The organism is Marivita cryptomonadis (genome assembly GCF_002115725.1).
Classification (GTDB): domain Bacteria; phylum Pseudomonadota; class Alphaproteobacteria; order Rhodobacterales; family Rhodobacteraceae; genus Marivita; species Marivita cryptomonadis.
In genome coordinates this window covers 1-57671 of record NZ_JFKD01000019.1, presented here as the reverse complement: position 1 = coordinate 57671, position 57671 = coordinate 1, and the positions used below count along the sequence as shown (strand labels likewise).

At 57.7% G+C, this 57671-nt stretch carries 48 protein-coding genes and 1 riboswitch (1 of these 49 running past the window's edge); of the genes, 25 read left to right on the top strand and 23 right to left on the bottom strand.

What is annotated here, in order from left to right; translation table 11 throughout:
- Together MCRY_RS18190 and MCRY_RS22995 are read right to left on the bottom strand one after the other, a co-directional pair.
- Nucleotides 1-509 carry the beginning of a DUF4214 domain-containing protein gene (locus MCRY_RS18190; protein WP_085632529.1) on the bottom strand. 1720 nt of this gene lie to the left of the window's left edge, so 509 of the gene's 2229 nt are visible here — the first part of the coding sequence; the start codon lies at nt 507-509; the stop codon falls past the left edge of the window.
- Between the two features lie 247 nt (nt 510-756).
- Nucleotides 757-963: riboswitch (cobalamin riboswitch) on the top strand.
- Nucleotides 933-1106, bottom strand: coding sequence for a hypothetical protein (locus MCRY_RS22995; RefSeq protein ID WP_171046134.1), 174 nt, complete (start codon nt 1104-1106; stop codon nt 933-935). It overlaps the preceding riboswitch by 31 nt.
- Before the next feature lie 46 nt (nt 1107-1152).
- Between MCRY_RS22995 and MCRY_RS18185 the strand changes: the two genes are divergently transcribed.
- Together MCRY_RS18185 and MCRY_RS18180 are read left to right on the top strand one after the other, a co-directional pair.
- Nucleotides 1153-2925 carry a TonB-dependent receptor plug domain-containing protein gene (locus MCRY_RS18185; protein ID WP_171046133.1) on the top strand — a complete coding sequence of 591 codons (1773 nt, stop codon included), beginning with the start codon at nt 1153-1155 and terminating at the stop codon, nt 2923-2925.
- The gene (locus tag MCRY_RS18180; protein ID WP_085632525.1) at nt 2926-3747 is read left to right on the top strand and encodes an ABC transporter substrate-binding protein; all 822 of its coding nucleotides are present in this window, start codon (nt 2926-2928) and stop codon (nt 3745-3747) included.
- A 4-nt stretch (nt 3748-3751) separates the two neighbouring features.
- On the opposite strand, the gene MCRY_RS18175 is transcribed toward MCRY_RS18180, so the two are convergent.
- Both MCRY_RS18175 and MCRY_RS18170 read right to left on the bottom strand, forming a co-directional pair.
- Nucleotides 3752-4627 carry a glucosamine kinase nucleotide-binding domain-containing protein gene (locus MCRY_RS18175; RefSeq protein WP_085632523.1) on the bottom strand — a complete coding sequence of 292 codons (876 nt, stop codon included), beginning with the start codon at nt 4625-4627 and terminating at the stop codon, nt 3752-3754.
- A 92-nt stretch (nt 4628-4719) separates the two neighbouring features.
- The gene (locus MCRY_RS18170; RefSeq protein WP_085632521.1) at nt 4720-6093 is read right to left on the bottom strand and encodes an aspartate aminotransferase family protein; all 1374 of its coding nucleotides are present in this window, start codon (nt 6091-6093) and stop codon (nt 4720-4722) included.
- Nucleotides 6094-6248: 155 nt separating this feature from the next.
- Here MCRY_RS18170 and MCRY_RS18165 point away from each other — a divergent pair, with 155 nt between their 5' ends.
- From MCRY_RS18165 to MCRY_RS18155, 3 genes are read left to right on the top strand one after another with little or no spacing between them, the layout of a single operon-like run.
- The gene (locus MCRY_RS18165) at nt 6249-7433 is read left to right on the top strand and encodes a M24 family metallopeptidase (protein WP_085632519.1); all 1185 of its coding nucleotides are present in this window, start codon (nt 6249-6251) and stop codon (nt 7431-7433) included.
- Between the two features lie 4 nt (nt 7434-7437).
- On the top strand, nt 7438-8598 hold the full coding sequence (gene argE, locus MCRY_RS18160; protein WP_085632517.1) for an acetylornithine deacetylase: 1161 nt from the start codon (nt 7438-7440) through the stop codon (nt 8596-8598).
- Nucleotides 8591-9286: a GntR family transcriptional regulator gene (locus MCRY_RS18155; protein ID WP_085632515.1), complete on the top strand. Its 696-nt coding sequence runs from the start codon at nt 8591-8593 to the stop codon at nt 9284-9286. The genes argE and MCRY_RS18155 overlap by 8 nt, the downstream gene beginning before the upstream one ends.
- 6 nt (nt 9287-9292) lie before the next feature.
- Here MCRY_RS18155 and MCRY_RS18150 read toward each other — a convergent pair whose 3' ends face one another.
- The 6 genes from MCRY_RS18150 to MCRY_RS18125 all read right to left on the bottom strand — a co-directional run bounded on the left by MCRY_RS18150 (nt 9293) and on the right by MCRY_RS18125 (nt 15418).
- Nucleotides 9293-10327, bottom strand: a complete 1035-nt coding sequence (locus tag MCRY_RS18150) for an AbrB family transcriptional regulator (RefSeq protein WP_085632513.1) — start codon at nt 10325-10327, stop codon at nt 9293-9295.
- Complete coding sequence (locus tag MCRY_RS18145) at nt 10314-11093, bottom strand: citryl-CoA lyase (RefSeq protein ID WP_085632511.1); 780 nt, start codon at nt 11091-11093, stop codon at nt 10314-10316. The genes MCRY_RS18150 and MCRY_RS18145 overlap by 14 nt, the downstream gene beginning before the upstream one ends.
- On the bottom strand, nt 11090-12298 hold the full coding sequence (locus MCRY_RS18140; RefSeq protein ID WP_085632509.1) for a CaiB/BaiF CoA transferase family protein: 1209 nt from the start codon (nt 12296-12298) through the stop codon (nt 11090-11092). Before MCRY_RS18140 ends, MCRY_RS18145 begins: the two co-directional genes overlap by 4 nt.
- Nucleotides 12288-13811, bottom strand: coding sequence for a tripartite tricarboxylate transporter permease (locus MCRY_RS18135; protein ID WP_085632507.1), 1524 nt, complete (start codon nt 13809-13811; stop codon nt 12288-12290). Before MCRY_RS18135 ends, MCRY_RS18140 begins: the two co-directional genes overlap by 11 nt.
- Before the next feature lie 12 nt (nt 13812-13823).
- The gene (locus tag MCRY_RS18130; RefSeq protein ID WP_085632505.1) at nt 13824-14315 is read right to left on the bottom strand and encodes a tripartite tricarboxylate transporter TctB family protein; all 492 of its coding nucleotides are present in this window, start codon (nt 14313-14315) and stop codon (nt 13824-13826) included.
- 116 nt (nt 14316-14431) lie between these two features.
- Nucleotides 14432-15418 (bottom strand): tripartite tricarboxylate transporter substrate binding protein, encoded by a 987-nt coding sequence (locus MCRY_RS18125; RefSeq protein ID WP_085632503.1) that lies wholly within the window; start codon nt 15416-15418, stop codon nt 14432-14434.
- 103 nt (nt 15419-15521) lie between these two features.
- On the opposite strand from MCRY_RS18125, the gene MCRY_RS18120 reads away from it, so the two are divergent.
- From MCRY_RS18120 to MCRY_RS18105, 4 genes are all read left to right on the top strand, one after another.
- Nucleotides 15522-16181 carry a response regulator transcription factor gene (locus MCRY_RS18120; RefSeq protein ID WP_085632501.1) on the top strand — a complete coding sequence of 220 codons (660 nt, stop codon included), beginning with the start codon at nt 15522-15524 and terminating at the stop codon, nt 16179-16181.
- Between the two features lie 5 nt (nt 16182-16186).
- Nucleotides 16187-17560, top strand: coding sequence for a sensor histidine kinase (locus MCRY_RS18115; RefSeq protein ID WP_244897928.1), 1374 nt, complete (start codon nt 16187-16189; stop codon nt 17558-17560).
- A complete protein-coding gene (locus tag MCRY_RS18110) occupies nt 17530-18555 on the top strand; it encodes an ABC transporter substrate-binding protein (protein WP_085632499.1) in 1026 nt (341 codons plus the stop codon). Before MCRY_RS18115 ends, MCRY_RS18110 begins: the two co-directional genes overlap by 31 nt.
- 792 nt (nt 18556-19347) lie before the next feature.
- Entirely contained in the window at nt 19348-21111 is a 1764-nt protein-coding gene (locus MCRY_RS18105; protein WP_085632497.1) for a sugar phosphorylase, read from the top strand.
- Here the strand turns inward: MCRY_RS18105 and MCRY_RS18100 are convergent.
- The 11 genes from MCRY_RS18100 to MCRY_RS18050 all read right to left on the bottom strand — a co-directional run bounded on the left by MCRY_RS18100 (nt 21105) and on the right by MCRY_RS18050 (nt 33011).
- A complete protein-coding gene (locus tag MCRY_RS18100) occupies nt 21105-22325 on the bottom strand; it encodes a glycosyltransferase family protein (protein WP_085632495.1) in 1221 nt (406 codons plus the stop codon). The two genes, MCRY_RS18105 and MCRY_RS18100, sit on opposite strands and share 7 nt — an antisense overlap.
- A gap of 13 nt (nt 22326-22338) precedes the next feature.
- Entirely contained in the window at nt 22339-23118 is a 780-nt protein-coding gene (locus MCRY_RS18095; RefSeq protein WP_085632493.1) for an HAD-IIB family hydrolase, read from the bottom strand.
- A 184-nt stretch (nt 23119-23302) separates the two neighbouring features.
- Nucleotides 23303-24334, bottom strand: coding sequence for a histone deacetylase family protein (locus MCRY_RS18090; protein ID WP_085632491.1), 1032 nt, complete (start codon nt 24332-24334; stop codon nt 23303-23305).
- 21 nt (nt 24335-24355) lie between these two features.
- Nucleotides 24356-25333, bottom strand: a complete 978-nt coding sequence (locus MCRY_RS18085) for a 2-hydroxyacid dehydrogenase (protein ID WP_203276065.1) — start codon at nt 25331-25333, stop codon at nt 24356-24358.
- Entirely contained in the window at nt 25330-26961 is a 1632-nt protein-coding gene (locus MCRY_RS18080; RefSeq protein ID WP_085632489.1) for an ABC transporter ATP-binding protein, read from the bottom strand. Before MCRY_RS18080 ends, MCRY_RS18085 begins: the two co-directional genes overlap by 4 nt.
- Nucleotides 26958-27797 (bottom strand): ABC transporter permease, encoded by an 840-nt coding sequence (locus MCRY_RS18075; RefSeq protein WP_085632487.1) that lies wholly within the window; start codon nt 27795-27797, stop codon nt 26958-26960. The genes MCRY_RS18080 and MCRY_RS18075 overlap by 4 nt, the downstream gene beginning before the upstream one ends.
- Entirely contained in the window at nt 27794-28765 is a 972-nt protein-coding gene (locus tag MCRY_RS18070) for an ABC transporter permease (protein WP_085632485.1), read from the bottom strand. Before MCRY_RS18070 ends, MCRY_RS18075 begins: the two co-directional genes overlap by 4 nt.
- A 76-nt stretch (nt 28766-28841) precedes the next feature.
- A complete protein-coding gene (locus MCRY_RS18065; protein ID WP_085632483.1) occupies nt 28842-30401 on the bottom strand; it encodes an ABC transporter substrate-binding protein in 1560 nt (519 codons plus the stop codon).
- A gap of 42 nt (nt 30402-30443) precedes the next feature.
- Nucleotides 30444-31208 (bottom strand): class II aldolase/adducin family protein, encoded by a 765-nt coding sequence (locus MCRY_RS18060; protein ID WP_085632481.1) that lies wholly within the window; start codon nt 31206-31208, stop codon nt 30444-30446.
- A 169-nt stretch (nt 31209-31377) separates the two neighbouring features.
- Nucleotides 31378-32334, bottom strand: a complete 957-nt coding sequence (locus MCRY_RS18055) for a LysR family transcriptional regulator (RefSeq protein ID WP_085632479.1) — start codon at nt 32332-32334, stop codon at nt 31378-31380.
- Nucleotides 32334-33011, bottom strand: coding sequence for a GntR family transcriptional regulator (locus MCRY_RS18050; RefSeq protein ID WP_085632477.1), 678 nt, complete (start codon nt 33009-33011; stop codon nt 32334-32336). Before MCRY_RS18050 ends, MCRY_RS18055 begins: the two co-directional genes overlap by 1 nt.
- A gap of 121 nt (nt 33012-33132) precedes the next feature.
- Between MCRY_RS18050 and MCRY_RS18045 the strand changes: the two genes are divergently transcribed.
- Nucleotides 33133-34500 carry an aspartate aminotransferase family protein gene (locus MCRY_RS18045; protein WP_085632475.1) on the top strand — a complete coding sequence of 456 codons (1368 nt, stop codon included), beginning with the start codon at nt 33133-33135 and terminating at the stop codon, nt 34498-34500.
- Between the two features lie 364 nt (nt 34501-34864).
- Here the strand turns inward: MCRY_RS18045 and MCRY_RS18040 are convergent, their stop codons facing one another.
- Nucleotides 34865-35761, bottom strand: a complete 897-nt coding sequence (locus MCRY_RS18040) for a hydrogen peroxide-inducible genes activator (RefSeq protein WP_085632473.1) — start codon at nt 35759-35761, stop codon at nt 34865-34867.
- Between the two features lie 110 nt (nt 35762-35871).
- On the opposite strand from MCRY_RS18040, the gene MCRY_RS18035 reads away from it, so the two are divergent.
- Nucleotides 35872-36534, top strand: coding sequence for a peroxiredoxin (locus tag MCRY_RS18035; protein WP_085632471.1), 663 nt, complete (start codon nt 35872-35874; stop codon nt 36532-36534).
- Between the two features lie 54 nt (nt 36535-36588).
- Here MCRY_RS18035 and MCRY_RS18030 read toward each other — a convergent pair whose 3' ends face one another.
- A complete protein-coding gene (locus tag MCRY_RS18030) occupies nt 36589-37065 on the bottom strand; it encodes an RrF2 family transcriptional regulator (protein ID WP_085632469.1) in 477 nt (158 codons plus the stop codon).
- A gap of 114 nt (nt 37066-37179) precedes the next feature.
- Between MCRY_RS18030 and MCRY_RS18025 the strand changes: the two genes are divergently transcribed.
- From MCRY_RS18025 to MCRY_RS17960, 14 genes are all read left to right on the top strand, one after another.
- Complete coding sequence (locus MCRY_RS18025) at nt 37180-38820, top strand: ABC transporter ATP-binding protein/permease (RefSeq protein ID WP_085632467.1); 1641 nt, start codon at nt 37180-37182, stop codon at nt 38818-38820.
- Nucleotides 38817-40478, top strand: a complete 1662-nt coding sequence (locus MCRY_RS18020; protein WP_085632465.1) for an amino acid ABC transporter ATP-binding/permease protein — start codon at nt 38817-38819, stop codon at nt 40476-40478. The genes MCRY_RS18025 and MCRY_RS18020 overlap by 4 nt, the downstream gene beginning before the upstream one ends.
- Before the next feature lie 120 nt (nt 40479-40598).
- Entirely contained in the window at nt 40599-42212 is a 1614-nt protein-coding gene (locus tag MCRY_RS18015) for a cytochrome ubiquinol oxidase subunit I (RefSeq protein WP_085632463.1), read from the top strand.
- Between the two features lie 5 nt (nt 42213-42217).
- Nucleotides 42218-43378: a cytochrome d ubiquinol oxidase subunit II gene (gene cydB / locus MCRY_RS18010; protein WP_085632461.1), complete on the top strand. Its 1161-nt coding sequence runs from the start codon at nt 42218-42220 to the stop codon at nt 43376-43378.
- An 11-nt stretch (nt 43379-43389) separates the two neighbouring features.
- Nucleotides 43390-43851, top strand: coding sequence for a DsrE family protein (locus MCRY_RS18005; RefSeq protein ID WP_085632459.1), 462 nt, complete (start codon nt 43390-43392; stop codon nt 43849-43851).
- An 18-nt stretch (nt 43852-43869) separates the two neighbouring features.
- Nucleotides 43870-44007, top strand: a complete 138-nt coding sequence (gene cydX / locus MCRY_RS18000) for a cytochrome bd-I oxidase subunit CydX (protein WP_085632457.1) — start codon at nt 43870-43872, stop codon at nt 44005-44007.
- A gap of 104 nt (nt 44008-44111) precedes the next feature.
- A complete protein-coding gene (locus tag MCRY_RS17995; RefSeq protein ID WP_085632455.1) occupies nt 44112-44549 on the top strand; it encodes a hypothetical protein in 438 nt (145 codons plus the stop codon).
- 74 nt (nt 44550-44623) lie between these two features.
- Nucleotides 44624-45931 carry an NAD(P)/FAD-dependent oxidoreductase gene (locus MCRY_RS17990; protein WP_085632453.1) on the top strand — a complete coding sequence of 436 codons (1308 nt, stop codon included), beginning with the start codon at nt 44624-44626 and terminating at the stop codon, nt 45929-45931.
- 11 nt (nt 45932-45942) lie between these two features.
- On the top strand, nt 45943-46290 hold the full coding sequence (locus MCRY_RS17985; RefSeq protein WP_085632451.1) for a DUF5368 domain-containing protein: 348 nt from the start codon (nt 45943-45945) through the stop codon (nt 46288-46290).
- Nucleotides 46291-46632: 342 nt separating this feature from the next.
- Nucleotides 46633-49482, top strand: a complete 2850-nt coding sequence (locus MCRY_RS17980) for a DUF3427 domain-containing protein (protein ID WP_244897926.1) — start codon at nt 46633-46635, stop codon at nt 49480-49482.
- Between the two features lie 57 nt (nt 49483-49539).
- The gene (locus tag MCRY_RS17975; protein ID WP_085632449.1) at nt 49540-52989 is read left to right on the top strand and encodes a phospholipase D-like domain-containing protein; all 3450 of its coding nucleotides are present in this window, start codon (nt 49540-49542) and stop codon (nt 52987-52989) included.
- 320 nt (nt 52990-53309) lie between these two features.
- Complete coding sequence (locus MCRY_RS17970) at nt 53310-54164, top strand: toll/interleukin-1 receptor domain-containing protein (RefSeq protein WP_085632447.1); 855 nt, start codon at nt 53310-53312, stop codon at nt 54162-54164.
- 238 nt (nt 54165-54402) lie between these two features.
- A complete protein-coding gene (locus MCRY_RS17965; RefSeq protein WP_085632445.1) occupies nt 54403-54858 on the top strand; it encodes a hypothetical protein in 456 nt (151 codons plus the stop codon).
- Nucleotides 54855-57671, top strand: a 2817-nt coding sequence (locus tag MCRY_RS17960; RefSeq protein ID WP_217808237.1) for an NACHT domain-containing protein, incomplete at its 3' end; no start/stop codon positions are given. The genes MCRY_RS17965 and MCRY_RS17960, both read left to right, overlap by 4 nt.

Below are 57671 nucleotides of genomic sequence, written 5' to 3'. Positions count from 1 at the left end.
CATCGGTCAAAGGCGCCGGACGATCCGATCCCCAGGATATGTCCAAGTTCGTGGATCACGACCGAAAAGAAATCGCTGTAGCCTTGCACGGGACCGTCCAACGCGAACGACCAGTTGGCTTGGGAGTTGAATGTCAGAGAGCCTGCCCAGGGCTCGAAATCGGTGACAGGGCCAGAGCCTCTGAAATCGGGTGAAATTCGTGCTGCGAAAACATCGCCTGAAGCGTTCCCGCCATCCGGCCCTGCCAATGCCAATATTCCAGAGGGTAGTGACCGCGATCCAACAAAGACAAGAATGTCGTCAATCGGCTCAGACAGAGTGACTGTCTCGATTTCAAAGTTTGTAGGATTCTTGATGCTGAACACCGTGCCAACGGGGACGTCGGTGAACTCATCCTTGAGGATCGCTGCCCATTCCGCAGCGGCTGCATCCAATGCCGCGCGGCGGTCTGGGTCATCGAAAAACCCGTCAATATCGTAGCGGTAATCGAATTGGAATGAAAACGACACGGGCACAAACCTCTTTGGTCACAGCACACTCAAACGGGTCTCATCCACAGCAGGTCCACCTGAGGGCGAAACGGTCTTATTAAGGTTGGTGGCGAACTTGGTCCATTTCGTGATCGCAATTGGGCAATAAGGTACTGAAAACGAGCAAATTCCCGTAAAATTTGATGGATGACTTAATCATGTACCTGCGACCAAGCGCCAAGGTGGCAGAATGCAAAGCCCACTTGACGCATCCTTAACGTCGGGTGCAGATGAGCGTGTCTACGGTCCGAGCGTTCAACAGCGTTCGGTGAAAAGGGAACGCGGTGCTTCTTCGGAAAAATCCGCGACTGCCCCCGCAACTGTGAGTGGCGAGCGACGCTGAAAGTGCCACTGGTGTCCGTCACGGACCCTGGGAAGGCCAGCATAGCAGAGACCCGCAAGTCAGGAGACCTGCCGAAGACGAACACCCAGTCCAATCGCGGGGCGCGATGGGGCGGCGGCTTCGTCCGTAGTGGTGTAAATCACCGTCTGCGGATGCGTCAGCATTCCAGATTTTTCATCACTCCGGTGCAATGCGCCGGACAAGGCTGGGATCAATGAAATGACAAGGCTCACCTCGAGACTACTCCTTTGCAGCACCCTCATCGCGCCATCAGCACTGATGGCACAGGATGTCGGTGGGGCAGTTATCGAACTCGAAGACATCGTCGTCTTTGGTGGATTGCTTCCGACGAACCTCGACACAACCGGTGCCACGATCGACGTGGCCAATTCTGCAGATATTCAACGCGAAGGGGCAAGCGCCACTGCCGCACTCGATCTGCTTCCGGGCGTCTCGGTCAGCGCCAACGGTGGTTTGGGCAGCAGTGCGACAGTTCGTATTCGCGGCTTGAGCGGCCCTTATGTCGGGGTTCGAATTGATGGTATTGATGTCACGGATCCATCGGGCCCACAGACAGCCTTCAACTTCGGCAGACTAACCACCGGCTCGCTGGATCGTCTGGCAGTCGTCAAAGGGACGCAATCCGCAGTCTATGGGTCAGAAGCGATTGCCGGTGTCGTCGAGGTTGAGACTTGGCGGCCTGAAGTTTCGGGCGTTTCGGGCAAGGCACAGCTTGAACTGGGCAGCTTTGAAACCCGCTCTGCAAACCTGAGTTTCGGATATCTTGATGATCGTGCCGAACTGGCGTTGAGCCTTGGACGCGTGACCAGCGAAGGCTATTCGGCACGTGATACGGATGATGAAAACGACGGCTTTGAACAAAGCTTGGTCAATCTGTTTGCAGCCTACCAAGTCAGTGACGCCATCCGCATTGGATTCAACGGTTTCTGGTCGGAAGGCACCGCAGAGTACGATCAGGCGGCAACCGATCCGCGCGGCGAAATCGACGAAACACGCCGTGGCGTGCGGATGTTCGGCGAAGTGCAAGCGGGGGCTTGGACACATGAGCTGTCCTTCAGCCGATACGAGATCGAACGGTTTGATCCGGTGGGCTTCACCCGCGATTTTCTTGGCGAGCGCGATACAGTCGCTTACTTGGCCACGGGTGATCTGTCCTCGGGCGTGTCTCTTGCTTTTGGCGCAGACTGGAGCGAAGAGCGCGCAGCCTTGGATGGCGATGCATATGATGCATCGAACTCGGCGGTATTTGCAGAAGTGAAAGCGACACCAACCGATGCCGTCGAACTTTCGCTGACCCTTCGATACGATGATTATTCGGACTTCGACGGGCAACTCTCGGGGCGTGCTGCTTTGTCGTATCGGCTTGACGAGGCAACCACCGTTCGAGCCTCTCTTGGCACGGGCTATCGCGCGCCGTCTTTGTATGAACGCTTCGGGCCTTATGCCGGATCGACCCCTCTGGACCCAGAAGAAAGCCTGAGCTTCGATCTTGGGATCGAGCACAGCTATGGTGACCGGGGAACGGTAAAGGCCACGGTCTTCTGGGCGGAAATCGATAACCTGATTGGGTTTGGGAGTGGGCCGAACTGCTTGCCGTCTCAAACATTTGGTTGCTACATTCAGACGGACGGAACAACTGAAACACGTGGTCTCGAACTGAGCGGGTCTTACGCAATCACTGATCGTGTGCGGGTGTCTGGTGCATATACACTGACAAACACCGAAAATGACGGTGAACGTGTTGTTCGTGTTCCGCGTCACGATCTGTCTTTGGCGTTGGAGGCGGATGTGACGGATCGGTTGCAGGTCGGCATCAACATGACCCGCGTTTCGGACACTCTGGACGGTTTTGGGACACTGACCCCTTTGGATGACTACACCGTTTGGGATGTCTCCGCGCGGTATGCGATCACCGACATGGCGAGTGTCTATGGCGCGATTGATAACGTCGGCGACGTCTCGTATCAGACAGTGCGCGGTTTCAATGCACCGGATCGGACCATCCGTTTCGGTGTTGAGACATCTTTCTGAATGATGCGCCGGTTGATGGCGCTTCTCAGCTTTGCGTTGGTCCCCCTAGGGGCCATCGCATCTGATCTGCCGCGCGTGGTGTCGGTCAATGTCTGTACCGATCAGCTTGTCATGCTTCTGGCAGACCCTGACCAGATCTTGTCATTAAGCGATCTTTCAGATGATCCGCGCAACTCGGTCATGGCCGAACGGGCCGCGCAATTTGCCAAGAACAATACGCAGGCTGAAACGATCGCTTTGCTAAACCCCGATATCGTTGTCGCTGGAGAGTACAGTGACCCGGCCATGCTTGCTTTGCTGCGGTCGATTGACATCGAGGTGGAGCAGTTCGCGATCACCCTATCGCTGCGGGATATCCCCGGTGACATTCGTCGCATGGGCAAAGTTCTGGGCCAGGCTGATCGAGGCGAAGAAATGGCCTTGGATTTGGAGCAGGACTTAGCAGCTTTACCCGAGGCGCTCGGCGATCAACCCGTTGCAGCCTTCTTTCTGCCGAATGGGTTTTCCCTTGGGGCAGGCACTTTGAGCCATGACATTTTGACGGCTGCCGGGGTGCGGAATCTGTCTGATGAGCTTGGTCTTGTGGGCAACGGCACGCTCACATTGGAACAGGTGATCTTGAACCAACCGGATGCTCTGATCAGGTCGCAGCCTTTTTCGGGTTTTTCGCTTTCGGAAGAAATGCTGACGCATCCCGCGTTGGAGGGGCTCCCGGCTTTGAAAACCTCTGTCGATTGGGTATGCGGCACACCGTTCGTGATGAACGCGATTGCCTCGGTTCGTGAACAGGCCTCCGCATTGACCCGATCCGCCAACGACTGACTAGTCAGGTGGCTGCACGCTTCCACGCCAAACGGATGGCTCCGTCAAGAGCAGTTCCCAAAGGCTCGGCCACTCTGGCTTGGTGGCGCTCATTGAGCCAGGGCGCGTAAAGAGGGGCAAGGCCTCCGACAAGGCAAACCCCCTCACCGTCAATCAAACCAGCAGTGTCCAGACACAGGTCCAAGTAATCCGCCGCCTTTCTGATCATGTCACACGCGTGAGGATCACCTTGGGATGCGGAGTCGAAGATGTTTGGTGCAAATGCTGCATAGTCTGCAGGTGCCGCTTTTTGCGCAAACGCAATCATGCGATTTGCATCCAATTCAAATGTTTGCAGAACGTCTTCGATGAAGGGCGAAGGTGTTGCCAAACCATCGGTTACAAGCGCACAGCGTTGCAACGCCAGCCGACCAAGCCATGCGCCTGATGCCTGATCCCCCAGTTGCAGACCCCAGCCGCCAATCGACCGGATGGTGTCCCCTCGTTTAATGGCGACGAAAGATCCTGTTCCAACGCCAACCAGAGCCCCATCTTGGCTCCCAAATGCCCCGACGGCCGAGGTCAGCTGATCGTTGCTGATGCGGCAGTTCTTAAGTGGCAGACGCGCCGCACAGGATTGAGCATCTTCGTGGGTGACAATTCCTGCCAAGCCCAAATGAGCGGGCGCCTCTTTCACTCTGTCGAATGATACGCCAGCCAAAGATGTCACCTCGGTCAGCGCGGTCAGGATATGAGCGACCGTTCCGTCCGGATCGCTTGTGTAATTTGCCGAACCAGAATGCGCCGTGGCCAGAACCGTCCCATCCGGCGCGCCAAGAGCAGCGCGGCAGCCGCTGCCGCCACCATCCAGTCCGATTACAAATTCCAAGCGATCTGTCATGCATTACGGTCTAGCACGGCAGGCATGATCCAGGGCAATCGAAAAGCCGCCGGGCGTATCTCCCGGCGGCATTGGGCGAAGGGTTGATTTGATCAGCCCAGAACGGCTTTGACTGCGCGGACCGTGCCCGCGACGACTTGGTCTGCTTCGGACTTGGTCAGGCAGAACGGCGGAGCAAACCCAAGGATGTCTCCCTGCGGCATGGCGCGCGCAATGATCTTGTCCTGCTCGAGCAATTTGGCCGAGATCTGTGGGCCGATTTTGTCCGTGGCATCAAAGAAAACGCGACTGTCTTTGTCCCTTACAAATTCTACCGCGCAGATCATGCCGTCGCCGCGCACGTCGCCGACATTTTGGTGATCAGCCAGAGCTTCGCGCATCGTTGCATTGAGATATGCGCCTACGGTGCCAGCATTCGACACCAGGCTCAGATCGTCCAGCAATTTGAGGTTCGCAACACCTGCGGCAGCACCTATGGGGTGCGCGGAATAGGTCCAGCCATGTCCAATCGGTCCGTTTTCGTCGGTGCCCTGTTCCAACACGCTCCAGACCTTGTCCGAGACAATAGAGCCGGACAGCGGCGCATATGCCGAGGTCAGCCCCTTGGCGATGGTGATGATATCGGGTTTGATCCCGTAATGCTCCGAGCCGAACATTGTGCCCAAGCGACCAAAGCCGGTGACCACCTCATCCGCGATCAAGAGAATGTCATGCTTGTTCAGCACGTCTTGGATCGCCTCCCAATAGCCTGCCGGGGGCGGGACGATGCCGCCAGTTCCCAGCATGGGTTCTCCGATGAACGCACCGATGGTGTCGGCCCCTTCGCGAGCGATTAGGTTTTCGAGATCCGCGGCACATTGGGCGACGAATTCGGCTTCGGTTTGGTTCAGGTCTTCGCGCCGATAGTAATAGGGTGCGGTGGTGTGGATCACCTGTTCGATCGGCAGATCGAATTTCTTGTGAAACAGCTCGAGCCCGGTCAGCGACCCGGTGACAAGCCCAGATCCGTGATATCCACGCCAGCGCGAGATGATCTTTTTCTTCTGCGGGCGTCCAAGGATGTTGTTGTAGTACCAGACCAGTTTGACATTTGTCTCGTTCGCATCCGATCCGCCGAGACCGAAATAGACCTTGGACATATGGTCTGGCGCGCGGTCGAGAATCATTTTCGCCAAGGTGATCGACGCCTCGGTGCCGTGGCCGACATAGGAATGGTAATAAGCCAGTTCCCGCGCCTGTTCTGCAATCGCCTCGGCAATCTCCTGACGGCCATAGCCGACGTTGACGCAATAAAGCCCGGCGAACGCATCCAGCAGCTTGTTGCCGTCCCGATCTTCGATGAACACACCCGATGCCGTTTTGATCACGCGACTGGGGCTTTCGCCGCGGGCATGTTGCGCAAGATGGGTGGACGGGTGGAAGAAGTTATCTCGATCCCACTGATCAAGTTGGTCATTCCGAAGCATGTCGTTTTCCAGTCATTAATGGTGACAAATCGTTGTGCACATCAGTCGATGATTTCGGATGGTGTCAAGAAATCAGGTGCTGATTCTGTGCGCCATTCGACAGCATTCCTGCCGAGTTGTGCACATCTTACGATAAATTTGGCTGAGGACCAACCATGCCCGAGGGAAATGCCCCGTTTAGTCAAACTGAATACGACCGCCGTATAGCGTTGACACGTACCGCGATGAGCGAAGCCGGACTGGACGCCCTGTTCGTCACCGATCCGTCCAACCAAGCTTGGCTGACAGGGTATGACGGTTGGTCGTTCTACGTGCACCAAGGCGTTCTTCTGCGCATGGAAGGCGAACCGATGTGGTGGGGGCGGTTCATGGACTCGATGGGCGCCTTGCGTACCTGCTGGATGTCAGAGGCCAATATCTTTGGCTACGCCGACAGCTACGTGCAATCGACAGTGCGCCATCCGATGCAGGAGCTCGCGGCACGTTTGAAAGACATGGGTCTGGAATCAGCCAAGATCGGCGTCGAGATGGAGAACTACTACTACTCGGCCAAAGCGCATCAGGTGTTTGTGACGGAAATGCCCAACGCCACGTTTGCCGACGTCACCGCGCTTGTGAACTGGCAGCGGCTGATCAAGTCGCATGAAGAGATCGCCTTTATCCGAAAAGCAGCACGAATTTCGGAGCGCGTCATCGAAACCGCCATCGACCGTGCAGCTCCGGGTGTGCGAAAGAATGATGTGGTGGCCGATATCATGCATGCCGGGATCACAGGTGTGGACGACATTTGGGGCGACTATCCCGCGATCGTACCGCTAACGCCATCTGGACTTGATGCGACGGCTGCGCACCTGACGTGGAACGGCGATCCGATGCGCGAAGGTGAGGCGACGTTTTTTGAACTCTCCGGATGTTACCGCCGGTATCACGCACCTTTGTGCCGAACCGTTTTTCTGGGGACACCGCCGAAAGAGATGCTTGATGCTGAAGCGGCCCAGATCGAAGGGATCGAAGCCGCGCTCAATGCGGCGCGCGCTGGCAACCGAACCCGCGATATCGCGCAAGCACTTGTCGACGTTCTGCAGAAGCACGGCATCTATCGCGAAGGCCGCTGTGGTTATCCGATCGGCCTGAGTTACCCACCCGATTGGGGCGAACGTACCGCATCCCTCCGTGTCGAGGATGAAACCATTTTGCAGCCCGGCATGACCTTCCACTTTATGCCAGCTCTCTGGATGGATACTTGGGGACTCGAGACAACCGAAACCATTCTCATCACCGACAGCGGCCCCGCCGAAGCCTTGTGCAACGTGGAGCGAAAGCTGTTCGTCAAGGACTGACGCCGTGGACCACTTGCAGCGCACAACCGAAATTCTTGGCGATTTAATTGCCTACCCGACCATTTCGGCTGACAGCAATTTCGACATGATCCTGCACATGGCGGGGCTTCTTGAAGATGCGGGCGCGCGATGCGAGGTGATGTCGTCGCCTTGCGGGACCAAAGCCAACCTGTTCGCCACGCTTGGGCCGGATCGCAACGGCGGCATCCTCTTGTCCGGCCACAGCGATGTGGTGCCCGTGGCAGATCAGGCGTGGACGCGTGACCCGTTTCAAATGGAAGCAGCTGACGGACGCCTTTACGGGCGCGGCACATGTGACATGAAAGGTTTTATTGCGGCTACATTGGCAATGGCGCCCTATTTTGCGGATCGCGTTGCGGACAGGCCGGTTCATTTCGCTTTCACTTATGACGAAGAAGTCGGCTGTCTTGGAGCGCGGCAGCTTGCCGAAACCATGGCCGAGCGCGAATGGACGCCTGGGGTGGCGATTATTGGCGAACCGACCGAGATGCGGATTATCGACGGCCATAAGGGCTGCAACGAATATACAACGCATTTCAATGGTCTGGCCGGGCATGGATCATTGCCGGATCACGGGGTCAACGCTGTTGAATATGCGGTGCGCTATGTGAACCATCTCTTGGGTCTAAAGGAAGACTTGCGTGCCCGAGCACCGAAGAATTCTCCCTTCGACCCGCCTTGGACTACGGTCAATGTGGGGGCATTGATCGGCGGTGTTGCGCATAACGTAATCGCGCCATCTGCGCAGGTCGATTGGGAAATGCGTCCGGTTCAGCCGGGCGATGCCGAGTTCGTCAAAGACAGCCTCAGGCAGTATTGCGAAGCCGAGCTTCTTCCCCGCATGCGCGCTGTTCATCCGGGAGCGTACATCACCACCGATGTGATCGGCGAGGTGGTTGGCCTGATCCCGACAGATGAAAATGAAGCTCGCCGCATCGTCTCAGAATTGACCGGTGCGAACAACAGCGATGTCGTGGCCTTCGGCACCGAGGCTGGTCTATTTCAGGCGCTTGGCACGGATGTCGTGGTCTGTGGCCCGGGGTCGATCGAACAGGCGCATAAGGCAGATGAGTTCATCGCCATCGAACAGTTGAGCCAATGCATCGGCATGCTGGAACGATTGGGAGACAGGCTGGATGGCTGATGGGGCGTCAGATGGCGTGATGACAGTCAAGGATCGTCATGCCGCACTGCACGAAACTCTGCGGCAACGCATCTGTCTTCTGGACTACCCCCCGGCGACGCACCTGTCCGAGATCGCCTTGGCTAAGGAATTCGGGACCAGCCGTACCCCAGTGCGACGTGTGCTCGCGCGGTTGGAGGAAGAGGGTCTGGTACAGTCCGTGCACGGGGTGGGGACCATCGTCACGGACGCCGACATCACAGAGCTTGAACAGGCTTACAGGTTACGCGTCGAGTTGACAGCGCTTACTGGGACGCTTGATCCGGTGATGCCGGGCGACGTGTTCTTCAAGCGCTTGCAAGCTCTGATCGACCGCGCGTTTGAGATGGGGGTGTCAGGCACACCACGAAGCTTTACCGAACTGGACATGGATGTGTTTCAGACCCTGCTGGAGCTGACGGCCAATGACCCGCTGCGACAGGTTCTGGAGCGCTTGTATTACCAAACCAAACGCCTTTGGCTGGTTCGTGCAATCAAGGCAGAGCTGGATTTGGAGGATGAGTACCGCATTTTCCGGCACGAACTTGAAGCGATTCAGATCGCTCTGCAGTCTGGCGACCTCGGCGCTGTCGCGCAGGTTCAGCGTGCGCATATCTCTATGAGCTTCAATCGCTTGGTCAGGCGGCGGAGCGAAGACGCAACAGGGTGACTGTGATCAATCACGCCTGTAGCGCAGCGCGAAAATTGGCAGCAGTATTCCCAGAACGGTCAACCGGAACACATGGTGCGCGGCCACAAGTGCAGGTTCCAGACCAGTTTCAATGGCAAGAGCCGCCATGACTTCGACCCCGCCCGGCGCAAAGGCAAGGAACAATGCGGCAGGCGGCAACCCAATTAGCCGTGAAGCGATATAGGCGCCGATTGCGGCGATGATGCAGCCGACGACGGTACTCAGCAGCCCTGCAACGAATGCGCTTTTCAACAGCGAGCGGTCAACGCCACCGAACCGCGTGCCGATCAACGCGCCCATGCCAACGAAGGCCGCCATGGTCATCCAGTTCGGCGCGACACCTGACACAAGCCCGGTCCCATGCGTGATCGCCGATACGGCCATTGCCCCGATCAATAACGGTGCCGGAACAGCCAGACGTTTCAGACCGAGGCCGACAGCCAAGGCCAGCAGCAGGACAAGCACAAGGTCGGCCGCCGAACTGGTCCCTTGCCCGGCAAATGTTGCTGTTCCAGTAATCCCCCAGAGCGAAATCAGGACCGGCACCATTAGCGTCAGCAAGAAAACCCGTACCGTCTGTATCAGCACGACCTGTGGAACGTCTGCTTTCAAATCAGCGGCAAGACCAAGCGTAAAGGTTAGGTGACCCGGTGCAGCCGACAGAAAGGCTGTCACAGGACGATGACCGAAAAGCAGCCGCAGGCAAAGTGGCACCACCACCATGATTGCGATCAGTGTCAGTGTCAGAACCATCAAGGACAACGGCCATGTCATTGCGGCGGAAATGACATCGGGTGTCACGGTGCTTCCGATTTGGGCGCCAATCACAATGAAGATGATATCGCAAAGCCGTGGTGGGATCTGGGTGCGTACGCCCAACAACGTCGCAGCGGCAACGGTTGTAGCCGGCCCGGTCACGGCAGCGGCTGGAAATCCGACGAGATAAAACAGAATTGCCCCCGCAGCACCGATCAAAAGCGTCGGAATGACTGGCGGCACCTGCCTGCTATACGCCTTCATAGGTCCATCGGTACTCCGGTGGCGTCGGTCCCTTGTTGCGACCACCCTGCTCCATTTGTTCCCATGCGTGAGCAAGGATACCCACCGAGCGCGACAATCCGAAAAAGCCGCGTGCAAGTGGTGCCGGGCAACCCAATTCCGCGTAGATAACGGCCGTCGCGCCGTCGATGTTCATCGGAACAGATTTGCCGCGTTCCTCAGCGAGGCGGGTTTCAATGGCGCGCCCGATCTGGGCATAGACACCGGTAACGGCTCCGACCTTTGCTGCATCTTCGACCAAACCAAGCAAGCGTGGTGCACGGGGATCGACCGGTTTGTGGAACCTGTGTCCGAAACCTGGAATGAAACGGCCATGCTTTTCGCGCCAATCGTCAAGACAGGTCACAAGTTTGTCCAATCCAGCAGTCTCGATCTCGCGGTACAGCCCGACAGCCTGTTCCCCGGCGCCTCCATGCACATCGCCAAGCATATTGAGCCCGGTCGCCATGGCCGATTGCAGACCGATCCCGCAGGTCGACGCCATGCGCGCAGCTGCAATGGAAGGCGCTTGAGGGCCGTGATCTACTGCGGAAACCAAAGCGGCCTCAAACAGATCGGCGCGCGGTCCCGAGATATCTTCTCCGACGACCATTAACCAGATCATGCGGGCAAACCCGGTGTTGCCAATCAGATCCTGAATCGGCTGACCGCGCAGGTGGATGCGTCCCGGCTCCATGTCGATGATCTTTGTGCGCCACCAGTCCGATACGTCGGTGTTTGTTGTCAAATCACGCCCTCCTTGCGCAACGTTTCAATCTGTATCCGACTGTAGCCAAGGTTTTCCAAGATGCTTGTTGTGTCCTGACCCAATTTGGGCGGCGGCGTCGAGACTGTGGGCCGGGTTCCGTCGAACATTGCGCCGACGGACACGACGTCCACTGGGCGGTCAACACCCGGAACAGAAGCAAACCGAGTGATGAAGTCGCGACCAGTGATTTGCGCGGTGGTGAGCGCTTCGGGCACCGACAAAACCGCCCCTGCAGGAACGCCAAGGCTGTTCAGCTCTTCGGCCCAATCCCGCGCAGACCGCGTCGTCAAAACCGTTTCGAGTTCCGCCTTCAGTCGCAGTCTATTGGTCTTGCGGTCCTCACGTGTCAGGAACACCTCTTTGGACAGTAGGTCTTCGCGTCCAAGGTGACGTGCAAGTGCGACCCACTGCTCATCCTTGTTGGCGGCAATATTGATCAACCCATCAGCGCATTGAAACGCGCCGGATGGTGCGGATGTGGGGTTCTCGTTTCCTTGTGCGCTGGGCGCGACGCCGCCGATCAGATGGTTGGACACCACCCATCCCATCGTCGCTAGAACGGATTCAAGCATGGACACGTCGATATATGCGCCTCGGGGCGTTGCGTTCAGCGCAGAGCAGATCGCCATAGCTGCCGTCAATCCGCCGATGGTGTCCGCGAGCGGATAGCCCACGCGCAGCGGTGCGCTTTGTGCGTCGCCGGTGATCGACATTACACCCGAAACGCCTTGGATAATTTGGTCATAAGCAGGCCGGGTAGCCCAAGGTCCGGTTTGGCCAAAGCCGGAGATGGCGCAATAGACCAGGTTCGGGTTGACCTGCTTCAAGGTGTCATAGCAAAGGCTCAAACGCTCCATGACACCGGGTCGATAATTCTCGACCAGAACATCCGCACCCTGCACAAGTTGCTCAAGAACGTCCTTGCCACGCGGGTCTTTTAGGTTGAGCGTCAGCGAAGACTTGCCAGCGTTCTGGGCCAGAAAGCTGATCCCCATACCCGCCGCAGACAGATCGGGATCAGAACCAAGGTTTCTGGCAAGATCGCCCGTCCCGACAGCCTCGACCTTGATCACATCTGCGCCGAGATGGGCAAGTTGATGGCAGGCGAAAGGGCCTGCCAAGACATTCGTCAGATCAAGGACGCGGACCCCATTAAGGGGTCCGGTCTGTTTGTCAGTCGCCATCTGCCACGCCTTCGGCCCGCTTGCGCGCCCGGTAGCCGCGATAGCTTGGCAACACCACAAGGATCAAAGCCAACACAAGCAGGCCAAGCGTCATCGGCCGTTCAAGGATGAAGTCGAACCCACGGTAAAGCTGCATTGCCCTTGCAAAATTGTTCTCGAGCATCGTGCCAAGAATGAACCCGATCAGCAACGGAGCAAGCGGGAAGTCTGCGAACCGGAGGATCGTAGCCACGACACCGAACCCGACAAGGATCAGAAGTTCCGTCGAATTGTTCTGACCCAAATAGCTGCCCATCAGGGTGAAGAACAGGATGAACGGGATCAGGAACGTGCGCGGGATGGTCAGGATCTTGGCGATGTAGGGAATCAAAGGCAAGTTGAGGATCAACAGCACCAGATTGCCCAGATACATTGAGATGATGACCGCCCAGAACACTTCGGGTGTGTCTGTCATCAGGCGCGGACCCGGTGTCACGTTCAGCGCCAGCAAAGCGCCAAGCAGAATTGCCGTTGTTCCCGATCCGGGGATGCCTAAGGTCAACAAAGGCACGAACGATCCTGTACAAGCGGCATTGTTGGCGGTTTCAGGAGCAGCCAGCCCCTTGATCGACCCTTTGCCGAACTCTTCCTGTTCCGCGCCCTTGGCGATGTTGCGCTCGACGGCATAGCCTAGGAAGGATGCGATAGTAGCCCCTGCGCCGGGCAATACTCCGATGAAAAACCCCTGTAGCGACTGGCGCCCGATCACAGGCGCTATGGTGCGCGCTTCTTCTTTGGTGATCCGCATATTGGTAATCTTGCCACTACCGTCACTAGACCCATTAGCTGCGCGTGCCGGATTCATGACCAGAAACAAGGCCTCCGGAAGAGCGAACATCGCCATGGCCAGCGTGATGAAAGAGAAGCCTGATTGCAGCTCCATCATTCCGAAGGTGAAGCGTGGTGTGTTCGACAGCGCTCCTTCGCCGACGGTGCCCAGCATCAGGCCCAACAGGGTCATCATCAGGGCCTTGGCGACCTGTCCGGTCCCAGCAAACGCCGCGATTGCAGAGAGGCCGACCACCATCAAGGCGAAATATTCAGCCGAATGGAACAGCAGAGCGACCGAGGACAGTGCCGGGGCAAAAATCATCAACAAGATCGCGCCAATAGTGCCGCCCGCGAAGCTGGCGATGGCGGCGATGGTCAGGGCCTTTCCGGCCTGTCCCTTGCGCGCCATGGGATAGCCGTCAAAGCTCGTTGCGACTGTACCTGCGACCCCCGGCGCATTGAGCAGGATTGAAGAGGTCGATCCACCGAAGATCGCTCCGTAATAAACTCCGGACAAAAGGATCAGCGCGGCTGTTGGATCGCCTATGCCAATGGCAACCGGGATCATGATTGCGATGATCGACATAGGCCCAAGACCTGGCAACATGCCGATCAATGTGCCGATCACGCAGCCCATCACAACCATGATAAGGTTGAACGGAGTAACCGCCGCCGACAATCCGATTAGAATTCCTTCAAGCATCTTTTCGGCCCCCTACATGAACATGAAGGGCCAAGGGCGCAGGAAAATTCCCAGCACTTCTTGGACCAGATACCAGATCGACCCGGCAGCGATGACCGTAACGGGGATCAGGATGTGAAAACGACGTTCGCCAAGAATGATTGCGCCAAGAACGAGAAACGCAACGGTGGAACCGACGAAACCCAAAGGTCTCAGGGTCAGGGCATAGGCAACCATGAGAACCAGAAGTGCTACGGCTTGACCCACGTGATAGTCGCCAAGACGACTGAGATCGATGGCGCCATCCTTGGCCGGAGCGCCGTCTGTCGGGGGGTTCGACGTGAACAAGACGACCAGTCCAATGAACAATCCCAGAACGGTCAGAATTTTCGGGAAAGTTGATGGCCATACCGGGTTGCGTTGCAGGATTGGCGGTAGTTGGTCATCCATTGTGAAAAAGGCCGCATAGCCGTAGATGCAACACAAGGCGATAAAGGCCAAAGCGATCCAGCGATCGAGCGCCATGTCTCAACCCTCCGAGTTGTTTTTGTGAAGTCATGCGCGGCGGATGCCCTGCGCCAGCCGAACCGGCTGGGCATCCGCCTTGAAACAAGCGCGGTCCGGTGGGACCACGACAAGGTTTAGAGGAACCCGAGGTCCCGCATCAGATCACCGATCTGCTTTTCCTGACCTTCGAGGAAGGTCTTGAACTCGTCACCCGGACGGAAAATGTTGACCAGTCCCATGCGTGCACGAACTTCTTCCCACTCCGGGGTCTCCATCATCGCCGCCAGCATGTCCTGATACGCGGTCAGCCGCTCTTCCGGCAGGCCGGGGGCTGCGAAGAAACCGCGCCAGTTGACGAACTGCGCGTCGATGCCTTGCTCGGCAAAGCTGGGTGCATCCTGGAACGCGGGTACGCGATCAGGCGCAGTTACGCCAAGAATGCGCACTTCACCCTGTTCAGCCAATGCAACCGCTTCAGAAAAACCGGTTGAGAGCGCGTCGATTTCACCGGACAGCAGACCTGCCATCGCTTCGCCGCCAGCGTCATAGCCGATATAGTTGAACGCGGTGGGGTCTTCGCCCGCTGCCTGCATCACGATGGCTGCAACAAGGTGATCCATACCGCCCGGAACCGAACCGCCGCCGATGGCGAAGTCAGCCGCGTTTTCACGGTAAGATGCCAGGGCATCCTCCATCGAATTGATGGGGCTGTCTGCGGACACGACCAAGGCCGCATAGTCACCGACGGTGCCTGCAACCAGTGTCAGGTCGCGGAAGCTTTGCGAGATCTCGCCAGTCAGGGCGCGGATCACGATCGGGGTCGAGTTGACCATCAGCGTGCCTTCGCTGCTAGCCGCGTTTTCGATCAGGTTGCCGATTGCAACACCGCCGCCGCCGCCTGACATGTTTTCATAGGTTGCCGTCCCGACGAGACCGGAATTCATAAGGGCTTCGCCCGTCCCGCGCGCAGTGCCGTCCCAACCGCCGCCGGCACCGCCGGGAATCAGGAAATGCACGGATTCCATTTTCTGGTGCCCGCCGGCATATGCGATGCCCGATACGGCAACAGTTGCAGTGGCCGCAGCAATAAGCGCACGGCGTGACCACTCAAGAGTGTTCATTGGTTATCCTCCCATTTGACAGGCAGTCCTCCGCCGCCCATGGTCGTACATCACCACACAAAGCTGACAGAAGCCTGACACGGGGCCACGAGGGAGGAACGGGGTGCGCTATCTTCTGGTCGAGGACAATCTCGAATTGGCCGAAGCTGTGGTCAATCGCCTGGCGCTTGATGGCCATGCGGTGGATCATGCTGCGTGTCTTGCCGATGCCGAGGACTGTCTTGCAGCCGCGCAGTACGACCTGATCCTGTTGGACGTGATGCTGCCGGATGGCGATGGTCGCGAGTTCCTTGCGCGCAGTCGCACCCGTCTTGAAACGCCGGTTATCGTTCTGACCGCGCGCTCGCAGGTGTCGGACCGGGTCGGGGCCTTGGATCAGGGTGCAGATGATTACATCACCAAACCGTTCGATTTTTCCGAGCTGGAGGCAAGATGCCGTGCCGTGCTGCGGCGTCGCGGCGGCGAGGCTCGAAACGAGATCCATCTGGGTGACGCGGTCTTTGACCCTTTGGCAGGAACCTTGCGGCTTGGGGCAGACTCAATAGACCTGCGCAACCGAGAGATCCGATTGCTCGAGGTTTTCGCGCGGCACAAGGGGCAAATTCTGTCAAAGAGCCAACTGATGGACCGCCTGTTTTCTTACGATGCCGAAGTCACTGAAAATGCCATCGAGGTCTATGTCGGTCGATTGCGCCGACGTATTGATGGCATGGGTGTGCGGATCGAAACGGTGCGTGGCCTTGGCTACAGGATGGAGAACTGAAAGGCGTGACGGGCACGGGATCAATCGGCCGCAGGCTGACGCTGCTCCTTGCGGGCGTTGCAGCTATGTTGTCCGTGCTCAGTTGGTGGATGGTCACCGGGCTTGCAAGGCAGGCGGCAGAACGCACTCAGGACAATGTTCTGGCTGCATCTGTCACCACGATCGCCGAGACATTGCGCAGCGAACAGGGCGAGGTGCGACTGGAACTGCCGTATTCCGCGTTCTCCATGCTGGGAGCCATCAGCGAAGACCGCGTTTTCTATCGGGTTGCGACGGGCGACACCATTCTGACAGGCTACGAAGACTTGCCGGTGCCGAACGAAATCGTTTCGTCGCTGGGTCGTGTCGTGTTCGATACAGGGGAATACAGCGGGGAAGAGGTGCGCATGGCGACGGTTTCGCGCCTTGTTCTTGCAGGTGCGCAGCCCGTGCCAGTGAACGTGACGGTTGCTCAGACGCGCGGCGGCGTTGCGTCGATTTCTGCCGAACTTTCACAGTTGGCGGCGTTTCTGTCTGTGGCGTTCTTCCTCGTGGCAGTCTCGCTATCGGCCTTTGCTGCGCGAACTTCGCTTAAGCCGCTGAACGAAATCGCCGCAGCGGTGTCACGTCGTGGTCCCTCTGATCTGCGACCCTTGCGCCGCGCAGCGCCGACCGAGCTTGCCCCTTTGTTGACATCGCTGAACCGTCTGATGGACCGTCTGGGCCAGAGCATACGCAGCGCCGAAGACTTCATCGCCGAAGCAGCGCACCGCATCCGCACACCTTTGGCAACAGTGCGCGCGCAGGCCGAAATCGCACTGCGATCCGCCAGTGACGACGACCAGAAACAACGCTTGCGGCAAATGATCCGCGCCATTGATGAAAGCTCTCGGTCCGCTGGTCAATTGCTGGACCACGCAACCGTCATCTACCGCACGGATGATCTTGTTCGCACGCCAGTGATGCTGTCCGATCTGGTCAGTCAGACTGTTTCAGGTCTTGAGCCAACGGCGTCGATGAAAGACATTCGGCTGGATGTCGAAGCGCTCCGTGCAAAGGCAGAGGTCGACCCAGTTCTCATCGAAAATGCTTTGCGGAATGTTCTGGACAACGCGATCAAATACTCTCCGCCTGAGACGGTCGTGAAAGTTGCAATGGCCGAAACCAACGGCGAAGTGCGAATTGCCGTCACGGATCAAGGGCCTGGCCTTGGAGAAGGCCCTGCAGACCAGCTTACACAGCGCTTCCAGCGGGGGCGCAATACACAAGGCATTGTCGGCTCGGGCCTTGGCCTGACGATTGCCAAAGATGTTCTGGTGGCGCATGGGGGCAGACTGGAACTCGAAACGTTGCAAGGAGGCACCGGAACATGCGCCACGCTTGTCTTGCCATCTTCCTGAGCCTGTTCACGACAATGCTGGCTGCGTTGGAGATCGAAGACCATCGCTTCTTTCCGGGGACAGGCGAGCGTGTGCTCAAGGTCATTTCCACAGCCGATCTGGAGGTCTTTGCCCCCTACCTTGCCGCTTTTCAGTCCAGTCAACCGGGCCTCTCCATCGACTATACGGTTGTGTCCTCTGCTGAACTTTATCGGGCCATCCGCAACGGGGCTGCGTTTGATTTGGCTTTGTCGTCTGCCATGGACCTTCAGTTTCAACTTGCCAATGATGGGTTTGCAAAAAGCCACCGATCCGAAGCGACAACGGCGCTACCAGATTGGGCCAGATGGCGCGACCTGATCTTCGCATTCACGGCTGAGCCGGCTGTTGTGGTATTGTCGACACAGAGGTTTCAAGGGTTGTACTTGCCGACCACACGTCAGGAACTGGTGACCTTGCTGCGCGAATATCCCGAACGCTTTGAAGGTTCCGTGGGCACCTATGACGTGCGCGACAGCGGTCTTGGATACCTTTTTGCCACCCAAGAAGCGCGATCGACCGATGCCTATTGGCGCTTGTCCGAGGTCATGGGACGGCTGAATCCGCAACTCTATTGCTGCTCGGGCCAGATGATCGACGATGTCGCCGAAGGCAGGCTTGCGCTGGCGTATAACGTGCTTGGCAGTTACGCAGCAGAACGTTTGGCGCGCGACTCGGGCGGGCGCGTGCAAATCCTCGGGATGCAGGACTTTACGAACGTGATACTTCGAACGGCGATTATTCCTGAAGGTGCGCAGGAAACTGCAGGCGCGGGAGCGCTGATCGATATGCTTGCTCGGTTAGGGCAACGCGACGTACCCGGCGATTGGCCACTTCCGCCGCTTGGGCAGACAGGGGCTGACAATGTCGTCGACTTCGGCCCGATCCGTCTTGGTCCGGCGCTCATGGTGTATCTCGATCCGCTGAACCGCCGGGCGTTTCTGACCGAATGGGAAAACGCGCTTGAGCAGCGTTGACCTCAATTTATTGATAATAAATACGAAAAACACAATGGTAGCTGCGAGCCGGGCTTGAGTGGCAGGCATAATATGACCCGCCCCAACCACGAAGGCCGGAGCGGGTTCGTTCCGATGGAAGTCACGCCGCCCGTTCACAATCCAGGCATCTGGCGCAAGTGTCGTCGTGTCCATGGCAGGGGGTTGTGCCACGGTTACGTCGTCCATCAGGACATTCTTTTGTGGGCTTTCCTGGGCAAAGTGACTGTACAAACCTCAACTAATGCACCGGGGAAAGCGGCGAACTGGGTTAACAAACCCTGAGGACTCGCACTACGCGGGTGACGGTGTGCATTTGCAAAAGCCGCTGCGTCGTTTGACACTTGGTCTTTTGCTAACCGCATGGGGGTTGGCGGTCGCGCACGTGGTCTTCCGCATGCAATGCCTGCACGGTTGCCGTTGTTTGATTTTGGCGTTGGTGCTCTCTAGATCGAGACCGAAGCTAAGGGGCTTTTTGGAGGAGTGCCCGTCCGGTCAGGACCTTGGCTTTGCATGGTTGTATATTAGGAATTTTTGACAAATATGTCTTTGACCGGGATCAAGTTTTGCCAGATTTTGCGATACTGCTTGGTAGGTGGATCACTGATCCTGGCCTTCAAGCCGGGCATGCATCATCCGTGTTTCGTGCTGATCCAGAAGCTGAACAGACAGGTTTTGCCCTAAGCCGCTGCAGTTTTTAGCATTTGGCAATGTTCATGGTCCGTGATCATGGGAAAAAATTGTAAACATCAAACAGCCGTGCTTCTTTGACTCATGGCACAAGACGCTTTGACTAAAGAAAAAACTCCAGCACTCAGCCGGTCTCTCGCTGCGAAGGTCGGGGAAATCTATCCACAAGTCGACGCCGACATCCTTGCCTCCAAGGTGATTGATGCGTTTTGGCCCGAAGGAACACATCGCAGAAAACGAGGGCGCAAGCCGGGGAACGCTTTGTGGTCGCAGCGCGATGCCTTGCTCATCACCTATGGCAATTCGATCGTGGATGGCGCGCACAAACCGCTTGATCTCCTGAATGACTTTCTACGTCGCTATCTGAAAGGCGTGGTGGATGGCGTGCACATCCTGCCGTTTTTCCCCTTCACATCGGATGACGGCTTTGCGGTGACGGATTATATGGCCGTCAATCCGCAACTCGGTGATTGGCCAGACATCAACCGCATCGCAAGTGACTTCAAATTGATGTCGGACCTCGTCTTAAACCATGTGTCGAGCCAAGGCACGTGGTTCAACGCCTATCGTCAGGGCCAGCCGCCATATGATCGCTTCTTCTTCGAGGCCGATCCTGCGGATGACCTCAGCATGGTCGTGCGCCCCCGAACGACGCCGCTTTTGCAGAAGGTCGATACGAAAGACGGACCGCGGTATGTCTGGTGTACCTTCAGTCATGACCAGATCGACCTCGATTTCCGCAATCCGGAAGTGTTGCTGGAATTCTTGCGTATCATCCGCACACATATCGACAACGGAGTGCAGATCATTCGGTTGGACGCGGTGGCGTTCCTCTGGAAGGAGGTGGGATCGCCATCAATCCATCTTCCACAGACCCATGCCATCGTAAAGCTGATCCGGCTATTGTGTGACTATGCCCTAGAACCCATCATCCTTCTGACCGAGACAAACGTCCCGAAAGCGGAAAACCTGAGCTACTTTGGCAAGCGCGACGAAGCGCACGTGATTTACAACTTTCCACTACCCCCTCTGATCTTGCACGCTCTGCTTTCGGGGAGCGCTGCAAACCTGGACAAGTGGCAGCGCTCAATGCCACCAGCTCCGTTGGGTTGTGCTTATCTGAATTTCACCGCCAGCCATGATGGCATCGGCATGCGACCTGCCGAGGGGTTGCTGTCGCCTGACGATCAGGCTGCAATGATCAAAGCGGTGAAGGCAGCAGACGGGCGCGTGTCCATGCGCGCCTTGCCGGATGGCGGAGAAGCACCTTACGAACTGAACACAACTTATTTTGCAGCTCTCAGCCAAACCTTCGCTGGACCAGATGCGTACCATCTCGAGCGTTTTCTGTGTTCGCAGACCATCGTGATGTCGCTTGAAGGCATTCCTGCCTTTTACATCCATTCCATGCTTGCGACGCCAAATGACACAGACGCAGTTGAACGAAGAGGCATGAATCGGGCGATCAATCGACACAGATGGGATTACGAGGCCTTGCAAGCAGTGCTTGCGGATCAGACCACGATCCATGCAAAGGTTCTCAACGGGCTGAAGCAACGGTTGAAGGTTCGGCAAAAGCAAACAGCCTTCCACCCGAATGCGACGCAGTTCACGGTCAATACGGGTGACAAGCGGATCTTTGGCATTTGGCGGCAGAGCCTTGATCGAAACCAGTCGATCTTTGCGCTGCACAACGTCAGCAAAGATACGGTCACACTGCCCGTCAGTACGCTCAACATCATCGCTGACGAAGATTGGCGCGATCTGCTCTCAGACGAGGTGATCCCGGACGACGAGATTGTTCTTGGTCCCTATCAATGCCGCTGGATCAGCAATGCCGGTCACTGATAGTCGTTCAGGTCCGCCAGCGCAGCGGATTGCATGTCGCGCAGGAACTCCGGATCGGCGGCATGTACACGGTTCCATGTCGCGATAAACGGTGTCTCGTGTGGGTTGTCGAGGAAGGTCTGACCAGCCCGCATGATGTTCTCTGCGAAAAGCTCAATCGACGCTTCTTCCGAATGGCGGTCCAATGACAATCCATTCATCTGCGCATCGCTGTAATACGCATCCAGCAAATCAAGCGCACTGCGGTAATACGTGGCTTTCAGTGTGCGGAAGACATTGGTGGTGAAGATCGTGCCATCGGCGGCGAGTTTTCGGAAAATCGCCTTGCAGATATCGGTCGACATCCGGTTAAGCCCGGTCGCCGCATCCTCTGGGCTCAACGCCTGATGTTTGTGATCATAGGCATCCGCGATCTCGACCTGACAGACGGCTTTGGGTGCCAGATTGCGCCATGCTTCGGACAAGACGCCAATTTCCAGCCCCCAATCCGACGGGATTCTCAGATCGGGCAGAATATTCGTCCGCATCGCGAATTCGCCGGAAAGCGGGTAGCGGAAACTTCGCAGGTAATCGAGATAATCGCGATCCCCAACAACCCGCTTCAACGCGATCAACAACGGACTGACCAAAAGCCGGGTGACCCGTCCGTTCAGCTTTTCATGGCCAATGCGGGCGTAATAGCCCTTCGCCACCTGGTACGGGAAAGTGGGGTTGGCGACAGGATAGATCAACCGCGCCAACAGTTCGTTGGTGTAGGTCAGAATATCGCAATCGTGGATCGCCATGACAGAGCTGTCCTGGCACCCGATCAGGTAGCCGATGGATGTCCAGACGTTTTTGCCTTTGCCCTGTTCCGCAGGTGCCAGCCCCATGTCCTCAAGGCGCTTGTTCAGGGCAAGCATCCTCGGGCTGTCATTCCAGATGACGATATGGTTCTGGTTGAGACCTTCAAAGAACTGCTTTGCGTGGCGAAACTGGGCGTCATTGGCGCGATCAAGACCAATGATCACACGGTGCAGATAAGTTACCTTTGACAGCTCCGAGAGAATGTTCGGCATCGCATCGGTTTCGAGTTCCGAATAGAGACAGGGCAGGATCAGCGACATTTTCCGTGTCTGGGCAAAAGTCTCCAACTCGTAAGTCATTTCCTCAAGCGAACGGGTCCGCAGATTGTGCAGCGTCGCGATGTTTCCGTTCTGATGAAAATCAACCATGAGACATGTGTCCTTATTCGGGAAAAAGCCTGTCGAGGATTTCGTTAACCGCGATGTTCCAGCCAACCGGCCCCGGGTCACGTGTTCGGATGATCCGGCCGTCGCGTTCACCGGCAAGCATGGGCAAGAGCGCATGATGCGGGTTCGCGACAATCACGCCAAGGTCTGCCCGTTCCAGCATCTCAACATCATTTGGGGCGTCCCCCAAGGCAAGCGTCAGGTCGGGTTTGAGGGCATGAATAACGTGGGTCATGGCGTCGGCCTTTGTGCGTCCGAACGACAGGGTCAAGAAGCGCCCACCGCGCTGGGCAGAAACGCCATGCTGCGCAAGTGCCGTGTAGAAGGTTCTGAGCTCTTCTTCGCCACCAGACCAAAGACCCGGCTCCGAATAGTCACGCGTCTGGGCAAGCGCGGCCGCTTTCGGGGACAGCCCGGTCAGCGATGATACATCCTCGGCTGACATGTCACCAAATCCCCTGAAATGCGCACGCAGGGTTTGTGGGACCAGATCAAGTATTTCGCGCAATGCAGTGTAGGTTCTCGGACTGTGCGTGCCCACAAGGCCAATGAGGCCTGACCCGTTTTCGACCAGCGCTGGCTGCCCTGACAGGGCCATGCTGTCTTGAAGCAGTAAAATCTCCGCTGCTGTCTTGCTGCTTGCCAGAATGACGGAACATTGCTGTCGCGCCAGCCTGTCCAAAGCAGGTTGTGCTGCGTCCCAGCTGTATGTGTCATGGTCCAAGAGCGTGCCGTCCAGATCGGTAAAGACAGCCAGCTTCAAAGAATTCGTCATGCCTTAAGTTTCGGGTCAGGCCGCCACGGCCACAAGCTCAAAAGACAAGATTCGGGCAATTAGGCCATAGTTGCCCAAAAAGTAAGCAATTAGGTTGGGCTTGAAGCCACGTTCTCGGGTCTGCGCCCGCGCGAGGAGCGCAGCGGTAAAATAAGAGGAATGCGGGTGAAAGCGTTGTGTGTCACTACCCGCCAATTTCCTTGCGAAACGTGGTCAGGAATGCCTCGGCATTGGCGCGTAGCGACGGACCGAGATACCCGCCTTCCTGAATGAGCACTGTGGGCAGACCCATCGCGGCTATCCGGCGGGCCATCTCGGCAAAGCCCTCGGCATAGACCTCCACAGCCGCCAAGGGGTCGTCTGCGGCCATGTCAAAGCCCAAAGAAACGACCAGCGCCTCCGCGCCGAAATCCTGAATGGCCGAGATGCCCCGATCCAAGGCTTCCATCACCTCGGTTTCGCCATCGCCCATGTTCAGCACCTCGTTCAGCGAGGCTCCCAGCCCGTCACCTTCGCCGGTCTCGTCCGCATAGCCTAGGTAGAAGGTCGGATAGACCGCCGGGTCGGGATGTAGCGAGCAGAAGAATACGTCTCCCCTGTCATAGAAGATGTCGAGGCTGCCATTGCCAGTGTGTACGTCCACGTCGAGCAGCGCCACCTTGCCCCATTTCGCGCGCATGTGATGCGCTGCGATGCAGGCGTTATTGTAGAAACAGAACCCGTTTGCGCAGTCGGTCATGGCGTGGTGCCCTGGCGGTCTGCTTAGCCCGTAGGAGGCGCGGGCACCGTCCATCACGTCCTTGGCTGCAGAGATCGCCGTCTGTGCCGACCAATAGATCGCCTCGTAGGTGTTCTCTGTCAGTGGCGTCGATGTGTCGGTCATCCACCAGCCCATTGCGCCGTTGATATCCTTGGGACAGCGCCCGCGCCGTGTGCCGGGATGGCGCGTCGGAATACCTAGCGCGCCTTCGGGGGCTTCCTTCAGGAACCGTTCATAGGCGTCGGAAAAGAAATCGACATAAGCCGGGTCATGCACCGCCTTGATCGGGTCGGTGCCGAAATCCGCGGGCGCGCTTATCGGAAAACCGTGTTCGATCAGCATGTCGCGGATCAGAATGGCGCGTTCGGGCTGTTCGGGGTGGGGCATTGGCGCACCGCCCCGATAATAGACCTCGGGCTTGTGTCCCAGTTGCCGCTCGTCGAAAAACACTTTCATCTTGGTCTTCCTCGGTTTGTGTCAGTAGCCGGTCGTCTTATCGACCGTTGCCGTGGGGCGTTCCCCGGCGTCCAGTTCGCGGATCGACCGCACCAGCGCGTCCGTCACCGCTTGTGGCGAGGTCACACTGGCCTCGTGCGGCGTGATGACGATACGGGGGTGGGTCCAGAAAGGGTGATCGGACGGCAGGGGTTCCTGTCGGAACACGTCAAGCGATGCGCCGCCGATCTGCCCCTTATCCAGCGCCTCCAACAGATCGGCCTCGACCAGGTGCGGCCCGCGCCCGAGGTGTATCAACGCCGCGCCGCTTGGCATGGCTGCGAAGAGGTCGGCGTTCAGAATGTCATGCGTGTCGCCGGTCAGGGGCAGGATGTTGATCAGGATGTCGGATTGCGCGGCCACCTGTTTCACCGCGTCGGCACCTGATACACGGGTTACACCCGGATCGCTGTTGCCTTCCGTCCGTGTGGCGGCCAAGACCGGGAATCCCATCGAAGCGACCGTGCGTGCGATGGTCCGCCCCATCAGCCCATAGCCCAGAAGGCCCACGGTCACCTCCGAAGGGGGGCGCAGCGTCTTGATTGTTGTCCTGTCCCAAGTGCGCGATTTCTGTGCGTCGAGGTAATTGCCCATATGCCGGTGGTGCCAGACGACGTGCCATGCCGCGAAGCCGGCCATGATGGTGGCCTGTTCGGTGTCGTGGACACGCGTGACCACGACACCATCCGGCAGGCTTGGATTGCGCAGCACACCATCCACCCCGGCGGCGATAACCTGCACCAGGTCAATATTCGGATAGGCATCGAACGCGTTATCTGCTGGTCGCCAGACCAGCGCAAAGCGGATGCGCGACGGGTCCGGCACGTCGTCCGGCTTGTAAAGCCGGAGGCCGGGCTGACCCGCCAAGGCGGGACCGAAAAGGTCCGGCAGGTCGAGCGACGTGCAGAGATAGACGCCTTCGATCACGTCGGTGTCCGGTTTCAGCGCGGCCCGGGTCACTGACGTAACTCACGCTGGGCAGCGAGCGCCTGTTCATGCGCTTTGCCGGGGATCGCGTCGAGAAGTGACTTGGTATATTCGGTCTGGGGCGATCCCAAAACTTGCGAGGAGGGGCCGAACTCCACCATCTTGCCCTGCTGCATCACGATGATGCGGTCGCAGACTTGCGCCGCGACGCGCAGATCATGGGTGATAAAGATCATCGACAGGTTCAGCCGGTCTCGGAGATCGGCCAAGAGGTCGAGCACCTGCGCTTGGATCGACACGTCGAGTGCCGACACGGCTTCGTCCGCAATGACGACCTCCGGTTCGAGCGCCAGCGCCCGCGCGATGCCAACGCGCTGACGTTGCCCGCCGGAAAACTCGTGTGGGAACCGTTTCATCGCCGACGGGTCAAGGCCTACCAGTGTCAACAATTCCTGCGCCTTTTCGCGCGCAGTGATCTTGTCGGTGCCATAAGCAATCAAACCTTCAGTGAGGATCGTCCCAATCCGAGATCGCGGGTTAAGCGAGGAATAAGGGTCTTGGAACACCATCTGAATGCGACGACGGTGCTGACGCAGGGCGCTCCCATTGATCTTGGAAATATCTTTCCCGCCGATCTCGACCACGCCTTTTTCCGGGTTCAGCAGCCGCACAAGGCACCGCCCCAGCGTCGACTTGCCCGATCCGCTTTCACCAACGATCCCGATGGTCTCACCTTTGTAGAGATCAAAGCTCGCATCCTGCACGGCCTTGACCACGCGGGGTTTCCTGAAAAACCCGCCGGTGCGGCTGGTGAAGGTCATACTGAGGTCGCGTACACTCAGGATCGGCGTGTTGGCGGGTTGCATCGTTTCACGAAAACTCAGACCCGGGATCGCATCAAGCAGCGCGCGGGTGTAGGCATGTGTCGGGTTAAGAAGCACTGTTTCCGCCTCTCCAGCCTCAACCACTTCGCCATGCTGCATCACGATCACCCGGTCGGCGATATCTGCGACAACGCCGAAATCATGAGTGATGAACAGAACCGCCATGCCATGCCGCATTCGCAGGTCTTCAATGAGGTCGAGGATCTGCGCCTGTGTCGTTACGTCGAGCGCCGTGGTCGGCTCGTCCGCGATCAGGATCTTGGGCTCCAACGCCAAGGCCATCGCGATCACGACACGCTGCCGCTGGCCACCGGACAACTGGAACGGGTAGGCGCGAATGGTCGTATCGGGATCGGGCAGACCCACCTCGTGCAACAATTCCAGCGCACGTTTGCGTCGTTCAGTCGGTGTCAGCAGATCATGCGCTTCAAACACTTCGGCGATCTGGTCACCGACGCGCATCAGCGGGTTCAGCGCGCTCAGCGGTTCCTGAAAGATCATTGAGATATCTTTGCCGCGCAGGGACATCATTTCGTCGTCCGACAGGGTCAGCAGGTCGCGGTTCTCAAAGTGGATGCTGCCCGCCGAGGGGGTCACACCCTCGGGCAAAAGCCCCATCAGCGCATTAGCCGACATGGATTTTCCCGACCCACTTTCCCCAACGATGCAGAGGACTTCGCCCTTGTCCAAAGTGAACGACACGTCCTTGACCGCCAGTTCGCGATCCGCTCCTTTGGGCAAAGCGATGGATAGGTTGTCGATGGCAAGCAAGCTCATGACGTGCGCTTTCTAAGCCGGGGGTTCAGCGCGTCGTTCAGCCCTTCACCAATCAGGTTCAGCGCCAGCACCGTCAGCAAAATCGCGATGCCGGGAATAAAGCTGAGCCACCATGCAGTGCGCAACACTGTGCGCGCGGCCCCGATCATATAGCCCCAGGACATGACGTTTGGATCACCGAGGCCAAGGAAGGACAATGAACTTTCCAGCAGGATCGCAGTGGCAACCATGAGCGAGGCCAGAACGATGATTGGGGGCAGCGCATTGGGCAGCACTTGCCGCAGGATGATGCGCAGGTTGCTTTGGCCCGACAGCGTCGCAGCCTCAACGAATTCACGGTTCCGGAGCGACAACACTTCGCCCCTCACCAGACGCGCCACCGGTGGCCATGAGACAATGGCGATAGCAAGAATCACATAAGCCAAGGTCGGCTGGAAGATCGCTAGCAGAACGATCGCCAAAGCAAAACTTGGGATGGTTTGGAAAAACTCTGTGAAGCGCATGAGCGCGTCATCAACCAGCCCACCGTAGTATCCGGCCAAAGCCCCAATCGGGATGCCGATGGCCAGTGCCACGACCGTTGACACAAGCCCTACGAGCAACGATACGCGCGCTCCGTGAAAGAGCCCAGACAGCACGTCACGGCCCAACGCATCTGTGCCAAGCGGCAGGCCGTCCATTTCGAACGGAGGCAGGAACGGGCGTTGCACCATAGACCAAGGGCTGCGCGGAAATAGGAAGGGGGCTGCAATGGCGCAGATGATGACGATGGCCAAGATGATCAGGCCAATCACAGCACCGCGATTTTGGCGGAAACGGGACCAGAACGCTCTCATTTCGTTAGCCTGATGCGGGGGTCAACGATTCCGTAAAGAATATCAGTGATCAGGTTGAACAACAGAACCATCGCGGCCGAGATAAAGAAGACGCCCAGTATCACATTGTAATCCCGCTGGCTGATCGCTTCGAACATCAGCCGCCCGATGCCGGGCCAAGCGAAGACGGTTTCTGTCAGGACAGCCCCGCCGACAATCTGGCCGGCTTGCAGACCGGCGAGTGTGATCACTGGCAAAAGCGCGTTGCGCAACACATGGCGGCGTTGAATGACAGAATTGCGCAGCCCCTTGGCGCGGGCGGTCTTCACAAAGTCCAACCGCGACACCTCAAGCATCGAAGCGCGCGTCATGCGCATGTAGATGGCGGTAAAGAACAGGCCTAACGTCGTTGCAGGTAGGATCAAGTGTTTGCCGATGTCCAGCACCCGGTCGATGCCGGTGTAGTTGGCCCCGATGGTCTGGTAACCGAATCCCGGCAGCCAGCCCAACACGACCGAAAACAGCAAAGACGCCATCAGCGCGACCCAGAACAGCGGCGTGGCGTAGAACAACAAGGCAAGGCTTGAGATCAGCGTGTCCCACCATGTGCCCTGCGTTTGCGCCGCCAGAACACCCGCGGCGACCCCGATCACGATAGAAATGACAAAAGCGGTTGCGGTTAGCAGCAGCGTCGCAGGCAAGCGGTCCCAGATCAATTCCGCCACCGGCATCTGCTGGCGATAAGAAAAGCCCAGATCAAGCTGGATCGCACCTTTCATGTAATTCCAAAGCTGCACAGTGAACGGCTGGTCTAGCCCAAACCGTTCGCGCAAGTCCTGTAGGAATTTCTCGTCCGCCGCGCCTGCTTCGCCCGCCATAACCGCCGCCGGATCGCCGGGGGCGGCGTGGATCAGAACAAAGTTCAGCACGAGGATCGCCAGCAATATGAAAACGGCTTTCACAAGCCGCGCCGCGATGAAGCCAAGCACAATAAAGTCCCGTGGTTAAATCCGCATGGATCACCGCCGCGCCACTGGGGCGCGACGGTGCAAGTGTCAGGCGCGATTACTCGCGGTCAAGCCACGCATCACGCATGCCGTCATTGACGCCGATGGCGGTGCTGACCGGGTTCTTCAGATCACACCGGTAGATCGTCGGGAACTGCAACTCGAGCATCCAGGCCACTGGCACATCATCCACAACGATGTTCTGGACCTCGGTGTAAAGCTCTTGCCGTGCCTCGTCCGATGCCTGAACAGCGGCTTCGGCAAACAGGCTGTCGACCTCATCGTTCACATAGCCTGACACGTTGTTCCACGGGCTGCCCTTGGCGATGTTGGACGAGACGTAAGTCCGCGCCACACCCAGAGCTGGATCGCCGTACTGGTAGAGATAGGTAAAGGCGAGATCAAAATCCCAATCGCCAGTCCGCTGGTTCCAGCCTGCCACGTCTGTCGCAACCAGTTCGGAGTTGATGCCCACCTCTGACAGGTTCTGGCGAACCGCTTCGGCCCATCGTTGCCATGTTTCGCCATAGGGCAGGGGCAGGATCTGGAGCGTCTCTCCGTCGTAATCAGACTGTGCGAGGTATTCCCGTGCTTTCTCCGGATCAAAGGAAATGTCCGGCGTATTCGGCTCGTGGAAGCGCGTGACCGACGATACCGGGCCTTTGGCGACTGTGCCATTACCGTTCCACAGCGCATCGCGAGCGAACTCGCGATCCATCGCATGCATCACCGCCTTGCGCAGGTTTTTGTCCATCATCGGGCCTTCGTGCATGTTCATCCACATCCACGAATGCGGACCGAAGAATTCCCAGCCGTCATTGGTAAAGCAGACATTGTCCATCGCTGTAAGGCGCGGGATGTCGAAGTTTTCGACCGACCCGCCAGGCAGCAGATCAACCTGACCGGTTTCGAATGCAACCGACCGAGACGCGGCATCCGGGATCACCTGATAGTAGATTTCATCCAGGTAGGGCTTGCCTTCCATGTAGTAGTCTTCGTTCTTGACCAGATGGATATAGCTGCCGCGCTCCCATTGCTCGAACTTGAAGGGGCCGGTGCCGATAGGCGTGTTGTTCGCCGGGTTGTTGGCGTAATCCGTGCCTTCGTAGATATGCTTGGGGATCATCGGCATGGTTCCAGCCTCGAAGATGCCAAGGAACGGGCCGAAGGGCTGTTTCAGGGTAAAGACCACCGTCTTGTCATCCGGCGCTTCGATACTTTCCACGTGCACCAGCGATGCACGCAGGCGGGCGTGGGTTTCGCGCAGGAAGACATCGACCGAGAACACGACGTCTGCGGATGTGAATGGCGCGCCGTCATGCCAGACCACGTCGTCCTGAAGTGTGAAAGTATAGGTCAGCCCGTCTTCCGACTTGGTCCATTCCTTGGCGAGCGATGGCATCGGATCAAGGTTCTTGTCATAGCGCAACAGGCTTTCATAGATCTGCCCTGCCACCATCTGGGTTGGACCGTTCTGGATCAGCCCGAGCATCAGGCCGGGCGGTTCGGGCTGGATCACGGCGTTCAGCGTGCCACCCGATTTTGGTGTCTCTTGTGCCGCAAGCGACGAGGCAATCGCAATCGCCGCGGCAGTCGTCAAATATTGAAAAGTCTTCATGTGTAGTCTCCCTGTTGATGGAGGTGAAACACCCGGCCCGCCTTATTGCGTCAGGTCCGGATAATGCTTGAGCGCGAGGCGCAGATACGCCTCCCACTCGGGGTCTTTCTTGTCCGGGTTCCCCCGGTCCTTGGTCATGCTCTCGTATTGCTGGGCCGTGAACTCGGCCAGATCGTTGGGCACACGGTTCAATTCTGCGCCTGAAGACAAGAGCGCCAGCTGCGCCTTGCAAGTCCGTTCAAGGTTGTACATCAGCGCAAACGCCTCGCCCACAGTGCCACCACAGGTCAAAAGACCGTGGTTGCGCAGGATCATCGCCTTTGCGTTTCCCAGATCTGCCACCAGCCGCTCGCGTTCTTCGAGGTTGAGTGCGATGCCCTCGTAATCATGTGTGGCCATTCTATTGTAGAACTGCAGTGACCATTGGTTCAGTGGAAGAATACCCTCTTTCATCGAGGAAACCGCGACACCCGCCACGGTGTGCGTATGTAGTACGCAACCCACTTCCGGCCGCGCCGCATGCACCGCGCTGTGGATCGTGAAGCCTGCCGCGTTGATACCCTTGCCATAATCGTCACGGATAATGTTCCCGTCCAGATCAACGGTCACGAGGTTTGAAGCTGTTACCTCGTCGAAGCGCAGCCCGAATGGATTGATTAAAAACCCATGCTCTGCCTCTTCTTTGGGCGCACGGCCGGAAATATGGGTGAAGATGCTATCATCCAACCCGAAATGCGCGATAAGCCGATACGCTGCAGCAAGGTGAAGCCGCTCGGCGGCAACGTTTTCAATTGAGTCGTGCTTCATGTCCGGTCATCTCCAAATGGGACCTCGGCGCTGTTGGTCTTGAAATCATTGCCTTTCCTGCGGGGGCGAGTGTGGCCAGGCAGGGGCTGATCCAGTCCGGTGACTAAAGCCTAACAACCCCTCACTCACGTTAAAAATCGACTGAGGCTATGTCAGGCATTGGCGTGGCCTATGTTTCTTCGGGCCCAACGCTTTGCAGCACTTCGGTTGCGATATCGAGAAATGCCCGCTCGGCATGGGTTGCGTGGCGCGCGGGATCCGCGATGAAATAGAGATCGGCCCTAAGGTCAGGCCCCGGTAGATCGATCTGCCATAGGGTTTCATCACGCAACTCGCGTTGCACCGCGTGCACCGGTAAAACGCCGATCCCGATTCCCGCTGCGATCATCCGGCAGACCTCGACAAAGTCTCCACTGGTGCCGCTGATATTGCGGCCTAGCCCGGTGCCGTCGCGCAGCGCAATCATTGGTTCGGGCGCGCGTCCTTCAGCATCGCAGGAAAACGCAATGAAAGGTAAGTCACGCACTTCGTCGAGCGTCACGTCACTCCGTCCAAAAAGGGGGTGCTCGGCCCCGCAGAACACCCCGTAGCGTGCCCGAAGCAGAAGCTGGCAGGTCAGCCTTGAGAGCGGGCGAAGCATCAAGCAAAGCCCAAAGGACACACTCCCAGAGGCGACGTTGTGCAAGATCGTGTGGCTCGATGCGATCTGGAGTTCAAGCACCACCGCCGGGTGCCGCTGATGCATCAGTCGTAAGATCTCATTGAAGACTGCACTCCGCGCGCCCGTCACAACTTGAATCTGCACCGTACCCACTAATCCCGAATGCAACGCTTTCAGTTTTTCTTCGGCCCGGAGTGACGCCTCGAACATCTTCTCGACCTCCGAAAACAGCGTCTGCCCGGCCGCCGTCAGTTCGAATTCGCGTTGCCCGCGTTGCACCAGCGTCTGGCCGAGGCTTTCTTCCAGGCGTTTGAGGGCAGCGCTGACGGTCGGTTGGGTGACACCCTGCGCCTTGGCCGCACGGGTCACACCTTTTTTCGATGCGATGAAATAGAAACTGCGCAACAGTCCCCAGTTCTCGCATCTGCCGGGGCGGTCAGATTTCGATGTTAACGCCTTGTTCATCAAGCGACATTCTGGACGACGAGCCGCGCCCGCAACGCTGCAATTTGGTCCAGCATGGCAGGCCGGGCCGACGAGATATCCGCCTCGATCGCTCGACGCGCAGCCGTCCCGTCCCGGAGTTCCAAAGCCTGCAAAAGTTCGTAATGGTGACGGTTCAGCCCCACAGGTTCTGTATCGTAGTAGCATGCCACCAACGGGCCCATCTGCAGCCAAAGCCCCTTGAGCACTTTCTGCAGGGTTGGCATTCCCGCGAGTGTGCTGAGCGCAAGGTGAAATTCCTGGTTGCCCTCGGTCGCCAGTGCCCAATTCTGCCGCACGATGGCGCGGTCATTGCGTTCCAGCAGTTTGCGCAACTCGCGGATCTGAACCGGCGTCGCATGCTGCGCGGCCTTTTCGGCGGCCAGCCCCTCCAGCGAAAGTCGGATTTCGAGGATCTCGAGATAGGTGGCTTCGGTCATGACCGGTACGCGCACATCTTTAGGCGAGCGGTGTTCAAGCACGTTCTCTTGGGTCAGCTGCTTCACCGCATCGCGGACAGGTGTACTGCTCACGCCAAGCTGATCGGCCAGCCCCCGGATCGTCAGGCGATCATTCGGGCGCATCTGCCCGGTCAGAAGCGCCTTTGCGATCCGGTCATAGACTTGATCTCCAAGAGGGATACGCCCGATGAGTTCCATGCCGTTGCAAACCTTCGCGATGAGGAATTTGATGTATGATGCATCAAAACTCCTTGCCACGCCAGTCTGGAACGCTTTAGCTGTTGGTTGAGACTCACCGACAGTTCGAAAGATGTGCCCCATGGACCTGCGCCCGAATTCCGACGAAGCCCGCGATATCGCGTACCACTTCCACAGCTACACCAATGCTCGCCTGCACGAGCAGAACGGGCCGCTGATCATGGATCGGGGCGAGGGGGTTCATGTGTTCGACACCCACGGCAACAAATACATCGAAGGCATGTCCGGCCTGTGGAGCGTGGCTGTCGGATTTAATGAACAGCGCCTGATCGACGCCGCAACCCGACAGATGAGCAAGCTGCCCTACTATCACAATTTCGCGCACCGCTCGCACGGGCCGGCGATCGATCTGGCGGAAAAGCTGATCGGCATGGCGCCGGTCCTGATGAGCAAGGTGTTCTTCACCAATTCCGGGTCCGAAGCGAATGACACGATCCTCAAGATGCTGTGGTATCGCTCCAACAGCCTTGGCAAGCCCGAGAAGAAGAAAGTGATTTCGCGCATGCGCGGCTATCACGGGGTGACGATTGCATCCGCGTCGATGACCGGGCTGCCGTACAACCACAAATCCTTCGACCTGCCGCTGCCCGGCGTGCTGCACACCACCTGCCCGCATTACTGGCGCGAAGGCCGCGACGGCGAGAGCGAAGAACAATTCGCCACCCGCTGCGCCGAGGACCTCGACGCGATGATCCAGGCTGAAGGGCCCGACACGATTGCCGCCTTCATCGCCGAACCGGTGATGGGCGCGGGTGGGGTTGTCGTGCCGCCCAAAACCTATTGGGAGAAAATCCAGAAGGTGCTGGGCCAGTACGACATCCTGCTGATCGCCGACGAGGTGATTTGTGGGTTTGGCCGCACCGGCAAGATGTTCGGCTGTGACACTTTCCAGATCAAGCCCGACATCATGACCATGTCCAAGCAGATCACGTCGTCCTATTTCCCATTCTCGGCTTTCATGATGACGGAAGAGGTCTACGCCCCCATCGCCGACGAATCCGGCCGCATTGGCGTGCTGGGTCACGGCTATACCGGCGGCGCGCATCCGGTGGGTGCGGCGGTGGCGCTGGAGAACCTCAAGATCATCGAAGAGCGCGATCTGGTGGCGAACGCAGCCGAACGCGGCGCGGAATTGCAGGCAGGTCTGGCCAAGTTCACCGGCCACCCGCTGGTGGGTGAGGCACGCGGCGTTGGCTTGATCGCAGCCCTGGAAATCGTGGCCCCCGAAGGTCGCGCCGAAGAGTTCGCACCGGGCAAACTGGGCGCAGGGCTTGGTGCGCATTTTCTGAAAAACGGCCTGATCTCGCGCAACATGACGGACGCCATGGCCTTCTGCCCGCCAATGATCATCACGCCCACTCAGGTCACCGAAATCCTGTCAGCAGTCGAGAAAAGCCTAGATGCGTTCCAGGCAGAGCTCGCTGCGTGATGCAGTGCCCGTTTGTGTCTCGGGCAATCACCATGTTAGTCGACGACAAAATAGGTCAATTATCGCATGTCGTATATGCCTCCTCCCGATTGGCAGGCGGTCCATGATCGAAATGGTGGAGTAACGCGCGAATGTACTATTTGTCCGACTCTACAAAGTGAGTTATCGCAAAATGCAGTTGCAACATTAGCAGGCATGCCGCGCTCTGCAGCGGATATGTCCGCTAACGTCTAGCGATGCCGCCAACCAGTCGGTCTGCAGGTCAGAGCGCGAAAAACTATTCGCCCCCAGTGACGTTAGAACTTGTCGGTTATGGAGGGTAGTCGTTTCTGCTGAGCAATCCGTTAATCGCTCTAACTACAGACTAAGCGCGGTCTCTTGATCGACGCAAGTTTTCACCAAACCTTCGAAAAATATCCGAATGCGCGCTGCTTTTGCGCCATACCAGAACGATTTGTCGTGGCGTTGCGCCCTCGAGGTTCGACAGATGCAGGTCATGTCCAGCGGTGAGCCCTGCATCAATCGCGAGGTTCGGTAACAGTGTCACGCCGATTCCTTCCTCGACCATCGAGACCAGTGTCGGCAAACTCGTGGCCGAAAAGGATTCGTCCTCTTCAAGCGCGACTCCGGGAACGCTTGATAGGGCATGTTTTTGTAAACAGTGGCCGCGTTCGAGGAGCAACAGACGACGACCGGCTAGATCGGTTCCTTCAACCCGCGACAGATTGGCCAGCGGGTGGGCGCGGGGTGTGGCAAGGCTGTAATCGTCCTTGAACAGTAGCATGGTTTCCACCTGTGGCGGCAAGTCATGGGGTAATGCGATCAGGATAAGATCCAGACGGCCATCTGTTAGGCCATGTAAAAGAGACTCGGTGAGTTCTTCGCGCAGGTAGATCTTCATCTTGGGCCACGTATCACGCAGACTTGGCAATGCGCGTGGCAGCAAGAATGGACCAACCGTCGGAATCACACCCAGCCTAAGCTGCGTCATGCCGACAGATGTTTCTGCGTGTGCGGCGGCTTCGAAATCCGCCGCTTTTGCCAGTATTTCGCGCGCTCGTTCCGCCAGGGCCATACCGATCGACGTCATGAGAACCGAATGAGTGCTGCGTTCGGCCACCTGCACTCCAAGTCGGGCTTCCATCTCTTTGAGACCAGTGGACAGGGTGGATTGCGTGACATTGCAGATCTCGGCTGCGCGCGAGAAATTCGTTGTATCTGCGAGGGCAACAAGAAACCGCATTTGGCGAAGTGTCGTCATGGCGACCTTTGGTTATCGAGAAAACAGATCACCACGGTCGTTTAATTCAATTTCCAGAATATATCCAGAGTGTCTATCTCGGTCTCAGATGAACACAAGGAGAGACCACGATGAACGCTGTCACCGAAATTACATCGCAGACGCAGGTTGCGCTGCCCCGCCTTAACGAACCTGCACCAGCTTTCGATGCGCTGACAACGCACGGTCGCAAAAGCTTGGCGGACTATCACGGCAAATGGCTGATCCTGTTTTCGCACCCGGCCGATTTCACCCCGGTTTGCACGACAGAGTTTACCGCGTTTGCCCGCCGGGCAGATGACTTCGCCGCCCTGAACACCGAGTTGATCGGTCTGTCTATCGACAGCCATTATGCCCACATCGCATGGGTTAGATCGATCAAGGAAAGCTTTGGTGTGGATATCCGTTTTCCAATCATTGCAGATCTCGACATGAAGGTGGCCCAAGCCTACGGCATGATCCAGCCGGGTGCTTCGGACACACAAGCCGTACGCGCGACCTTTATCATCGACCCCGAAGGTATCCTGCGGGCGATGGTCTACTACCCGATGACCAATGGTCGGTCGATCGACGAGTTTTACCGCCTGGTTCAAGCACTTCAGACTGCAGACACCCACAAGGTCGCAACGCCCGAGAACTGGATGCCTGGTCAGGATGTGATCGTGCCGACGCCGCAAACTACCGATGCAGCCGAGGCGCGTCTGTCCGAAGGATATGACACCAAGGATTGGTATTTCTCAACAAAAGCGCTCTGAGCGTTGGGCGCAGGTGCCCTTCCCGATATATGTCTTTCGGGAAGGGTTCACGTGTCAGGCGGACGCGGTGCGGCCCGAGCAAGATCCAGATAAATCGGGTCGCAACGCGAGTAAATCCATCAAACCGCAATTGCCGCGTACGAGGTCTTCAAGCGTCACCATGTCCAACTCGTGATAAAACGCCTCCAACGCTCGGACGACGTACGAGCGCAGACGGCATGTGGACGCAAGTGGGCAGGTGTTGCGAATTTCGTCAAAGCATTCGGCAAATGGGATTTCGGTCTCAAAAATGCGAAACACCGCACCAATCGAAATCCGGTTAGAGGGTTTCGCAAGACGGATGCCCCCAGTGCGCCCCCGTAGGGTTTCCAGATAGCCTTCGGACTGTAGGCGCTGAACGACGCGCGCGACATGATTGATGGACGCATTGCAGCGCTCTGCAATATCTGACGTGCGTACAATTTGATCTTCATTGACTGCGCAAAACATCAGGGTGCGCGCGGCAAGATTAGTTCGGGTCGTCAGACGCATTCCGTTTCCTTTAAGTTCCGACAGATATTTCACATCTCAGATACCGATTTCTTTGATCTAAATCACGTCAATTCGCAAGATCATGCCGTAATAGGCCGGAAGCTTCGGAAAAGGATGCGGACAGTGCATGATCACGCGAGCCCAATTGAGATAGAGTCGCCAGTTTCGATATTCGGAGCGGCACTATCCGTTCTTTCGAACTTGGTTTGGCTTGCGCAGGCTTGGGTGCTCGCAACCGTGCTCGCAGCGCTTCTGTCTGGCACTGCGATTGATGTATGGCTTGCATCGTTCTCGTTTCTGGGCCTCGGCATCGCGCGGGCGCTTTTGAACCAACAGGCGCAGGCAGATCTGAGCAGGGCTGCGGAGAAACACATCCAAGAATTGCGGCAAGCCATCATCGCTACGGAAACCGAGACAGACGAAGTATCCCGATTTGGGGGCGCTGGATCGATTGCTGCACTCGCGACTGAAAAACTCGATGCACTTCGTCCGTTTCTGCTGCGTTACACACCTGCGCGCTTGCGTGTCATGACGGTGCCGCTAAGCATTCTTGCAATCACGGCATGGCACAGTTGGGCTGCGGCAGTTGTATTGCTAGCGGCAGGACCATTGATCCCAGTTTTCATGGCGCTGGTCGGTTGGGCCGCGAAAGAGGCCAGCGCGCGCCAGATGGTCGAGATCGGGTCCCTGAATGACCTGCTTGCGGACCGGTTGGCGGCGTTGGCTGATCTTACGCTTACCGGTGCTGGTCCTCAGGTCATCGAAGGGTTCGCAACGGCGTCCGACGCACTTCGGTACAAGACGATGGCGGTTCTGAGGGTTGCATTCCTGTCCTCGACGGTGCTCGAGCTTTTTTCGGCGCTTGGCGTGGCGATGATTGCTGTATGGGTCGGTTTCGCGCTCTTGGGCGAAATCACTTGGGGCACGTGGGGTGGGCCGCTGACACCTTCGGCGGGAATCTACCTGCTTCTGCTGGCTCCGGATTTCTTCCAGCCTTTGCGCGATCTTGCAGCCGCGTGGCACGACAAATCTGCAGCTGATGCTGTGCGGGAAGATTTAGATTCGTGGCGCGATGATGCGCGGCGCAAGATACTGGGGGCTGGCAAGACGGTTCGTGCGGTGACCTTTCAAGGCCTGTCCTTGCAGGATGTGATGGTTGGCCATGCGGATCGAACCCTTCGTTTTCCCGACCTGGAAGTCAGGCCCGGCGATAGCCTAGCCATCAGTGGGCCCAGCGGCGTCGGGAAGACGACTCTGCTGCGGCTGTTAGCTGGACTGGAACAGCCGACGCACGGTGCTGTCTTACTGAACGCTGCACCTCTGTCAGACGCAAAGGCTGACGCATGGCGTGCCGCTTTGGGGTGGATGCCGCAAACGCCGCGCTTTTTGGCACGCAGCTTGCGGCATAACATCGGTTTTGGCGTTCCGTTGGATGACGATGTCCTTCAGCTCTCGCGAGTGTCTCCTATCCTGAGCGGATTGCCTGCTAAGGATCTGACACAATTGGGCGAAAGCGGCGCAGGTTTGTCGGGCGGTGAAGCGCGCCGCGTGATGCTGGCGCGTGCGCTGCATCGTAGTCCGTCCCTACTTTTGGCAGACGAACCGACGGCCGACCTCGACGCCGAAACGGCCAATGATATCATCGACGGTCTGCTCGCCTACGTCGCGGGTGGTGGCACTTTGATCACCACGACACACGACCCGCGCCTGCTGGACCGGATGCCAAGGGTCATTCGGCTGGAGGATGGCGCATGAGTTCGCTCTTTCGGATCATCCGCCTGCTTTTGGTTGGAGAACGCCGTGCCTTTGTCCAAGGGATGGCATTGTCGATGGCGGTATTGATCATGGGAGTCGCGCTTTTGGCCGTGTCGGGCTGGTTCATCACTGCCGCCGCGGCTGCTGGAATGATTGGGCTTGGCACGCTGTTCAACGTCTTTGCACCGTCGGCAATGGTACGGTTTCTGGCCCTTGGCCGTACGGTTGCGCGGTACGGAGAGCGGCTGACCACCCACGATGCAACGCTGCGCGCGCTGTCCAACCTGCGTGTGCGACTGCTAAGTGGTGTCGGGACGTCCCCGTACCGTCAGATCGAGCGTTTGCGGGCAAGTGTCTTTCTGAACCGCGTGACGTCCGATGTCGATGCGCTGGACGGTTTAGCCCTGCGGCTGGTTCTGCCCGGAGTGGCGGGCTTGATGGTGATCAGTTTGACGGCTTTGGCCGTTGGGCTCTTGGTTCACCCTATGATTTCTGGTGTAATCCTTGTGGGCTACGGGATCGGTCCGACATTGGTCTTCTTTTGGGGGCAAAGCAGGGCAGACGCGCCATCCCGCAAGGCACAGGCGGGTATGCAAGCGCTTCGCAGTCGGATGATCGACTTGATCGCTTCGCGGGAAGAACTGATCGCTTTCGGTCAGGTGCCAGAGGCAAAGGCAGGCGTTCAGAACGCGGCACAGTTTCATTCAAAGAGCCTGTCCGAAGTTGAGCGGATTGAGCGAGCAACAGGCGTCTGGCTCGACATTATGGGATGGGCCGTCGTTGCTGCAACGCTTGGGATTGGTGTCTCTCTGGTGCAAACGGGCGAGACCACGGCGGCTCGGGCGGCTATCGGGATTTTTGCTGCTCTTGCCTTGTCCGAGGCCGTAGCCCCGGTGCGCCGCGCCTTGTCGGACATTGGCCGAATGCGGTTGGCGGCAAAACGGATTGTACCTTTGATCGACCGTCACAGCGCGCCAACTGAAGCAGTCGTGCGTCTTGGCAAGCCAGTGCTTGTTGCAAAGGGTTTTTCGGCAGCAAGCAATAGCAATGCCATGCCGCTTTTTGCGCCGATCTCCTTTTCCGTAGCGCCGGGTGAAACCGTAGCGCTGACCGGGCGCAGTGGCTGTGGAAAATCGACTGCCTTGTTGATGGCGGCCGGGCAGGGTTCGCCGTGTGTCGGCGACATGCAGTTCGGCGGAAAGGACATAGCTCGGGTCGAAAGGGAGCTTCGGGCCAAGCTGATTGCGATGGTGCCCCAACATCATGCGTTGGTCGCAGGGACAATTGCCGAAAACCTCAGACTTGCGGCACCAGAAGCAACGGATGCTGACCTTTGGGCAGTGCTTCAGGCCGTTCGTCTGAACGAAACTATCGCTTTGAAAGGCGGGCTGGATGCCGTGCTCGGGTTTCGGGGTGCAGGCCTGTCCGGTGGGGAGGGGCGGCGGTTGGTTTTGGCGCGCGCGGTGCTTCGAAAGCCAAAGCTTCTTTTGCTGGACGAGCCGACCGAGGGTCTGGATGCGCCTTTGGCGAAGCGCGTGCTGGAAGGCATCAGGTTTGCATTGCCAGATGCGGCGATCCTTATGGCTGCGCATCGTCCGGAAGAGGTCGGGTTTGCAGATCGGGTGATCGCCCCGAGCCCGTCCATCCGCGTCGGGTAAATAATCTGCATCTTCGTTGCCGGTTTTTGACCCAGATCAAATAACACATTTCGGAATCAGCATATGAAGCTTTTAATCCGCATCTGTGATGCGAATTAATTGGTATTTAAGGAGCATCTCATGGAGATCGGACTGGTCGAGCTGTCGCGCATGCAGTTTGCGCTGACGGCCATGTATCACTTTCTCTTCGTGCCGCTGACGCTGGGTCTGTCGATCCTCGTGGCGATTATGGAGACCGTCTATGTCATGACCAACCGCCCCATCTGGCGACAGATGACGAAATTCTGGGGCACGCTGTTTGGCATAAACTTTGTGCTGGGCGTCGCGACAGGCATCACTATGGAATTCCAGTTCGGTATGAACTGGAGCTATTACAGCCACTATGTCGGCGACATCTTCGGCGCGCCTCTGGCCATCGAAGGGTTAATGGCATTCTTCCTTGAAGCGACATTCGTCGGCCTGTTCTTCTTTGGCTGGGACAAGCTGAGCAAGGTGCAGCACATGGTGGTGGCGTGGTTGGTCGCCATCGGGTCGAATTTCTCGGCTTTGTGGATCTTGATTGCCAATGGCTGGATGCAGAATCCAGTCGGGGCTGAATTCAACCCCGACACAATGCGTATGGAGATGACATCATTCTTCGACGTGTTGTTCAACGAGGTGGCGCAAGCGAAATTCGTACACACCGTTTCGGCGGGATATGTCACGGCATCAGTCTTCGTGCTGGGTGTCTCGGCGCTCTACCTGATCCAGAACAAACACAAGGATCTTGCCCGCCGGTCCATCGCAGTCGCGTCCGCCTTCGGCCTTGCCGCCGCTTTGTCCGTGGTCGTTCTCGGCGACGAGTCCGGATATTCGGCGAGCCACACACAGAAGATGAAACTCGCCGCGATTGAGGCGATGTGGGAAACGCATGACGCACCCGCACCGTTCACCGCTATCGGTTTCCCGGACCAGGAAGCGCGTGAGACGCATTACGCTGTCGAAATCCCTTGGGCGATGGGCCTCATTGGGACACGGTCGCTGACACAGGAAATCCCGGGCATCAATGATCTGGTCGCTGAATCCGAAGTGAAAATCCGCGATGGCCTGATTGCATATGACGCTCTGATGACCATTCGCGAACAACGCGAGGTGACGCCGCCGGAAGTGCGCGAGACTTTCGAGGCGCATTCCGACAACCTGGGTTATGCTTTGCTGCTGAAGCAGTATGTCGATGATCCGCGCGACGCTTCTGAGTCACAGATCAAGATGGCGGCGGATGATACCGTTCCCGGTGTCGCGCCACTCTTCTGGGCCTTCCGACTTATGGTTGCGCTTGGTTTCAGCTTTATCGCGGTGATGGCCTATTTCTTCTACCGCGCCTCGTTCCGGAACATGCAGTTCCCACGCTGGTCACTTTATGCGGCAGTTGCCATCATCCCGACGCCTTGGATCGCTGCCGAACTGGGCTGGTTCGTGGCTGAGTTCGGCCGCCAGCCCTGGACTGTGGACGGCGTGCTCCCGACAGCGCTCAGCGCATCGCACCTGAGCATCGCGGATCTGCTGATCACATTGGCCGGGTTCCTGATCTTCTATTCGGTCCTCTTCGTGATCGAGGTGAGCCTGATGGTGAAATACATCCGCAAGGGCCCGTTCCAGGACGTCGAAGAAACCAATGCTTGGCAGGAACGGCACGAAGCGCGGCTGCGCTCTGAGACTCCCGCTCCGACCCTTGCTGCCACACCTGCGGAGTAAGAAAGATGATCCTCTTTGAACTGATCGAATACGATATCCTTCGCGTGATCTGGTGGGCGCTTCTTGGTGTGCTGCTGATTGGATTTGCCCTGACCGACGGGTTCGATATGGGGGTAGGCGCACTGCTGCCCTTCGTCGCCAAGACCGACGTGGAACGCCGCGTGGCGATTAATACAGTCGGCCCGGTCTGGGAAGGCAACCAAGTGTGGTTCATCCTTGGGGGCGGCGCGATCTTTGCCGCTTGGCCGCCACTTTACGCGGTCAGCTTCTCGGGCTTTTACCTTGCGATGTTCGTGGTGCTAGCCGCCTTCATCGTACGCCCGGTGGCGTTCAAGTACCGGTCCAAGCGCGAGGGCGCGGCATGGCGCACACGCTGGGACTGGGCGTTGTTTGCAGGCGGTGCCGTGCCTTCGCTATTGTTTGGCGTGGCTGTCGGCAACGTGCTCTTGGGTGTTCCGTTCTACCTGACCGAAGACTTGATGCCGATGTATCCGGGCAACTTTGCCATCAAGTTCATCGGTCTGCTGCGCCCCTTTGCGTTGCTTGCTGGGGTGGTCTCGTTGTCGATGCTGCTGATGCACGGGGCGGCATGGCTGTCTTTGAAAGCTGAAGGCGTTGTTGCCGAACGCGCACGCGCCATCGGGATCAAGGCAGGGATCGTCGCTGCTGCGGGCTATGCGCTGGCGGGTCTGTGGCTGGCCTTTGGAGTTGATGGCTTTGCCTTGGGCGAGGTCGCGGCCAATGGCCCGTCCAATCCGCTCTATTCCGAAGTGGCCCGCGGTGGGTCGTGGCTGTCGGCCTATGCCGAGCGTCCGTGGATCGTGATTGCGCCAGTTATGGCATTTGTCGGGATCGCGCTTGCCGTGCTTGGTCTGAAGGCCGGGCGCGAGGTGTCGACGCTGCTCTGGTCCAAGATGGGAATCCTCGGGATCATTTCGTCTGTCGGCCTGACCATGTTCCCGTTCATTCTGCCTTCCACCCTCGATCCCAACAGCTCTCTCACCGTGTGGGACGCCTCGTCGTCGCATCAGACGTTGTTCATCATGCTGGTCGTCACGGCGATCTTTATGCCGCTGATCCTGATGTACACCGCATGGGTTTACAAAGTGCTCTGGGGCAAAGTCACCGAAGCACAAGTTACTGAAAACGCTGACACAGTTTACTGAGGGAGCCTCCAATGAAACGTATCGCTACCGCTCTGGCCGCAATCGCAATTGCCACCGCCAGTTTGGGTCCAACAACCCCAGCACTCGCCCAAAGCGCCGAAAAGCCCGGTCTCTTTGTCAACCTGACGACAGACGACACTTGGTCTGCCGCGAAAGCCATCATGTTCGCCCATGAAAAGGCACTCAAGAACGGGCATGAGCCTGTTGCAATCTGGCTGAACGTACGGGCCGTCTATTTGGCCGACAAAAAGCGTGCCAGCCACATTCACGGGCTCATGGCCGAAAACGGCACTTCGATCCAAGACATGCTGACCGCGTTCATCGCGGATGGTGGGCAGGTGATCATGTGCAGTGCCTGTTCCAAAGCCGCCGGGCTGACCGAGGCCGACTATATCGACGGCGTGACTATGGGGACATGGCCCATTGTCGAAGATTTGCTTTTCGACCCCGATGTCAAAACCCTCGCTTGGTAACCCGAAAGGATCAAAACCATGTGGTATTTCGCTTGGCTTCTTGGCCTTCCTCTCGCCGCACTGTTCGCTGTTCTGAACGCAATCTGGCTCGAGATGCGGACCGACGCCTGTTTCTCGGACGAAGGTGACTGTCCGATGGGTGAAGACACCCACTGAACGACCGGGGGCTTGTTCCTTCCTCCCCCAGTCCTGCGCGGGCCCCGTTATGGCAAGGGGTCCGCGCGCCCAAAACACTTCGAACTCTTCAAAGGATACTCAACATGAAAAAGATCATCCTCGCTGCCTGTGCCGCAATGGTCCTGACCGGACCCGTGCTTGCACAAGAGGCCCCCGAAACACTGGTCACAATTCTGACTGCGCCGGAACCACAGACCCAGTTGATGGCGATAGTTCTTGCGATGCAGGCCGCGCAGCAAGGCGCAGCACCTCATATTCTGCTTTGTGGTCCAGCAGGTGACCTTGCGCTGAAAGACGCGCCCGCGTCTGCCACCGCACCGCAACCACCTCTTGATATGAGCCCCAAAGGCCTGCTTACCAAGATCGCCGGTATGCCCGAAGCCAAAGTCGAGGTTTGCGCCATCTACCTACCCGGCAAAGGCGCGCAGGCTGATGTGTTGATGGACGGTGTGACCGTGGCTCAACCGCCCGCAATGGCAGCGGCAATGATTGCACCGAACGCACGGATCGCAAGCTACTGAAACCAAGGCCCGCGGACCCAAAGGTGCGTGGGCTTTTTCATCTTCACTTCGGATGTATGCGGAGGAATACACTTATGGACATCAAGCTGAACAGACGACAGATGCTGTCGCTCGCGGCTGGCGGTGCCGCACTGGCTGCGACCGGCGGGGCACAGCGCGCCGCGGCGCAGGTCGCCACCAAGGCACGTATCGTGATCATCGGCGCTGGCGCCGGGGGCACGTCGCTTGCGAACCGGTTGGTTGAACGTCTTGACGGTGCGCAGATTACGGTGATCGACCCGCGCGCTGAGCATTTGTATCAACCGGGCTTGTCACTTGTGGCTGCTGGTTTGAAACCCGAAAACTATGTGGTGTCCAAGACAACAGACTGGCTGCCCAAGAGCGTGACCCTGATCGCCGAGGCTGCATCCGCCATCGACCCAGAGGCCAAGACTGTCGATACCGCGGGCGGTCAATCCATTGCCTATGATTTCCTTGTCGTGGCCCCGGGCCTGATCTTGGACCACGATGCCATAGATGGTTTCTCGCTTGACATGGTCGGCAAGAATGGCATCGGTGCGCTTTACGCCGGTCCGCAATACGCCGCCGCCACATGGCAGGCCGCGCAGGCCTATACTGAAACAGGTGGCGTAGGCCTGTTCACCCGCCCCGCAACCGAGATGAAATGCGCGGGTGCGCCGCTCAAACACACATTCCTGATCGAAGATATTGCTCGAACGGCTAACACACGTGGCAAGTTGGATGTGCATTACATGTCCAACAATGACAGCCTGTTCGGCGTGCCCATCGTGTCTGAAAAGGTGCGGATGTTGTTCGGTGACAGAGGTATCACACCCGCCTATTCCCACGTGCTCAGCGGCATCGACGCTGGCGCAAAGACAGCCACGTTTGTTACTCCAGATGGCGCGGTCACCCGCGAATACGACTATATCCACGTTATCCCGCCGCAGCGTGCGCCCGAAGTGATCCGCCAGTCCGGTCTAAGTTGGGCAGACAAGTGGACCGATCAAGGTTGGGTCGAATGCGATAACGCCACCTTGCACCACTTGCGCTATGACACAATCTGGGCACTTGGGGATGTGGCCGGTGTACCCAAAGGCAAGACGGCCGCGTCGGTCAAATGGCAGGTGCCAGTGGTCGAAGACGGGTTGATCGCTGCCATCGAGGGTCGCGCCTCGACCGAAACGTACAACGGCTACACGTCCTGCCCGATGATCACGCGCGTCGGTCGCGCGATGCTTGTCGAATTTGATTATAACAACAACCTTGTCCCATCCTTCCCGGGCATCATAGCGCCGCTTGAAGAGCTTTGGATCAGCTGGCTGATGAAGGAAGTGGCCTTGAAGGCGACCTATAACGCCATGCTGCGTGGACGCGCATAAGGAGCTTTGACATGAAAGATATGACGTTTGGCACAATCCTCGCCGTATTCGAAGAAATCTTCGGCATCGGCTTGTTCTGGACACTGGTGGCGGCTGCGGCACTTGTCACTGCGACGTACATCTACGTTTTGATCCGGGATCACAGCATCTCTTGGCGCAAGTTCCTGCTGGCACAGCTGTCCATGCCGATTGGCGCGGTCTTGGCGGTCTGGTTCATACTCGTGGTGACCAGTTCGAAACTCAGTGATCTCGGCGGGCCAGTCGACATTATAGTGTTCTTTGGAATTGCCACAGCCGGAGCCATAGGCACCGCGATTTTGGTTTACACGATACAGTCTCTTGTCCGACCCAGGCAATAAGGTGGCAGCTGCTGAATGTGGTGAATGAAAGGGCGCGTACCCGCATACGCACCGCATTTGGTGCCCAGACGCAAAGCATCGGTAGGGTGCCAATCTGATCTTGTAAAAGTGGTGCCCGGGGGCGGCATAAACTGTTGTTTTTATTACAATAAGTTACGAGACGGTGGGACTTTTTTCTTTCACCATGTTTATTGGATTTTTTCGGATATGTGTCCCACTTTTCCGCAGGGGATCAGGGCAAGAAATGACAACTCGAGCCCGCGCTGCATCGCCCCAGCGCCTGGACATGCCAGCGGCGATCCTTACCAATGGTTTCAGTAGAAAAGATCAATCTTGAAGAGTGTGACTGACCCACGCCTCACCTGCCCGATCTGCATGCACCGTGAGGCCGGATTGATCCCCGCCCCTCGGCATGTGCCGGCGTGGGATGACCTGACCGGCCCGGAACAGATGACCATGCTGGCCGAAGTGGGCGCCGCACTCGGCCGCGGCACGGCTGGTTTCGTTGCCGCATCCGATCACGACCATTTCCACCTGCGGGAAGCCAGTGGCGCACGCCTGACAACCGGTGGCCGCGATCCGCTGCTACCGTTGCTCGCCGAACGGCTGGACGCTGCGCAATCGGTCGACCTTGCGATTGCCTTTGCCATGGACAGCGGCGTGGCCCTGCTTGAGCCCTGGTTCCGGGAGCTTCTGGCCCGCGGCGGGCGGCTTCGGATCGTGGTGGGCGATTATCTCGACACCACCGATCCGACCGCTTTGGCGCGCCTTCTTGACCTGGAAGGCGCGGAGCTTTTCGTGTTCGAGACGGGCGGCCTCAGCTTTCACCCCAAGGCGTGGCTATTCCGCGCCGCCGATGCGCGCGGGGCGGCGATTGTCGGTAGCTCGAACCTATCCCAATCGGCGTTGACCGATGGCGTGGAATGGAACCTGCATTCCGAGGATGCAGCAGACAGCGTGTCAGCCGCGTTCGATGACCTGCTGACACGCCCCGAGGTGAAGCCCCTGAGGGCCGCTTGGATCGATGCCTATGCGAAACGTCGCAGGGCGCGACCGATGCCCGAGTTCACTGCCCGCGTCGTCGCCGATGAAGGTCCGCCGCCAGAGCCGCACACGATTCAGCAGGAGGCGTTGGCGGCGCTCGCACACAGCCGATCCAACGGCCACCGCGCCGGGCTGGTCGTGCTGGCCACCGGGCTGGGCAAGACCTGGCTGGCCGCCTTTGACACGATCTATGCCAAGGTGGGCCGCATTCTCTTCGTCGCCCATCGCGACGAGATTCTGACCCAAGCGATGGCGGCCTTTCGCAAGGTCCGTCCCGAGGCCAAGCTTGGCCGCTACACGGGCACCGAGAAAGAAGCGGATGCGGAAATCCTCTTCGCCTCGGTTCAGACACTGGGCCGCGTCGGTCACTTGCGCCAGTTCGATCGGGATCATTTCGACTACATCGTGGTTGACGAATTCCACCACGCCGCCGCCGGCACCTATCAGAAGCTGATCGAGCATTTCACACCCGGTTTCCTGCTTGGTCTGACCGCGACACCAGACCGGACCGATGGCGCGGACCTCCTCAGCCTGTGTGGTGAAAACCTCGTCTACGAATGTGACCTGTTTCGCGGGATCGACGCGGGCCACCTGTCGCCCTTCCACTATTTCGGTGTGCCGGATGACGTGGATTATGCCCAGATCCCCTGGCGCTCCGGCCAGTTCGATCCGACCGCACTGGACGCAGCCCTGGCCACCGAGGCCCGGGCACTGAACGCTCTGGATCAATACCGCAAACGCGCAACCGGTCCCGCGATCGGCTTTTGCTGTTCCATGCGCCACGCCGACTACATGGCAGAGTATTTCCGCACCGCCGGACTGAAGGCCGTTGCCGTCCATTCGGGCCAAAGCTCCGCACCGCGCGCGAGTTCCCTGGCAGCGCTCGGTCGCGGCGAGATCGACATCCTCTTCGCGGTCGACATGTTCAACGAAGGCGTGGACGTGCCAGAGATCGGCACCGTCCTGATGCTGCGCCCGACCGAAAGCGCGATCATTTGGCTGCAGCAACTCGGCCGCGGCCTGCGCCGCGTCGAGGGCAAGGTTCTGCAGGTGATCGACTATATCGGCAACCACCGCAGCTTCCTGACCAAGGTCGCGACCCTTTTACAGGCCGGCGCAGGGGATCGCTCGATCTCGACCAAGCTGGACGCGCTTCAAGCCGGTGATTTCCAGATGCCGAAGGGCTGCGAGATCACCTATGAGCTCGAGGTCATCGACATACTGCGCAATCTCCTCCACCCGAAGGAAGGCGCGGCGGAGCTCGAAGCCTTCTATGTCGACTTCCGGGACCGGAATGGCATCCGCCCCACGGCTGTCGAAGTCTTCCGCAACGGCTTCGATCCCCGCGCATCCGGCCATGGCGGCTGGTTTGATTTCGTACGAGACATGGGCGACCTCTTGGCTGAACGTCCCTTCGCTACTCACGGTCGTCTATTGCGTGAGTTGGAACGTCCCAAAGGCTTATCTCGATCCGCCTTGACCGGATTGCGCGACGTCGTAGCCGGGCGGCGACCGAGCGAAGGCGTGTCAGAGCTGGCCTTCAACCCGCACCTGGCTCAGGGCAGCGACGGATTTCGGCTGGCGCGACCTGACGCCTCCGGCGAGTTGGAACCGCTCGTGCGCGAGTTGGTCGAATGGCGCCTGGCGGAAACGCCCATCGTGCGCGAGGCCGCCGAGGCGTCCGCGACCTTTGTCGGACAGCCACAAGCTCTGGAGCTTTGGCAGCGCTATTACGTGCCTGACATCGCCGAGTTCTTTGGCGAAGAGTACAAGCAGAATGTCTGGCGGACCGGGATGAAGGCGCTGGCGGCGAAGAAGATCATGATCCTTCTCGCCAATGTCTCGACACAGGACCTGACCTACGAGAACGCGTTTCTCAGCCCGTCACGGCTGAAATGGTTCAGCCAGAATCAGACGCGGCAGGACAGCAAACACGGCAGGATTATCAGCGGTGAGGAAGGTCATGAAGTGCATTTATTCATCCGGCGCGGTAATAAGGTGAACGGCAAGGTCAACCCGTTCATCTACTGCGGGCAACCCAGGTTCGCCGGATGGGAAGGCGAGAAACCAATTGAAGTACAGTGGGAATTAGCTTCGCCAGCACCGCGCGAGCTTTGGGCGGAGCTCGGAATTCCAAATCAAGACTGATAGCTTAGAAAAAACCAATTTAGCGTTGCCCCTGAGGGCATAGGAACACAACAGCACATGGCAAACACGGAGCGGCAAGGGCTGATTTCACGCTTTTTCGCGCGGGCCAGCGACACAGACCAAGACGTACGCACGACCGAAGGGCCTCCTTCTTCTTGCCACGAGGCCTGGGGCGACAATGCAACGCGTTCGGTCAGTGGCTTGGTCAAGTCAGTTCTGCAGCACCCAAGTTGTTTGATTGTGACGGGGTATCAGGACTTCCTGTCGTCACTCACCATCTTGCTCGAAACAGTCGAAAACCTTGGCGAACGCCCAGAGGGCAGTATTCGCATTGCCTTTGGTTCCAACACCGAAACACGGCAGGTTTTGGGTGGCGGCGGCCGGTCAGTGGCCGAAGAAGCGCGCCAGCATTTTCTTGGCGCAAAGGGCTTTTCGGTTGTTGATTTGGCCGACCTGCGCGCAGTTCTTGCAATGGATGCAATCGAACGCGGAATCATCAAGTTCCGCATTTTCGATCCCGATCTGGCAGAAGAAAAACTAGGGCGCCGTCCACCAATGCTTCACGCGAAGCTTTTTGTAGGTGGGGACAAGGCACTTTCGGGAAGTGCCAATTTCTCGATCAACGGTTTGCGCCGCAATCTGGAATTCATGGACGACGCCGAGGCCTGGCCCGAACTTGCGACTGCGCGTCGCGCGGCCGCCGAGCAGTATTGGGACATGGGGCGCGATTGGACTGAAACAGCGCTGGAAATCCTGCGAGCGCTGATCCGCCTTGTCTCACCCGAAGAAGCGGTGGCCAGAACGGTGCAAGAAGCCACAACCTTCACCCCCTGGCGTGTCGCAGGCGAGACCAGCGCCGGACGTCCGCCTCAACCCTTCCAGGCCGATCTTGTCTATGAGGCTGCAGGGACGGTCTATGAACACGGCTTTGCCTTTGTCGAAGCGCCAACCGGGGCCGGTAAGACCGACATCGGAAAACACCTGGCGACGGTTCTACCGGTCAGCCATGGGCAGACGGTCTTTTCCTGGGGCGAGCGCGCCGACCAACAACGGCTTGGGTCGCTTGCATTGATTCCCGCCAGCGTTCTGAAAAACTGGACGACGAATGCACCGGCCAATTTCAAACCCATCAAGCACAGTCACCTGTCGCGGCGAGGTAAGGAGGAGACTGCCGAACTCGAAGAAATAAATCGGGCGGTCCGTTCGTCCGCGTCAATGATCGTCGATGAAAGCCACCGACTGAGCTCGCGATACCTTGCACCTTCTGCACGCTCGCTTGTCTTCGAACGCAGTCCGGCGATCTGGACCGCCTGTTTGTCGGCCACGCTAATGGGAAACCAGGGCCTGGACGGCTTGCTTGCATTCCATGAGAAGCGCGCGTCGATCTATGTGCCTCCGCCCATCACGGAGCAGATCAACCAACACATGGCCAAGGTTCGAAAGCGGGGAGAGCTCGTGCGCCACCTCGACCAGATGAACCGCAGGATCGAAGATCAAAGCGTGCAGGACGACCTGTTCGACAGCGCGGAAGCACTACAGGTCGAAGTCAACAAAGTCGAACGCCAGCTAGAGACAGGCGGGTTGCAAATCAGTACCCTTCAGGAAGGCTTGGCCGACGCCCTCGCCCCGTACGTTGTGCGGCGCCAACGGGACTGCATCGGGGAGAGTGCGGATCGAAAAACCGGTGCTTTCGTTTATCCAATGATCCGAAGCCACAGGGAAGATACAGCACTGATCGATCAGCAGCGCCAAATCATTGAGCGGATCAAGGCATTGGCGGAATCCATCACGACTGGGGTCACCCTTGTGTCTGCTGATCCCCAACGCGCTGCCCACACAGAAATCAAATTCCACGACAAATCGCGTATTCACATCCGGAACTTCCTTGCTTTGCTGCGCGCGTCGATAACCTTTGCACGTGAAGAATGGGCCAGAGAGCGCGACAGCGAAGCCGATCAGCGAGGGCGGGCATCCATCGGAGAAAACCTAAGACGTGCCGAGAAACAGAATGCCCGCGGGATTGCCGTTCCGGATGGAGCGCTGCTCGAGGAAGTCGATGCCGAAGCTGAGGAAAGCGAAACTCCGATTTGCGACCGGATCAGTAGGCTTCTGAATCATCCCAGCCTCGACAGCATTGATGAAGCCCGGGCCGGCGTCATGCGAGACATCCTTCGAAAGCATGGCCATGCCATCTTCCTTGCTGAGCGGGTCGGCGTGCTCGAGGTCTATGCCAGGCTTCTTGCTGGGCATCGCGGAAGAGGACCCGAAGTCTTCGTGGTCGCACCTGGTGCACGGATCAAGACCGGTAAGAAGCTGCATCACATCCGATCGGGAGCAGATTCGCAGGAGTATTTCGGCATCGATGGGAAACATGTCGACCCGCTAAAGCCACGGGCCATGTTCCTCACATTCCAGATGGCGGAAGGGATCAACCTCCAAATCGCCTCTGCGCTTGGGATCATTGGCGTCACGTCCGACGTCAAGAGCCTCATTCAGGGGTTGGGCCGGATCGACCGGATCGACAGTCCCAATTCCCGCATCCACTACTACACCTTCGACCTGCCCGGGCTGGTTCTGTCATCGGATCACAAGGCGCGCGCTCGTGTCGCCAGCATCGCCCTTCTGTCAGGTGTTGGCGCCGAAGACCTTCCATCAGAGTTGGTTGAGTTTTCTGCCGGTGATCTGACCGATCTTGTTCTCGAACAGGTGAAGAAACCGCGCATCCTCCGCCCCAACAACTACTTCGATCAGCTTGAAGCTCTTCGGCGTGTATTGCCGGCAGAGGTTCTAGACCGGGTTCAGAATGCAAACCCTCGTGGCCTCTGGGGCGCCGAACTTTGCCTTCTGTCATCAGCTGAGCCAGTCACCATCCTTCTCTTGGGCGGTCGCACAGGTAGCCCCCAGGAGCCTACCGTTCTACCGCCCCGCCTTATTGCCGTGCGAGATGTTGATGGGCGCGCAGAGATCATTGGCGACCAGGTTGAAGCCGCTAGGTTCCTTTACGCCGCCTATGCCGAAACGCGTCGCCGAGGCATGCAAAGCCACCGCCCAGAACTGAACGCGATATCCGCTACATTCAGCCGGCTCGGCAGCACCCTTGCGCATCTGACCCACTGGGATGTTCGGCCAGCTCGAACGGTTTCCCTTCTCGCGTCGCTCGCTAGTTTTCTGTCAGGCCACGACACAGGTGATGCTGGTCAAGGGCTCTTCGGCTCCTTAACTCTGCCAACGCTGGAAAAGCTGGCAGAAACCTGGGCACACGAGCTCGATGTGTTCTGGATCGAGGCGAAGGAGACGGTTAGCCAAAGGAGTGCATCTGGCGGCGAAATCCCCGACTATCTCGGGATCGACGCGATCTACCGAGCTTTCCAAGAACAGCCAGACGATGTCCGCTCGGCTGTAAGTGAAAGGATGCAGGAACTCTTTGCTCGGTGCACGGCATTGTCAGAGGGACAATCGATCGATGTACTGAGCCGGGTTGCCGTCATTTTTGAAGCCAGACAGTAGGCCGAAACCTCTTCCGAGCCCTGCCACGATTGGCTTTACGGAGTTGACGCTCTCGGCCTAGACCAGCCCTTGGTTTTGATAACTCGCGCTGCACTGCAGCATTGCAAGAGCAAACATTGGTTGGAAAGTGATACCCACTTGCGAATTGGGTAGTAACTCCCAAGTCTTAGTTGCCGACCTAGACCCGGATGGATAAAGTAGAACAAAATACAAACATTTCGAGCAGACACATGAGAGCTTTCATTTCTTACTCCCATCGAGATGCAGATGCACTTGGCCGCTTACATGTTCATCTTGCGAACCTTTAGCGGGAAGGTCGGATCAAGACATGGTACGACCGCGAAATCTTGGCGGGTGAGGTCTTGGATGATGAAATCAGCGAAGAGCTAGAGGCGGCTGAACTTTTCCTGCTGATGGTTAGCCCCGACTTCATAGCGTCCAACTATTGTGTCGAACGAGAGATGCAACGAGCTTTGGAGCGGCACGAAGCGGGCATGGCACAGGTTGTCCCTATCATCGTCGAACCATGCGACTGGGCTGCAATGCCTCAGCTCCGACGGTTAAAAGCGGTGCCGAAGGACGGTCTGCCGATCTCGGAATGGACGAACGCGAATACTGCATACCTAGATGTCATTCAGGAAATTCGCCGGATAGTCGATGCAGGTGTGTCGAATGCACTCGATTCAACTGCTGATGAAACAGAGCCAGCGTCAACACAACAAGTCGCCCCCCGCTATCGCGTTCAACGAGACTTCGACGAAATCGACCACAGTGAATATCGCGACGCTGCGTTCACTGCGATCAAGAACTATTTCAAGCTGGCGATTGCTGAGATAGATGCTGTCGAGGGGCTGCGGGGCCGATTTGTAGACCGTGGCGCGAACTCCTTTGGCAGCACCGTTGTCAATCGTGGCCGGCAGCATGGAACGGCGCATATCACAGTGCACTGCCGAAACGCGGGGTTCGCTTTGGGCGACATCTATTTTTCTTTCACTGAGAATGCAGCAGACAATACGGCAAACGGCGGCTTCAACGTCTCTTCCGACGAATACGAACAGTTCCTTATTGTGACTATGTCGATGTTCGGGAACGAAACTGACCAGCTAAATCCTGAGCAAGCTGCAGAGTACTTATGGAACCAGTTTATTGAGCAAGCAGGCATCAGTCATGCCTGAGCGTGCTCGCTTTCGCTGCAACAATTGCGGTCACCGTTTCGAAACCGCGTTGCTCAGCAAGAACGAGCAACGTGAAGCTCGCCGCGATAATCGACCGACCAAAGCTGTACATTGTCCTGAGTGCCGTCGTACCGACATTCGCATGGGTTGGGATTAGTGGAGATGCTAAAATCGGAACTATAGGGCCATTCACGATCATCCCAGCTACCGCGCATGGGTTATTATTCGGAGAGAAAAAATGCTGTCGCCAAGTGAATTCATAGTCGGAAAAGTCGGTATCGCAAAGCCACTCAGCTTGATCCTGCCGACCTCGAAGTACGAGGAAACATTACTGGTTGGCCAACTCAACGACGTGCCGACGGCGGTTTTTCTTTCAGGGCAGCATAAATCGATGTTCTTCGAGGCCGAAAGCAACGAAAGCTGGGGTGGGCTGATTATTCCATCTGTACGAATTGAGATCGATGAGGCTAGCTTCGTTGAAGAGTACTCTTCTGAAGCGCCCATGCTTTCAGTGACTAGGACCTACACAAAACTTGTTGTGGCGGCGCAAGCAGAAAGACCGTTCGGCCGTCAAATCCAAATCACCTTGCACGAAGGGCTGGTTTCATCGGGAGAGGCCAAGGCTAAGTTTGCGAATTGGCAGATTGTTCTTGGGGAGGGTCAAGACAAGCGTGTCTTGTGGACTGCGACATGATCCACGTCCCATTTGAACGTCGTTTTGCACTGCCATCAGAAGAGCGACTGCGCGACCCAGACTACATGTCTATCTGGGGCAGTTATGAGCACGGTTCCCTACGTTGGAGCGACCTCTATGCTCACCGCTGTGTCGTCGTCTTGGGTGAGGGGAAGTGCGGTAAGACCCATGAATTCAAACAACAAAAGCAAGCGCTCCAGGATCAGGGACACGCTGCGTTTTTTGTCCCACTCGAATTGCTTCAAGACGGAGAGTTTTTGGACTCAATCACCGCGGAAGAAGAGCAAGAATTTCAGCACTGGTTAGAGGCATCTGACGCAGAGGCAGTGTTCTTTTTAGACGCGGTCGACGAGTTGAAGTTGCGTAAGGGCACGCTGCGGCGTGCATTGCGAAAAATTCAGGCTGCTATCGGAGCGCAGACACACCGGGCGCGCTTCTTCATTTCATGTCGACCAAATGATTGGTCTGACGAGCTGGATTTTCAGGTTGTGACCGCTTTGGTTGCGCCGAGAGAAAGAGCCGCCGAGGTTACTGAAGCTCCAGCAGGTGAAGAAGTCTTCACGGCAGTGATTGCACGAGATGGCGGCCCACCCCCTAGTGATGGGGAGGAGGGGGCCAGCGGCAGGGAGGAACCTGTAAAGGTTTTCGCGCTTTTGCCGTTATCTAGAAATGAGATCGTTGAATTTGCACGTCTTTACGCAGCAGATCACGCTGATGTCTTTGCCCAGCACTTGGAGGAAAAAGAGCTCTGGCATCTCTACCAATTGCCTGCCGACATCATGGCTGCGCTTGACCAGTTGGCGACGGAAGGGCAACTCGGCAACCTTCAGGAACAATTGGTCTTTGGCATTGGCCAACGGCTTCGCGAAACCTCTGACAAAAAGCGCAACGATCTGAGCGTAAAAAAAGGCATGGAAGGGGCGGAGCGGATTGCGCTTGCGCTATTTCTAATGAAGCGCAGGTCAATCTACTTTGTAGCGCCTGGCGGTGACGCAGAGGGAGTCAGTGTAGCCGACATCCTGCCGGACTGGTCGCACGATGAGCAGGTCGAGTTGCTTGGCAAGTCCTTGTTTGACCCCACAGGCGTCGGTGCTGTGCGCTTTCATCATCGATCCACGCAGGAGTTCTTGGCCGCACAACGCCTTCAGAAGTTGCGTGAGCAAGGTCTTGCGACAAACGACCTCCATCACCTGTTGTTCGCGAGCGTCGGACAAGAGCGAGTGATAGTCCCAAGTATGGAACCTGTGGTGGCATGGTTGGCACTGTGGAACCCCGACGTTCTGACTGATGTGAAGGAGCGGAACCCTCTCTTACTGTTCCGCCAGGGAATCCCCGCGATTCTGAGCCTCGAACTGCGCGCGGAACTGTTACGCAGGTTCGTTGAGCAATATTCTGGTAGCGACTGGCGCAGGGTCGGCGTTGGGCACACTGAGCTGAAGCGCGTGTCGACACCGGAGCTGGCGCCGCTGGTGCAAGAGTTGTGGGACCAAGCCTATACAGGTCACGACACGCGAGAGCTGCTTCTCGAAATGGTGTACCTGACGCCAATGGCTGATTGCGCCGATTTGGCGTTTCAAGCGGCCTTCGACGAGAGCTTGGATTTCCACCATCGGACATACGCTGTCTGGGCAGTTCTTAGATGTGGAAGCAGTCAACAGAAACGCGAGATCGGGACTAGCATGGTGGCGGGCAATTGGCCCGAACGGGTTGTGCGCAATGCGCTGCCTGATCTGTTTCCTGAAGCAATTGAACTGGCAGAGTTTCTGGCTCTTGCAAGATCGCTGAACGAAGTACCGCGTTCCGTTCATGGCTTGGGCTACGCACTACTTCAGGCGATCAAGTCGGATGCCATGAGCGCAGAGCAAAGGGTCCAAATCAGGGACGACCTGGTCGACGCAATTTGGGTGAACCGCACCGAAGAAAGTCGCGTCTACCAAGCGCATTCAAGCTATGATCACTTCGTCGATCCCGTGATAGCGGTTTGCGATCTGACTCCACCTCAGTCCACCGAAGAAATCCCACGTTGGGCATGGAGTGTTGCAGTGGCCTTTCACTTTGGAGAGCGCCGCGAAAGCATAGTCGCCAAAGAGGAAACCAAAAGGTTGCAAGAGGCATTGTCCGAGAGTGTTGCTTTGCGGGAAGGTTACTTTTGGGCGTGCTTCGACTTGGCAGAAGCTCTTGAAAAGCCCGAGAACGATTGGCATCGATTTGTACGATCCGATTATGGGCGGATCCTACGACCTTTTACTGAGTTGGATTTCCCTTGGCTTCTTCGCGCACTTGCGAATGGCGCAATAGAGGACCGTCGCGGCGTAGCGTTCTATACGCTGAGCAATTTCGTCCGAGGCGGCGAAAACGCCCAACTTGCGGTCGAAATAGCAGAGCTAATCTCCGACCGAGAGGACCTCCAAGAAGAACTTGAGCGGATGTTGAATCCTCCACCTCAAGAACCCGACGAGCACGAAATTGAACACCAAAATTGGCAGCGCGAACGTGAGATCGAAGAAGCTGAGCGGCAGGATGGTTGGAAACAATGGCGGCAGGAGGTTCTTGCTGCTGAAGATCTAATGCTGGGGGAAGCAGACCGGGACAACACGCTATATAACTTGCACAATGTCATGCAGCACACGGAACGCGACCACAATACGTGGGGGTATTGGGATGCACAGTTTGTTGCGACGGCGTTTTCTCCGGAATTTCTCGCCGGTGTAAGAGAAGGTCTCTCTGATTTCTGGCGACGCACCGACGTATCGCTGTTCAGTGAGCGCGCAGAAGAAGATCGGAATAGCTATTCAGCCGCCAGCCTTATGGCT

Coding starts and splice junctions, on each gene's coding strand:
- MCRY_RS18185 (WP_171046133.1), top strand. CDS start 1,153: ATGGCACAGGATGTCGGTGGGGCAGTTATCGAACTCGAAGACATCGTC.
- MCRY_RS18180 (WP_085632525.1), top strand. CDS start 2,926: ATGATGCGCCGGTTGATGGCGCTTCTCAGCTTTGCGTTGGTCCCCCTA.
- MCRY_RS18175 (WP_085632523.1), bottom strand. CDS start 4,627: ATGACAGATCGCTTGGAATTTGTAATCGGACTGGATGGTGGCGGCAGC.
- MCRY_RS18170 (WP_085632521.1), bottom strand. CDS start 6,093: ATGCTTCGGAATGACCAACTTGATCAGTGGGATCGAGATAACTTCTTC.
- MCRY_RS18165 (WP_085632519.1), top strand. CDS start 6,249: ATGCCCGAGGGAAATGCCCCGTTTAGTCAAACTGAATACGACCGCCGT.
- MCRY_RS18155 (WP_085632515.1), top strand. CDS start 8,591: ATGGCTGATGGGGCGTCAGATGGCGTGATGACAGTCAAGGATCGTCAT.
- MCRY_RS18150 (WP_085632513.1), bottom strand. CDS start 10,327: ATGAAGGCGTATAGCAGGCAGGTGCCGCCAGTCATTCCGACGCTTTTG.
- MCRY_RS18140 (WP_085632509.1), bottom strand. CDS start 12,298: ATGGCGACTGACAAACAGACCGGACCCCTTAATGGGGTCCGCGTCCTT.
- MCRY_RS18135 (WP_085632507.1), bottom strand. CDS start 13,811: ATGCTTGAAGGAATTCTAATCGGATTGTCGGCGGCGGTTACTCCGTTC.
- MCRY_RS18130 (WP_085632505.1), bottom strand. CDS start 14,315: ATGGCGCTCGATCGCTGGATCGCTTTGGCCTTTATCGCCTTGTGTTGC.
- MCRY_RS18125 (WP_085632503.1), bottom strand. CDS start 15,418: ATGAACACTCTTGAGTGGTCACGCCGTGCGCTTATTGCTGCGGCCACT.
- MCRY_RS18110 (WP_085632499.1), top strand. CDS start 17,530: ATGCGCCACGCTTGTCTTGCCATCTTCCTGAGCCTGTTCACGACAATG.
- MCRY_RS18105 (WP_085632497.1), top strand. CDS start 19,348: ATGGCACAAGACGCTTTGACTAAAGAAAAAACTCCAGCACTCAGCCGG.
- MCRY_RS18100 (WP_085632495.1), bottom strand. CDS start 22,325: ATGGTTGATTTTCATCAGAACGGAAACATCGCGACGCTGCACAATCTG.
- MCRY_RS18095 (WP_085632493.1), bottom strand. CDS start 23,118: ATGACGAATTCTTTGAAGCTGGCTGTCTTTACCGATCTGGACGGCACG.
- MCRY_RS18090 (WP_085632491.1), bottom strand. CDS start 24,334: ATGAAAGTGTTTTTCGACGAGCGGCAACTGGGACACAAGCCCGAGGTC.
- MCRY_RS18080 (WP_085632489.1), bottom strand. CDS start 26,961: ATGAGCTTGCTTGCCATCGACAACCTATCCATCGCTTTGCCCAAAGGA.
- MCRY_RS18075 (WP_085632487.1), bottom strand. CDS start 27,797: ATGAGAGCGTTCTGGTCCCGTTTCCGCCAAAATCGCGGTGCTGTGATT.
- MCRY_RS18065 (WP_085632483.1), bottom strand. CDS start 30,401: ATGAAGACTTTTCAATATTTGACGACTGCCGCGGCGATTGCGATTGCC.
- MCRY_RS18060 (WP_085632481.1), bottom strand. CDS start 31,208: ATGAAGCACGACTCAATTGAAAACGTTGCCGCCGAGCGGCTTCACCTT.
- MCRY_RS18055 (WP_085632479.1), bottom strand. CDS start 32,334: ATGAACAAGGCGTTAACATCGAAATCTGACCGCCCCGGCAGATGCGAG.
- MCRY_RS18050 (WP_085632477.1), bottom strand. CDS start 33,011: ATGGAACTCATCGGGCGTATCCCTCTTGGAGATCAAGTCTATGACCGG.
- MCRY_RS18045 (WP_085632475.1), top strand. CDS start 33,133: ATGGACCTGCGCCCGAATTCCGACGAAGCCCGCGATATCGCGTACCAC.
- MCRY_RS18040 (WP_085632473.1), bottom strand. CDS start 35,761: ATGACGACACTTCGCCAAATGCGGTTTCTTGTTGCCCTCGCAGATACA.
- MCRY_RS18035 (WP_085632471.1), top strand. CDS start 35,872: ATGAACGCTGTCACCGAAATTACATCGCAGACGCAGGTTGCGCTGCCC.
- MCRY_RS18030 (WP_085632469.1), bottom strand. CDS start 37,065: ATGCGTCTGACGACCCGAACTAATCTTGCCGCGCGCACCCTGATGTTT.
- MCRY_RS18025 (WP_085632467.1), top strand. CDS start 37,180: ATGCGGACAGTGCATGATCACGCGAGCCCAATTGAGATAGAGTCGCCA.
- MCRY_RS18020 (WP_085632465.1), top strand. CDS start 38,817: ATGAGTTCGCTCTTTCGGATCATCCGCCTGCTTTTGGTTGGAGAACGC.
- MCRY_RS18015 (WP_085632463.1), top strand. CDS start 40,599: ATGGAGATCGGACTGGTCGAGCTGTCGCGCATGCAGTTTGCGCTGACG.
- cydB (WP_085632461.1), top strand. CDS start 42,218: ATGATCCTCTTTGAACTGATCGAATACGATATCCTTCGCGTGATCTGG.
- MCRY_RS18005 (WP_085632459.1), top strand. CDS start 43,390: ATGAAACGTATCGCTACCGCTCTGGCCGCAATCGCAATTGCCACCGCC.
- cydX (WP_085632457.1), top strand. CDS start 43,870: ATGTGGTATTTCGCTTGGCTTCTTGGCCTTCCTCTCGCCGCACTGTTC.
- MCRY_RS17995 (WP_085632455.1), top strand. CDS start 44,112: ATGAAAAAGATCATCCTCGCTGCCTGTGCCGCAATGGTCCTGACCGGA.
- MCRY_RS17990 (WP_085632453.1), top strand. CDS start 44,624: ATGGACATCAAGCTGAACAGACGACAGATGCTGTCGCTCGCGGCTGGC.
- MCRY_RS17985 (WP_085632451.1), top strand. CDS start 45,943: ATGAAAGATATGACGTTTGGCACAATCCTCGCCGTATTCGAAGAAATC.
- MCRY_RS17975 (WP_085632449.1), top strand. CDS start 49,540: ATGGCAAACACGGAGCGGCAAGGGCTGATTTCACGCTTTTTCGCGCGG.
- MCRY_RS17965 (WP_085632445.1), top strand. CDS start 54,403: ATGCTGTCGCCAAGTGAATTCATAGTCGGAAAAGTCGGTATCGCAAAG.